General features: G+C 71.2%; 36 protein-coding genes (1 of these 36 running past the window's edge). 16 read left to right on the forward strand and 20 right to left on the reverse strand.

Annotated elements, in window-relative coordinates:
• Positions 1–124: 124 nt before the first annotated feature.
• Both ACTIF1_RS14615 and ACTIF1_RS14620 read left to right on the forward strand, forming a co-directional pair.
• Positions 125–22,051, forward strand: a complete 21,927-nt coding sequence (locus ACTIF1_RS14615) for a VCBS domain-containing protein (protein WP_439597290.1) — start codon at positions 125–127, stop codon at positions 22,049–22,051.
• Positions 22,052–22,074: 23 nt separating this feature from the next.
• Complete coding sequence (locus tag ACTIF1_RS14620; protein ID WP_439597174.1) at positions 22,075–23,139, forward strand: TIGR03032 family protein; 1,065 nt, start codon at positions 22,075–22,077, stop codon at positions 23,137–23,139.
• A gap of 51 nt (positions 23,140–23,190) precedes the next feature.
• Here ACTIF1_RS14620 and dnaN read toward each other — a convergent pair whose 3' ends face one another.
• From dnaN to ACTIF1_RS14635, 3 genes are all read right to left on the reverse strand, one after another.
• A complete protein-coding gene (gene dnaN, locus ACTIF1_RS14625; protein ID WP_439597175.1) occupies positions 23,191–24,318 on the reverse strand; it encodes a DNA polymerase III subunit beta in 1,128 nt (375 codons plus the stop codon).
• 111 nt (positions 24,319–24,429) lie between these two features.
• Positions 24,430–25,458 carry an agmatinase gene (speB, locus tag ACTIF1_RS14630; protein WP_439597176.1) on the reverse strand — a complete coding sequence of 343 codons (1,029 nt, stop codon included), beginning with the start codon at positions 25,456–25,458 and terminating at the stop codon, positions 24,430–24,432.
• Positions 25,459–25,772: 314 nt separating this feature from the next.
• Positions 25,773–26,573, reverse strand: a complete 801-nt coding sequence (locus tag ACTIF1_RS14635; RefSeq protein WP_439597177.1) for a gamma-glutamyl-gamma-aminobutyrate hydrolase family protein — start codon at positions 26,571–26,573, stop codon at positions 25,773–25,775.
• Positions 26,574–26,789: 216 nt separating this feature from the next.
• Here ACTIF1_RS14635 and ACTIF1_RS14640 point away from each other — a divergent pair, with 216 nt between their 5' ends.
• Entirely contained in the window at positions 26,790–27,764 is a 975-nt protein-coding gene (locus tag ACTIF1_RS14640) for a Bug family tripartite tricarboxylate transporter substrate binding protein (protein WP_439597178.1), read from the forward strand.
• A 186-nt stretch (positions 27,765–27,950) separates the two neighbouring features.
• Here ACTIF1_RS14640 and ACTIF1_RS14645 read toward each other — a convergent pair whose 3' ends face one another.
• The 8 genes from ACTIF1_RS14645 to ACTIF1_RS14680 all read right to left on the reverse strand — a co-directional run bounded on the left by ACTIF1_RS14645 (position 27,951) and on the right by ACTIF1_RS14680 (position 36,167).
• A complete protein-coding gene (locus ACTIF1_RS14645) occupies positions 27,951–28,691 on the reverse strand; it encodes an ATP-binding cassette domain-containing protein (protein ID WP_439597179.1) in 741 nt (246 codons plus the stop codon).
• Positions 28,691–29,452: an ABC transporter ATP-binding protein gene (locus ACTIF1_RS14650; RefSeq protein ID WP_439597180.1), complete on the reverse strand. Its 762-nt coding sequence runs from the start codon at positions 29,450–29,452 to the stop codon at positions 28,691–28,693. Before ACTIF1_RS14650 ends, ACTIF1_RS14645 begins: the two co-directional genes overlap by 1 nt.
• Positions 29,449–30,129 carry a class I SAM-dependent methyltransferase gene (locus tag ACTIF1_RS14655; RefSeq protein ID WP_439597181.1) on the reverse strand — a complete coding sequence of 227 codons (681 nt, stop codon included), beginning with the start codon at positions 30,127–30,129 and terminating at the stop codon, positions 29,449–29,451. The genes ACTIF1_RS14650 and ACTIF1_RS14655 overlap by 4 nt, the downstream gene beginning before the upstream one ends.
• Positions 30,126–30,929, reverse strand: coding sequence for an ABC transporter permease (locus ACTIF1_RS14660; protein ID WP_439597182.1), 804 nt, complete (start codon positions 30,927–30,929; stop codon positions 30,126–30,128). The genes ACTIF1_RS14655 and ACTIF1_RS14660 overlap by 4 nt, the downstream gene beginning before the upstream one ends.
• Positions 30,926–31,834, reverse strand: coding sequence for an ABC transporter permease subunit (locus ACTIF1_RS14665; RefSeq protein WP_439597183.1), 909 nt, complete (start codon positions 31,832–31,834; stop codon positions 30,926–30,928). The genes ACTIF1_RS14660 and ACTIF1_RS14665 overlap by 4 nt, the downstream gene beginning before the upstream one ends.
• On the reverse strand, positions 31,831–33,348 hold the full coding sequence (locus ACTIF1_RS14670; protein WP_439597184.1) for an ABC transporter substrate-binding protein: 1,518 nt from the start codon (positions 33,346–33,348) through the stop codon (positions 31,831–31,833). Before ACTIF1_RS14670 ends, ACTIF1_RS14665 begins: the two co-directional genes overlap by 4 nt.
• Before the next feature lie 67 nt (positions 33,349–33,415).
• Entirely contained in the window at positions 33,416–33,856 is a 441-nt protein-coding gene (locus ACTIF1_RS14675) for a DUF488 domain-containing protein (protein WP_439597185.1), read from the reverse strand.
• A gap of 1 nt (position 33,857) precedes the next feature.
• Complete coding sequence (locus ACTIF1_RS14680; protein WP_439597186.1) at positions 33,858–36,167, reverse strand: NADP-dependent malic enzyme; 2,310 nt, start codon at positions 36,165–36,167, stop codon at positions 33,858–33,860.
• Between the two features lie 150 nt (positions 36,168–36,317).
• On the opposite strand from ACTIF1_RS14680, the gene mutS reads away from it, so the two are divergent.
• The 3 genes from mutS (at position 36,318) to ACTIF1_RS14695 (ending at position 42,639) form a co-directional block, all read left to right on the forward strand.
• Positions 36,318–39,071, forward strand: a complete 2,754-nt coding sequence (gene mutS / locus ACTIF1_RS14685) for a DNA mismatch repair protein MutS (RefSeq protein WP_439597187.1) — start codon at positions 36,318–36,320, stop codon at positions 39,069–39,071.
• Positions 39,072–39,076: 5 nt separating this feature from the next.
• Positions 39,077–41,869 (forward strand): [protein-PII] uridylyltransferase, encoded by a 2,793-nt coding sequence (locus tag ACTIF1_RS14690; protein WP_439597188.1) that lies wholly within the window; start codon positions 39,077–39,079, stop codon positions 41,867–41,869.
• Positions 41,870–41,943: 74 nt separating this feature from the next.
• On the forward strand, positions 41,944–42,639 hold the full coding sequence (locus ACTIF1_RS14695) for a DUF4410 domain-containing protein (protein ID WP_439597189.1): 696 nt from the start codon (positions 41,944–41,946) through the stop codon (positions 42,637–42,639).
• A 1-nt stretch (position 42,640) separates the two neighbouring features.
• On the opposite strand, the gene ACTIF1_RS14700 is transcribed toward ACTIF1_RS14695, so the two are convergent.
• The 5 genes from ACTIF1_RS14700 to ACTIF1_RS14720 all read right to left on the reverse strand — a co-directional run bounded on the left by ACTIF1_RS14700 (position 42,641) and on the right by ACTIF1_RS14720 (position 46,119).
• The gene (locus tag ACTIF1_RS14700) at positions 42,641–43,144 is read right to left on the reverse strand and encodes a hypothetical protein (RefSeq protein WP_439597190.1); all 504 of its coding nucleotides are present in this window, start codon (positions 43,142–43,144) and stop codon (positions 42,641–42,643) included.
• 67 nt (positions 43,145–43,211) lie between these two features.
• Positions 43,212–43,982, reverse strand: coding sequence for a (Fe-S)-binding protein (locus ACTIF1_RS14705; protein WP_439597191.1), 771 nt, complete (start codon positions 43,980–43,982; stop codon positions 43,212–43,214).
• Positions 43,983–43,991: 9 nt separating this feature from the next.
• Positions 43,992–44,699 carry a DNA polymerase III subunit epsilon gene (dnaQ, locus tag ACTIF1_RS14710; protein ID WP_439597291.1) on the reverse strand — a complete coding sequence of 236 codons (708 nt, stop codon included), beginning with the start codon at positions 44,697–44,699 and terminating at the stop codon, positions 43,992–43,994.
• Positions 44,696–45,283: a dephospho-CoA kinase gene (coaE, locus tag ACTIF1_RS14715; RefSeq protein WP_439597192.1), complete on the reverse strand. Its 588-nt coding sequence runs from the start codon at positions 45,281–45,283 to the stop codon at positions 44,696–44,698. Before coaE ends, dnaQ begins: the two co-directional genes overlap by 4 nt.
• Complete coding sequence (locus ACTIF1_RS14720) at positions 45,280–46,119, reverse strand: shikimate dehydrogenase (protein ID WP_439597193.1); 840 nt, start codon at positions 46,117–46,119, stop codon at positions 45,280–45,282. Before ACTIF1_RS14720 ends, coaE begins: the two co-directional genes overlap by 4 nt.
• A gap of 106 nt (positions 46,120–46,225) precedes the next feature.
• Here ACTIF1_RS14720 and gshB point away from each other — a divergent pair, with 106 nt between their 5' ends.
• On the forward strand, positions 46,226–47,176 hold the full coding sequence (gene gshB / locus ACTIF1_RS14725; RefSeq protein WP_439597194.1) for a glutathione synthase: 951 nt from the start codon (positions 46,226–46,228) through the stop codon (positions 47,174–47,176).
• Between the two features lie 99 nt (positions 47,177–47,275).
• Here gshB and ACTIF1_RS14730 read toward each other — a convergent pair whose 3' ends face one another.
• The 3 genes from ACTIF1_RS14730 to ACTIF1_RS14740 all read right to left on the reverse strand — a co-directional run bounded on the left by ACTIF1_RS14730 (position 47,276) and on the right by ACTIF1_RS14740 (position 48,504).
• Positions 47,276–47,527 carry a GlsB/YeaQ/YmgE family stress response membrane protein gene (locus ACTIF1_RS14730; RefSeq protein WP_439597195.1) on the reverse strand — a complete coding sequence of 84 codons (252 nt, stop codon included), beginning with the start codon at positions 47,525–47,527 and terminating at the stop codon, positions 47,276–47,278.
• A gap of 64 nt (positions 47,528–47,591) precedes the next feature.
• On the reverse strand, positions 47,592–48,236 hold the full coding sequence (locus ACTIF1_RS14735; protein ID WP_439597196.1) for a hypothetical protein: 645 nt from the start codon (positions 48,234–48,236) through the stop codon (positions 47,592–47,594).
• Between the two features lie 31 nt (positions 48,237–48,267).
• Positions 48,268–48,504 (reverse strand): hypothetical protein, encoded by a 237-nt coding sequence (locus tag ACTIF1_RS14740; RefSeq protein WP_439597197.1) that lies wholly within the window; start codon positions 48,502–48,504, stop codon positions 48,268–48,270.
• 327 nt (positions 48,505–48,831) lie between these two features.
• Here ACTIF1_RS14740 and hrcA point away from each other — a divergent pair, with 327 nt between their 5' ends.
• The 7 genes from hrcA (at position 48,832) to ACTIF1_RS14775 (ending at position 54,697) form a co-directional block, all read left to right on the forward strand.
• Positions 48,832–49,890 carry a heat-inducible transcriptional repressor HrcA gene (hrcA, locus tag ACTIF1_RS14745; protein WP_439597198.1) on the forward strand — a complete coding sequence of 353 codons (1,059 nt, stop codon included), beginning with the start codon at positions 48,832–48,834 and terminating at the stop codon, positions 49,888–49,890.
• 75 nt (positions 49,891–49,965) lie between these two features.
• Positions 49,966–50,916: a hypothetical protein gene (locus ACTIF1_RS14750; RefSeq protein WP_439597199.1), complete on the forward strand. Its 951-nt coding sequence runs from the start codon at positions 49,966–49,968 to the stop codon at positions 50,914–50,916.
• Positions 50,917–51,299: 383 nt separating this feature from the next.
• Positions 51,300–52,733 carry a LutB/LldF family L-lactate oxidation iron-sulfur protein gene (locus ACTIF1_RS14755; protein WP_439597200.1) on the forward strand — a complete coding sequence of 478 codons (1,434 nt, stop codon included), beginning with the start codon at positions 51,300–51,302 and terminating at the stop codon, positions 52,731–52,733.
• Positions 52,730–52,975, forward strand: a complete 246-nt coding sequence (locus tag ACTIF1_RS14760) for a hypothetical protein (protein WP_439597201.1) — start codon at positions 52,730–52,732, stop codon at positions 52,973–52,975. Before ACTIF1_RS14755 ends, ACTIF1_RS14760 begins: the two co-directional genes overlap by 4 nt.
• Positions 52,972–53,739, forward strand: coding sequence for a LutC/YkgG family protein (locus ACTIF1_RS14765; RefSeq protein WP_439597202.1), 768 nt, complete (start codon positions 52,972–52,974; stop codon positions 53,737–53,739). The genes ACTIF1_RS14760 and ACTIF1_RS14765 overlap by 4 nt, the downstream gene beginning before the upstream one ends.
• Positions 53,740–53,747: 8 nt before the next feature.
• On the forward strand, positions 53,748–54,302 hold the full coding sequence (locus ACTIF1_RS14770; protein WP_439597203.1) for a Smr/MutS family protein: 555 nt from the start codon (positions 53,748–53,750) through the stop codon (positions 54,300–54,302).
• Positions 54,299–54,697, forward strand: coding sequence for a helix-turn-helix domain-containing protein (locus tag ACTIF1_RS14775; protein ID WP_439597204.1), 399 nt, complete (start codon positions 54,299–54,301; stop codon positions 54,695–54,697). Before ACTIF1_RS14770 ends, ACTIF1_RS14775 begins: the two co-directional genes overlap by 4 nt.
• A gap of 80 nt (positions 54,698–54,777) precedes the next feature.
• Here the strand turns inward: ACTIF1_RS14775 and ACTIF1_RS14780 are convergent, their stop codons facing one another.
• Positions 54,778–55,827, reverse strand: a complete 1,050-nt coding sequence (locus ACTIF1_RS14780; RefSeq protein WP_439597205.1) for an NAD/NADP octopine/nopaline dehydrogenase family protein — start codon at positions 55,825–55,827, stop codon at positions 54,778–54,780.
• A gap of 243 nt (positions 55,828–56,070) precedes the next feature.
• Between ACTIF1_RS14780 and ACTIF1_RS14785 the strand changes: the two genes are divergently transcribed.
• Positions 56,071–57,024, forward strand: a complete 954-nt coding sequence (locus tag ACTIF1_RS14785; protein WP_439597206.1) for a lysophospholipid acyltransferase family protein — start codon at positions 56,071–56,073, stop codon at positions 57,022–57,024.
• A 192-nt stretch (positions 57,025–57,216) separates the two neighbouring features.
• Positions 57,217–57,671, forward strand: the beginning of a protein-coding gene (miaB, locus tag ACTIF1_RS14790; RefSeq protein ID WP_439597207.1) for a tRNA (N6-isopentenyl adenosine(37)-C2)-methylthiotransferase MiaB. It continues 964 nt past the right edge of the window; the window shows 455 of its 1,419 coding nt (coding positions 1–455); it begins with the start codon at positions 57,217–57,219; the stop codon falls past the right edge of the window.

Raw genomic sequence — 57,671 nt, forward strand, 5'->3', positions numbered from 1 at the left:
CACCGTCACCTCCGCCGATGGCACCGCCAGCCAGGCCATCACCGTCACCGTCACGGGTATCGACGCCGGGGCGACGATCAGCGGCAGCGCATCGGGCGCCCTGACCGAGGGCAGCACCGATACGATCTCCGGCGACCTCGACATCGCCGATGTCGACGCCGGCGAGGCGGTGTTCCGCACGCCCGCGTCGCTTGCCGGCACCTACGGCACCTTCGCGTTCGATGCCACGAGCGGTGCCTGGAGCTACGCCCTCGACAATACGCGCCCGGCGACCCAGGCCCTGAGTGACGGGCAGATCGTCACCGACAGCCTCACCGTCACCTCCGCCGACGGCACCGCCAGCCAGGCCATCACCGTCACGGTGACCGGCGCCAATGACGCCGCCAGCATCAGCGGCGATGCCTCGGGTACTGTCACTGAGGATTCAGGGATCGTGGTGTCCGGCACGCTGCAAGTCAGTGATGTCGATACAGGTGAAAACGTGTTCGCGACACCGGCGTCGCTGGCGGGCCTGTACGGGACGTTCACCTTTGATGCGACGACAGGCGCCTGGACCTACACGCTGGATAACACGCTGGCGGCGGTGCAGGCGCTGCAGATGGACGAGACGCTGACGGATGCGTTGACGGTCACCTCAGCTGACACTTCCGCCAGCCAGACGATCACGGTCACGATCACGGGTGCTGTCGATCGCGCTGTAATCGACCTGACGACGCTGACCGCCGCGCAAGGCTTCATCATCCAGGGCGACGCGCCGGGCGACTTCGCGGGCATCAGCGTCGCCTCGGCCGGCGACGTGAACGGCGACGGTTTCGCCGACATGATCGTCGGCGCCTACAATGGCGACGATGGCGGCAACCTGGCCGGCGAGGCCTATGTGGTCTTCGGCACGGCCAGCGGCTTCGGCGCGGTGGATGGCACCGGACGGCAGGTGATCGACCTGACGACGCTGACCGCTGCCCAGGGTTTCCTCATCCGGGGCGACCAGAACGTCCAAAAGGTGGGCGAGAGCGTATCCTCGGCGGGGGATATCAACGGCGATGGCTTCGCCGACCTGATCGTCGGTGCACCTCTCGGCAACGATGGCGGCGGCCTGGCCGGCGAGGCCTATGTGATCTTCGGCGCGGCTGGCGGCTTCGGCACGGCGGATGGCGCGGGGCGGCAGGTGATCGACCTGGCGAACCTGACCCCCGCGCAGGGCTTCATCATCCAGGGCGACGAGTCAGGGGACCAGGCTGGAATCAGTGTCTCCTCGGCCGGGGATGTGAATGGCGACGGCTTCGCCGACCTGATCGTCGGTGCGCGTACGGGCGACGATGGCGGCAACCTGGCCGGAGAGGCCTATGTGCTGTTCGGCGGCGCGGGCGGCTTCGGCACGGCGGATGGAACCGGGCGGAACGTGATCGACCTGACGGCGCTGAGCGCCGCGCAGGGCTTCATCATCCAGGGCGATGCGGCGAATGACTGGACAGGCACCAGCGTCTCCTCCGCCGGGGATGTGAACGGCGATGGCTTCGCCGACCTGGTGGTCGGCGCCTTCTATGGGGGCGATGGGGGCGCCCGCGCCGGCGAGGCCTATGTGCTCTTCGGTTCCGCCGGCGGCTTCGGCGTGGCCGATGGGGCCGGCCGGCAGGTGATCGACCTGACGACGCTGACCGCGGCGCAGGGCTTCATCATCCAGGGCGACGATGCGGGCGACCATGCGGGCACCAGCGTCTCCTCGGCTGGCGACGTGAATGGCGATGGCTTTGCCGATCTGATCATCGGCGCGCGCCAGGGTGACGATGGCGGCGCAGATGCTGGCGAGGCCTACGTGGTCTTCGGCTCCGCCGGCGGCTTCGGCACGGCCGATGGGGCCGGCCGGCAGGTGATCGACCTGACGACGCTGACCGCGGCGCAAGGCTTCATCATCCAGGGCGATGCGGAGCAGGACTGGGCAGGCTTCAGCGTCTCCTCTGCCGGGGATGTGAACGGCGATGGCTTCGACGATCTGATCGTCGGCGCGCGCTTCGGCGATGATGGCGGCGTCGATGCCGGCGAAGCCTATGTGCTGTTCGGCGGCGCGGGTGGCTTCGGCCAGGCCGATGCTACCGGTCGCCAGGTGATCGACCTGACGACGCTGAGCGCGGCGCAGGGCTTCATCATCCAGGGCGACGCGGCAGGTGACCGGGCAGGCGGCAGCGTCTCGGCAGCCGGCGACATCAACGGCGACGGTTTCGACGATCTCATCATCGGCGCTGCCTATGGCGACGACGGCGGCGATCGCGCCGGCGAAGGCTATGTGGTTTTCGGCGGCGCCTTCGGTGGCGGCTCCGCACCCGTGACGACGACGGGCACGGCGGCCGCGGAAATGCTGATCGGCGGCCGCGGCGACGATACGCTGACCGGCGGCGGCGGGCTGGACGTGCTGCGCGGTGGTGCCGGCGACGACCGGCTTGGCATCGCCGATGCGGCCTTCCGCAGCGTGGATGGCGGCAACGGCACGGATACGCTGGCCATCACCGGTTCGGGCGTCACGCTCGACCTGACGGCGACACCCATGCCGCGGATCGAGAGCATCGAGCGGATCGACCTGACGGGGTCGGGCGACAACACCCTGGTGCTGGATCGCCTCGCGGTGCTGAACCTGACGGAGCAGCGCAGCGCGGGCGTCACCATCCTGACGGTGGATGGCACGACCGGCGATGTGCTCCGCTTCGCCGAGATCGGCTGGACCAGTGCCGGCAGCATCGAGGTCGGCGGCGTGACCTATACGCGCTACCTCGCCGCCGATGGCAGCGCGGAGGTGCGCGTAGCCCAGGCGGTTGCGGTGCAGCAGGTCCTCGACCTCACGCCGCTGCCGGCCGGGCAGGGCTTCATCATCCAGGGCGCCGAGGCCTTCTCCGCCACCGGCATCAGCGTGGCCGCGGCGGGCGACGTGAATGGCGACGGCTTCGCCGATGTGATCGTCGGTGCGAACCAGGATGATTCGGGTGGCGAGGATGCCGGCGCGGCCTTCGTGGTCTTCGGCACGGGCGGCACCTTCGGCACGGCGGATGGCAGCGGGCGGCAGGTGGTGGACCTCGCGACGCTGACCGCGGCGCAGGGCTTCATGATCCAGGGTGACGCCATTCTGGATGGCGCGGGCATCAGCGTCCGAAGCGCCGGGGATGTGAATGGCGACGGCTTCGTGGATGTCATCCTCGGCGCCTCCTATGGCGATGATGGCGGCAGCAATGCGGGCGAGGCCTATGTGGTCTTCGGCACGGCCGGCGGCTTCGGCACGCCCGATGCCAATGGCCGGCCGGTGGTGGATCTCTCCAGCCTGGGCGGCGCGCAGGGCTTCATCATTCAGGGCGACCGGAATACCGACCGGGCCGGCCTCAGCGTCGCCTCCGCCGGGGATATCAACGGCGATGGCTACGCCGACCTGATCGTCAGCGCCCACCAGGGCGATGACGGCGGCACCAATGCCGGCGAGGCCTATGTCCTCTTCGGCGGAGCGGCCGGCTTCGGCACCGAGGTCGATGGCCGGCAGGTGATCGACCTCTCGACGCTGACGGCCCAGCAGGGCTTCATCATCCAGGGCAATGCGGCCACGCCGCAACTCAGCTTCAGCGTCGCCACCGCGGGCGACGTCAATGGCGACGGCTTCGCCGATATGATCGTCAGCTCCCGCGCCGGGGATGACGGATCCGGGGCTTCCGGCACCTCCTTCGTGGTCTTCGGCGGGGCGACGGGCTTCGGTGCCGATGTGGGTGGCCGGCAGGTGCTGGACCTGTCCACGCTGACCGCGGCGCAGGGCTTCCTGATCCAGGGCGACCAGGCGGGCGACCAGGCCGGCTTCAGCGTCGCTTCCGCTGGCGATGTGAATGGCGACGGCTTCGATGACCTGATCGTCGGCGCGCCCTATGGCGCCGATGGCGGCCCCAATGCCGGCGAGGCCTATGTGGTCTTCGGCAGCGGCTCCGGCTTCGGCACCACCGTGGCGGGGCGCCAGGTGATCGACCTGACGGAGCTGGGCGCGGCGCAGGGCTTCGTCATCCAGGGCCATGCCAGCTTCGACCAGGCGGCGGCGAGCGTCTCCGCCGCCGGCGACGTGAATGGCGATGGCTATGCCGACCTGATCGTCGGCACCCGGCAGGGAAGCCGTGGCGGCAGCCTGGCCGGCGAGGCCTATGTGATCTTCGGCGGGGCCACGGGCTTCGGCACCGCGGATGGCGCGGGGCGGCAGGTGGTGGACCTGACGACGCTGAGCGTCACGCAGGGCTTCGTCATCCAGGGCGATGCGCCGAACGACAGGGCCGGCAGCAGCGTCTCCGCCGCCGGCGACGTGAACGGCGATGGTTTTGATGACCTGATCGTCGGCGCCCCCCAGGGCGATGATGGCGGCTACGCCGCGGGCGAGGCCTATGTGATCCTCGGCGGGGCCTTCGGTGGCGCCGACACGCCGGTGACGACCACCGGCACCGCGGCGGCGGAGCGCCTCGTCGGCGGCATCGGCAACGATACGCTGGCCGGCGGCGGCGGGCTGGACGTGCTGCGCGGCGGCGCGGGGGATGACCGGCTGGGCATCGCGGATGCGGCCTTCCGCAGCGTGGATGGCGGCAATGGCACGGATACGTTGGCGATCACCGGTTCGGGCGTCACGCTCGACCTGACGACGACGCCGGCCCCGCGCATCGAGAGCATCGAGCGCATCGACTTGGCGGGCGCGGGCGACAATACGCTGGTGATCGACAGGCTGGCGGTGCTCGGCCTGACGGAACAGCGCAGCGCGGGCGTCACCATCCTGACGGTGGATGGCAATGCCGGCGATACGCTGCGCCTGACCGAATGGCAGTGGAGCGAGACGGGTACGCTGGTCGAGGGCGGCGTGACCTATCGCCGCGTGGTCTCGGCCGACGGTACGGCGGAGATCCGCGTGGCGCAGGACGTCACGCTGGAGATCCCGGGCGTGCCCGCGCCGGTGATCGACCTGACGACGCTGACCCCAGCGCAGGGCTTCATCATCCAGGGGGACGCGGCGGGTGACGAAGCGGGTTGGAGCGTCGCCTCGGCCGGCGATGTGAATGGCGACGGCTTCGCGGATCTGATCGTCGGCGCAAGGCTCGGCGACGATGGCGGACTCGATGCCAGCGAGGCCTATGTGGTGTTCGGCGGCGCGGGCGGCTTCGGCGTGCCGGATGGCAGCGGCCGCCGGGTCATCGACCTGACGACGCTGACCCCGGCGCAGGGCTTCATCATCCAGGGTGATGCAAGCCAGGACAGGGCCGGGATGAGTGTCTCCTCGGCCGGGGATGTGAACGGCGACGGCTTCGCGGACGTGCTTGTCGGCGCCCTGCAAGGCGATGATGGCGGCAACACGGCCGGCGAGGCCTATGTGGTCTTCGGCGGGTCGGGCAGCCTGGGCACGGTGGACGGCACCGGCCGCCAGGTAATCGACCTGACCAACCTGACCGCCGCACAGGGCTTCATCATCCAGGGCGACACGGCCTACGACTTCACGGGCGCCAGCGTGTCCACGGCGGGCGATGTGAATGGCGACGGCTTCGCGGACCTGATCGTCGGCGCCTCGGGGGGCGATGATGCCGGCAACGCCGCCGGCGAGGCCTATGTGCTGTTCGGCAGCTCCGCCGGCTTCGGCACGGTGGACGGCACCGGCCGGCAGGTGATCGACCTGACGACGCTGAGCCCCGCCCAGGGCTTCATCATCCAGGGCGATGCGGCGGGTGACCGTGTGGGTTCGAGCGTCGCCTCTGCCGGGGACCTCAATGGCGACGGCTTTGCCGACCTGATCGTCGGCGCGCCTTACGCCGATGCTGGCGGCATCTCTGCCGGCGCAGCCTATGTGGTGTTCGGCGGGTCGGGCGGCTTTGGCGCGGTCGACGGCACCGGCCGGCAGGTTCTGGATCTGAGCAACCTGACCGCCGCGCAGGGCTTCATCATCCAGGGCGATGTCGAGCAGGACTGGGCGGGCTGGAGCGTCTCGACGGCCGGCGATCTGAACGGCGATGGCTTCGCCGATGTGATCGTCGGGGCGCGCTATGGCGATGACGGCGGTAACGCGGCCGGCGAGGCCTATGTCCTGTTCGGTGCGGCCGGGGGTTTCGGCACGGCGGATGGTGCCGGACGGCAGGTGGTGGACCTGACGACGCTGAGCGCCGCGCAGGGCTTCATCATCCAGGGCGATGCCGCGGATGACCGGGCGGGCTGGAGCGTCTCGACGGCCGGGGATGTGAATGGCGACGGCTTCGACGACCTGATCGTCGGGGCTCCCCTCGGTGCCGACGCCGGCATCAATGCCGGCGAGGCCTATGTGGTGTTCGGCGGCGCGGGCGGCTTCGGCAGGACGGTGGTGACGGATGGGGTCTCCCGTCAGGTGGTGGACCTGACGACGCTGACCGCCGCGCAGGGCTTCATCATCCAGGGCGATGCGGCTTCCGATACGGCCGGGCGCGGCGTCTCCGCTGCGGGCGATCTGAATGGCGATGGCTTCGACGACCTGCTTGTCGGTGCGCCGGGCGGCAACGACGGTGGCAACGACGCGGGTGAGGCCTATGTGGTGTTCGGCGGCGCCTTCGGCGGCGGCTCCACGCCCGTGACCACCACCGGCACGGCGGCGGCGGAGATGCTGATCGGCGGGCGCGGCGATGACAGCCTCTCGGGCGGCGGCGGGCTGGACGTACTGCGCGGCGGCGCGGGGGATGACCGGCTGGGCATCGCGGATGCGGCCTTCCGCAGTGTGGATGGCGGCAATGGCACGGATACGCTGGCGATCACCGGTTCGGGCGTCACGCTCGATCTGACAGCGACGCCGATGCCGCGGATCGAGAGCATCGAGCGCATCGACCTGACCGGTTCGGGCAACAACACGCTGGTGCTCGACAGGCTCGCGGTGCTGGGGCTGACGGAACAGCGCAGCGCCGGCGTCACCATCCTGACGGTGGATGGCAATGCCGGCGATACGCTGCGCTTCACCGAGACGAGCTGGACCAATGCCGGCACCACGGTCGAGGGCGGCGTGACCTTTGCGCGCTATGTCTCCAGCGATGGCAGCGCGGAAGTCCGGGTGGCGGCCGCGGTGGCGGTGGAATTCCCGCGCCTGGCGATCGACCTGGCGACACTGAGCCCGTCGCAGGGCTTCCTCATCCTGGGCGACACGGACGGGGATTGGGCGGGCTACAGCGTGTCAGCCGCCGGGGATGTGAACGGAGACGGCTTCGCGGATCTCATCCTCGGCGCACCATGGGGCAACAGCAGTGGCAGCCTGACTGGTGAAGCCTATGTGGTGTTCGGGACGGCGGCTGGCTTCGGCACCGTGGACGGAAGCGGCCGCAGTGTGATCGACCTGACCGGGCTGACCCCCGCCCAGGGCTTCATCATCCAGGGTGACGGGGAGCGCGACGTCGCGGGCGTGAGCGTGGCCGCGGCCGGGGACGTCAATGGGGACGGCTTCGCCGACCTGATCGTCGGCGCCGCGGGCGGCACTGATGGCGGCCTGAACGCTGGCGAGGCCTATGTCCTGTTCGGCGGGGCGGGCGGCTTCGGCGTGGCCGACGGTGCCGGGCGGCGCGTGATCGACCTGACGACGCTGACCCCCGCGCAGGGCTTCGTCATCCAGGCTGACACGGCGGGTGACCAGTTGGGCTACAGCGTGTCTTCGGCCGGCGACGTCAACGGGGACGGCTTCGCCGATCTGGTCGTCGTCGCCCCTCTTGGCGATGATGGCGGGACCAGTGCCGGCGAGGCCTATGTGGTGTTTGGCACGGCCAGTGGCTTCGGTACCGTGGACGGCACCGGCCGGCATGTGCTCGACCTGACCAGCCTGACCCCCGCGCAGGGCTTCGTGATCCAGGGGGATGCGGCGGGCGACCTGGCGGGCCGCAGCGTGTCCTCGGCAGGCGACGTGAACGCGGACGGCTTCGATGACCTGATCGTCGGTGCTCGCAGTGGTGACGACGGCGGTGCCAATGCCGGCGAGGCCTATGTGGTGTTCGGCACGGCGGGCGGCTTCGGCACGGTGGACGCCACCGGCCGCAGCGTGCTCAACCTGACGACGCTGGGCGCCAGCCAGGGATTCATCGTTCGGAGCGGCACGGCGGAGGACAGAGCGGCGTTCAGTGTCGCCTCGGCCGGGGACATCAACGGCGATGGCCTTGATGACCTGATCATCGGCGCCCCATACGGCGACGACGGCGGTGCCAATGCCGGCGAGGCCTATGTGGTGTTCGGCACGGCCGGCGGCTTCGGTACGGTGGACGGCACGGGCCGCAGCGTGCTCGACCTCACGACGCTCACCCCGACGCAGGGCTTCGTCATCCAGGGCGACAGCGCCGGGGACCAGACGGGTTTCAGCGTGTCTTCGGCGGGCGACGTGAATGGCGATGGTTTCGCCGACCTGATCGTCGGCGCGCCGAACGGCGACGATGGCGGGAGCAATGCCGGCGAGGCCTATTTGGTCTTCGGCACGGCAAGCGGCTTCGGCACGGTGGATGCCACCGGCCGCCGCGTGCTCGACCTTTCACGGCTGTCGGTGGGTGAGGGCTTCATCATCCAGGGCGACGCGGCGGGTGACACGGCGGGGCGGAGTGTCTCGGCTGCCGGGGATGTGAATGGCGACGGCTTCGACGACCTCATCGTCGGGGCGCGCTATGGCGATGACGGCGGCTTCAATGCCGGCGAGGCCTATGTGCTGTTCGGCGGCGCCTTCGGGGGCGGCTCCGCGCCCGTGACCACGACAGGCACGGCGGCGGCGGAGATGCTGATCGGCGGTCGCGGCGAGGATACGCTGACCGGCGGCGGCGGGCTGGATGTGCTGCGCGGCGGCGCGGGCGACGATCGCCTCGGCATCGCGGATGCGGCGTTCCGCAGCGTGGATGGCGGCAATGGCACGGATACGCTGGCGATCACCGGCGCGGGCGTGACGCTCGACCTGACGACGACGCCAGCCCCGCAGATCGAGAGCGTGGAGCGCATCGACCTGACGGGCGCGGGCAACAACACGCTGGTGCTGGACCGCCTGGCGGTGCTCGGCCTGACCGAACAGCGCAGCGCGGGTGTCACCATCATCACGGTGGACGGCGATGCCGGCGATACGCTGCGCTTCACCGAGACGACATGGACCGACACGGGCAGCCTGGTCGAGGGTGGCGTAACCTATCGCCGCGTGGTCTCCGCCGATGGCAGCGCGGAGATCCGCGTGGCGCAGGCCGTGACGCTGGATATCCCGGTCGTCCCGGCGCCGGTCATCGACGTGGCCACGCTCACGCCCGCACAGGGATTCGTCATCCTGGGCGACAACAACAATGATCGCGCGGGCTTTGGCGTCTCCTCGGCCGGTGACGTGAACGGTGACGGCTTCGCAGACCTCATGGTTGGCGCACGGGACGGTGACGATGGCGGCAACTACGCCGGCGAGGCCTATGTGGTGTTCGGGGGCGCGGCCGGCTTCGGCACGCCGGACGGCGCCGGCCGCCAGGTGCTGGACCTGACGACCCTCAGCGCCACGCAGGGCTTCATCATCCAAGGTGACACGGCGTTCGACTTAGCTGGCGCGAGCGTCGCCATGGCCGGCGACGTCAATGGCGATGGCTTCGCCGACCTGATCGTCGGCGCGTGGTCTGGCGATGATGGCGGCCCGAATGCCGGCGAAGCCTATGTGGTATTCGGCTCGGCATCCGGCTTCGGCGCGCCGGACGGCGCCGGCCGCAACGTCATCGACCTGACCAATCTCGCCACCTCGCGGGGTTTCATCATCCAAGGAGACGAGGCCTACAACAGTGCCGGTTTCAGCGTCGCCTCCGCCGGTGACTTGAACGGCGACGGGTTTGGCGACCTGATCGTCGGTGCGGTTGGCATGGATGCAGGCGGCGCAACTGCCGGCGGAGCCTATGTGGTGTTCGGTACCGCCGGTGGGTTCGGTACGGTGGACGGCACCGGCCGCAGCGTGATCGACCTGACGACGCTGACAGCGGCGCAGGGCTTCATCATCCAGGGCGACACGGGCGGCGACAATGCGGGCACCAGCGTCTCGACGGCCGGGGATGTGAACGGCGACGGCTTCGCCGATCTGATCGTCGGGGCAATCGGGGGCTCCGACGGTGGAACCGGTGCCGGCGAGGCCTATGTGCTGTTCGGCGGTACGGGCGGATTCGGCACGGCGGACGGCATGGGCCGCAGCGTGATCGACCTGACGGCGCTGGCCCCGGCGCAAGGCTTCATCATCCAGGGCGACGCGGTGGGCGACCAGGCGGGCATCGGCGTGTCCTCGGCCGGCGATGTGAACGGCGACGGCTTCGGCGACATCATCGTCGGTGCGGTTGGCATGGATGCAGGCGGCGCCAATGCCGGCGGCGCCTATGTGGTGTTCGGCACGGCCGGTGGCTTCGGCACCTTGGACGGGACCGGACGCAGCGTGATCGACCTGACCACGCTGGGCGCTGCGCAGGGCTTCATCATCCAGGGCCGGGCCGTGAGTGACTTCACGGGCTTCAGCGTCTCCTCGGCCGGTGATGTGAACGGCGATGGCTTCGACGACATGATCGTCGGTTCGATTGGCAGCGATGAAGGCGGCAGTGCTGCTGGCGCAGCCTATGTGGTGTTCGGTACGGCGGGCGGCTTCGGCGCCTTGGACGACACGGGCCGGCGCGTGCTGGACCTGGACCGGTTCGCCGAGGGGCAGGGCTTCGTCATCCAGGGCGATGAGTTGAGCGACCAGCTGGGCTGGAGCGTCTCGACCGCCGGGGATGTGAATGGGGACGGCTTCGACGATCTGATTGTTGGGGCACCATTCGGCGACGCAGCCGGCTACAACGCCGGCGAGGCCTATGTGGTGTTCGGCGGCGCCTTCGGGGCTTCCTCCGCGCCTGTGACGACAACGGGCACGGCGGCGGCGGAAATGCTGGTCGGTGGCATCGGCAACGACACCCTCTCGGGCGGTGGCGGGCTGGATGTGCTGCGCGGCGGCGCGGGGGATGACCGGCTCGGCATTGCGGATGCCGGCTTCCGCAGCATCGATGGCGGCAATGGGACGGATACGCTGGCGATCACCGGCTCGGGCGTCACGCTCGACCTGACAGTGAACCCGATGCCGCGGATCGAGAGCATCGAGCGCATCGACCTGACGGGGTCGGGCGCCAATACGCTGGTGATCGACAGGCTCGCGGTGCTCGGCCTGACGGAAGCGCGGACGAACGGCGTCGCCATCGTCACGGTGGATGGCGATTCCGGCGATCTGCTGCGCTTCACCGAATCCAGTTGGACCGACCGTGGCGCGCTTGTCGAAGGCGCCACGACCTACAGGCGGTTCGTCTCCACCGACGGCAGCGCGGAACTCCGCGTCGCGGAGGCGGTCGCGGTCCAGGCTCCGCGCGCTTCCATCGACGTGGCGACGCTGACCCCCGCCCAGGGCTTCATCATCCTGCCCGATTCCTCCTTCGACCTTCTGGGCACGAGCGTTTCGGACGCTGGCGACGTGAACGGCGACGGCTTCGCCGATCTGATCATCGGGGCGATGGAGGACCGGGCCGCAGCGGGTGTGTCCGGCGCGGCCTATATCATCTTCGGCTCCAACACCGGCTTCGGGGTGCTGGGCACGGATGGCCGGCAGCGTGTCGATCTGGCGAATCTCGGTGCAGGCCAGGGCTTCGTCATCGTCGGGGATGACCTGAACGACGATCTCGGCGTCGGCGTATCCTCGGCTGGCGACATCAACGGCGATGGGCTTGCCGACCTGCTGGTCGGCAACTGGCAGGGCACTGGCGGCGGAGCAAGTGCCGGCGAGGCCTTCATCGTCTTCGGCAGCCAGGCCGGCTTCGGCGAGGTGGACGGCGCGGGGCGCCAGGTCATCGATGTCGCGACGCTGACCGAGGCGGAAGGCTTCGTCATCCAGGGCGACGCGATCTTCGACCTGCTGGGGCTCAGCGTCTCCTCTGCCGGCGATATCAACGGCGACGGCTTCGCGGATATGATCGTCGGCGCGCACCAGGGCGATGACGGGGGCACCAATGCGGGCGAGGCCTATGTCATCTTTGGGGGCGCGAGCGGGTTCGGCCAGGCCCTTGCCGGCCGGCGCGTGCTCGACCTCACGGCGCTGACCCCGGCGGAAGGCTTCATCATCCAGGGCGATCAAGCTGGCGATCTGACCGGCATCAGCGTTTCCACCGCCGGCGATGTCAACGGCGATGGCTTTGACGACCTGATCGTCGGGGCCAACGGAAGCAGCCAGGCCGACAGCTATGCGGGCACGTCCTATGTGCTGTTCGGATCCGCGGGCGGTTTCGGCCAGGTGGACGGCACGGGGCGGCAGGTGATCGATCTGGCGACGCTGACGGCGGCGCAGGGCTTCGTCATCCAGGGCGCCGCGGCGGACGACCGCACCGGCCGGAGCGTCTCCGCCGCCGGCGACGTGAATGGCGATGGCTTCGATGATGTCATCATCGGCGCGCCAAGCGCCTCGGCCGGCGGCCGCTATGCCGGCGAGGCCTATGTGGTGTTCGGCGCGGCCGGCGGCTTCGGCGCGGCCGATGCGTCCGGGCGGCAGGCGATCGACCTGGCGACGCTCGAAGCCTCCCAGGGCTTCGTCATCCGTGGCGACGCCCGTTTCAGCCAGGCGGGCCGCAGCCTCTCCTCGGCCGGTGATCTGAACGGGGACGGGTTCGACGATCTCCTCATCGGCATGTTGGATAACGGGGGCGGGTATGCGGGCCAGGCCGTCGTCATCTTCGGCCACGCAAGCGGCTTTGGCGTGGATATCGACGGGCGGCAGGTGATCGACCTGACGATGCTGAGCCCTGCCGAGGGCTTCTTCATCGAAGGTGCGCCCGCGGGCGCGCAGATTGGCAACGCCGTGTCCGTCGCCGGCGACGTGAACGGCGATGGCTTCGACGACCTCGTCGTCGGCGCGATCCGCAGCCCGGAGGTCGGCTATGCCGGCGGGGCCAGCTACGTCATCCTCGGCGGCGCCTTCGGCGGCGACTCCACGCCCGTGACGACGACAGGCACGGCGGCGGCGGAGATGCTGATCGGCGGGCGCGGCGACGATACGCTGACCGGCGGCGGTGGGCTGGACGTGCTGCGCGGCGGCGCGGGGGATGACCGCCTCGGCATCGCAAACGCCACCTTCCGCAGCGTGGATGGCGGGAACGGCACGGATACGCTGGCGATCACCGGCGCGAGCATCACGCTCGACCTGACGACGACGCCCGCTCCGCGCATCGAGAGCATCGAGCGCATCGACCTGACGGGCGCCGGCGACAACACGTTGGTGCTGGACCGCCTGGCGGTGCTCGGCCTGACGGAGCAGCGCAGCGCGGGCGTCACCATTGTCACGGTCGATGGCAATGCCGGCGACAGGCTGCGCCTGACCGAATGGCAGTGGAGCGAGGCGGGCAGCCTGGTGGAAGGCGGCGTGACCTATCGCCGCGTGGTCTCGGCCGATGGCAGCGCGGAGATCCGCGTGGCGCAGGCCGTGACGCTGGAGATCCCGGCCGAGCCCGGGCCGGTCATCGACCTGACGACGCTGACCCCGGCGCAGGGCTTCATCATCCAGGGCGATACACCGAATGACGAGGCGGGCCGGAGCGTCTCCTGGGCCGGGGATGTGAATGGCGACGGCTTCGCCGATGTGATCGTCGGGGCCTGGCATGGGGATGACGGCGGCGGCTTTGCGGGCGAAGCCTTGGTGATTTTCGGCGGCGCGGGGGGCTTCGGCGCGGCGGATGGTACCGGGCGGCAGGTGCTGGACCTGACGACGCTGAGCGCCGCGCAGGGCTTCATCATCCAGGGCATGCTCGGCGAACAGGCGGGCATCAGCGTCTCGGCGGCTGGCGACGTGAATGGCGACGGCTTCGCCGATCTGATCATCGGCGCAGACCGGAACGGGGACGGCGGCACCGGTGCGGGCGCCGCCTATGTGGTGTTTGGCGGCCAGGGCGGCCTCGGCACGGCGGTCGGCGGGCGACAGGTCGTGGATCTGGCCACACTGAGCGCGGCGCAGGGCTTCGTCATCCGGGGCGACACGGCCAACGACAGTGCAGGCTACAGCGTCTCGACGGCAGGCGACGTAAATGGCGATGGCTTCGCCGATCTGATCGTCGGCGCCTGGCGTGGGGATGACGGCGGCGATCGTGCCGGCGAGGCCTATGTGGTCTTCGGCGGCGCGGGGGGCTTCGGCACCTCGTTTGGCGGCCGGCAGGTTCTGGACCTGACCAACCTGACCGCCGCAGAGGGCTTCATCATCCAGGGCGATAGGCCCTACGACCGGGCAGGCGGCAGCGTCTCGGCGGCCGGTGATGTGAATGGCGACGGCTTTGCCGATCTGATCGTCGCGGCGCGATTTGGCGATGACGGCGGCATCGAGGCCGGTGAGGCCTATGTGGTGTTCGGCGGCGCGGGCGGCTTCGGCACCGCGGTCGGTGGGCGCCAGGTGATCGACCTGACGACGCTGACCGCCGCGCAGGGTTTCATCATCCAGGGCGACTCGACCAGCGACAGTGCGGGCTACAGCGTCTCGATGGCTGGCGATGTGAATGGCGATGGCTTTGCCGATCTGATCGTCGGGGCGCCCTTTGGCGATGATGGCGGCGACGCTGCCGGCGAAGCCTATGTGGTGTTTGGCAAGGCAGGGGGCTTCGGCACGGCGGTCGGCGGGCGCCAGGTGGTGGACCTGACCAACCTGGACGCCGCGCAGGGCTTCATCATCCAGGGCGACATCGACGGCGACAGCGCAGGCTGGAGCGTCTCGAGGGCCGGTGATGTGAATGGCGACGGCTTCGCCGACTTGATCGTCGGCGCGCCCTTTGGCGATGACGGCAGCAGCAGTGCCGGCGAGGCCTATGTGGTCTTCGGCGGTGCGGGCGGCTTCGGCACGGCGGTTGGCGGGCGCCAGGTGCTGGATGTGACCAGCCTGACCCCGGCGCAGGGCTTCACCATCCAGGGCGACGCGACCAGCGACTGGGCGGGCTACAGCGTTTCGGCGGCGGGCGACCTGAATGGCGATGGCTTCGACGACCTGATCGTCGGCGCGCCGCAAGGCGACGATGGCGGCAGCGATGCCGGCGAGGCCTATGTGGTGTTCGGCGGTGCCTTCGGCGGCGGCTCCACGCCGGTGACCACGACCGGCACGGCGGCGGCGGAGGTGCTGATCGGCGGCCGGGGCGACGACACGCTCGCGGGCGGTGGCGGGCTGGATGTGCTGCGCGGCGGGGCGGGGAATGATCGTCTCGGCGTGGCCGACAGCAGCTTCCGCAGCATCGATGGCGGGAATGGCACGGATACGCTGGCGATCACCGGCGCGGGCGTGACGCTCGACGTGACGGTCACGCCGATGCCGCGCATCGAGAGCGTCGAGCGCATCGACCTGACCGGCACCGGCGCCAACACGCTGGTGGTGGACAGGCTGGCGGTGCTCGGCCTGACGGAACAGCGCAGCAATGGCGTCGCCATCATCACGGTGGATGGCAATGCCGACGATACGCTGCGCTTCACCGAGACCAACTGGACCAATGCCGGCACCACCGTCGAGGGTGGCGTGAGCTATACGCGCTTGGTCGCCAATAGCGGCGGCGCGGAAATCCGCGTGGCGGCGGCGGTGACGGTGGAGGGGCTGACGGCGCCCGCGCCGGTGATCGACCTGACGACGCTCAATCCCGCGCAGGGCTTCATCATCCAGGGCGACGCTGCGCGCGACACTATGGGTTGGCGAGTCTCCTCGGCAGGCGACGTGAACGGCGACGGCTTCGCCGACCTCATCGTCGGCGCCGATCAGGGTGACGATGGCGGCTCCAGCGCTGGCGAGGCCTATGTGGTGTTTGGCGGGTCGGGCGGCTTCGGCGTGCCTGATGGCGCCGGCCGCCGGATCATCGACCTGACGACGCTGACGTCTGCACAGGGCTTCGTCATCCAGGGTGATGCCAGCGACGACAGGGCAGGCAGGAGCGTCTCGTCGGCCGGGGATGTGAACGGCGACGGCTTCGCCGACCTGATTGTCGGCGCATCGGGCGGCGACGATGCCGGCACCAATGCCGGCGAGGCCTATGTGCTGTTCGGCGGGGCGGGGGGCTTCGGCGCGCCGCTTGACGGACGGCAGGTGATCGACCTGACGACGCTGAGCCCGACGCAGGGTTTCATCATCCAAGGCGATGCGGCGGGAGACAATACGGGCTGGAGCGCGTCCACGGCCGGGGATGTGAATGGCGACGGCTTCGCCGACCTGATCGTTGGGGCGCTGTTTGGCGATGACGGCAGCATCGATGCCGGCGAGGCCTATGTGGTGTTCGGCGGGGCGGGGGGCTTCGGCGCCGCGGTTGGCGGGCGCCAGGTGCTGAACCTGGCCACGCTGATCCCGGCCCAGGGCTTCATCATCCAGGGTGACGCGGCGGAAGACAATGCTGGCTACAGCGTCTCCTCGGCCGGTGATGTGAACGGCGACGGTTTCGACGACCTGCTCGTCGGCGCGCCGAATGGCGACGACGGCGGCGTCGTTGCCGGCGAAGCCTATGTGGTGTTCGGCGGGGCGGGCGGCTTCGGCACGGCGGTAGACGGGCGTCAGGTGGTGGATCTGACCACGCTGTCCGCCACGCAGGGCTTCATCATCCAGGGCGCCGCGCCCAGTGACTATGCGGGCGTCAGCGTCTCCTCCGCCGGGGATGTGAACGGCGACGGCTTCGCCGATCTGATCGTCGGGGCAAGGGGTGCGGATGGTGGCGGCGCCGATGCCGGCGAGGCCTATGTGGTCTTCGGCGGCGCGGGCGGCTTCGGCACGGCGGATGGTGCCGGACGCCAGGTGGTGGATCTGGGCACGCTGAGCGCCGCGCAAGGCTTCGTCATCCAGGGTGAAGAGGCCGGCGACCGGGCGGGCTTGAACGTGTCCACGGCCGGGGATGTGAATGGCGACGGCTTTGCCGATCTGATCGTCGGGGCGCCGTTCAGAGGCGACGACGGAGTTTTCTCCGGCACCGCCTATGTGGTGTTTGGCGGCGCCGGCGGCTTCGGCACCTCGGTCGGCGGGCGCCAGGTTGTGGATTTGAGCAATCTGGGTGCCGCGCAAGGCTTCGTCATCCAGCACGATACGGCTGGTGACTCATTTGGCCGGAGCGTTTCCGCGGCCGGAGACGTGAACGGCGACGGCTTCGACGACCTGATCGTCGGCGCGCCGAACGGCGGCGATGGCGGCGCCGAGGCCGGCGAGGCCTATGTGCTGTTCGGCGGTGCCTTCGGCGGTGGCTCCACGCCGGTGACCACGACCGGCACGGCGGCGGCGGAAATGCTGATCGGCGGTCGCGGCGACGATACGCTGACCGGCAGCGGCGGGCTGGATGTGCTGCGCGGTGGCGCGGGGAATGACCGGCTGGGCATCGGCGATGCCGGCTTCCGCAGCGTCGATGGCGGTACGGGCACCGACACGCTGGCGATCACCGGCTCCGGCATCACGCTGGACCTCACCACCACCCCGGCGCCGCGGATCGAAAGCGTGGAGCGCATCGACCTGACCGGCACCGGCGCCAACACGCTGGTGGTGGACAGGCTGGCGGTGCTCGGCCTGACGGAACAGCGCAGCAACGGGGTCGCCATCATCACGGTGGACGGCAATGCCGGCGATACGCTGCGCTTCACCGAGACAAGCTGGACCAATGCCGGCAGCACCGTGGAGGGCGGCGTGACCTATACGCGCCTGGTCGCCAACGGCGGCGGCGCGGAAATCCGCGTGGCGGCGGCGGTGACGGTGGAGGGGCTGACGACGCCCGCGCCGGTGATCGACCTGACGACGCTGGGCGCCGCGCAGGGCTTCATCATCCAGGGCGATGCGGCGGGAGACGCCGCAGGTTGGAGTGTCTCCTCGGCTGGGGATGTGAATGGCGATGGCTTCGCGGACCTGATCGTGGGCGCTCGCTACGGTGACGATGGTGGCGCCGAGGCTGGCGAGGCCTATCTGGTGTTCGGCGGGGCGGGTGGCTTCGGCGCGCCGGACGGTACCGGCCGGCCTGTGCTGGACCTGACAACGCTCAGCGCCACCCAGGGCTTCATCATTCAGGGCGATGCGGCGGGAGACGCCGCAGGTTGGAGTGTCTCCTCGGCCGGAGATGTGAATGGCGACGGCTTCGCCGACCTCCTGGTCGGCGCCGCTGCCGGCAATGATGGCGGCCTCGACGCAGGTGAGGCCTATGTGGTGTTCGGCGGGGCAGGCGGCTTTGGCCTGGCGGACGGTGCAGGGCGGCAGGTGATCGACCTGACGGCGCTCAGCACCACGCAGGGCTTCATCATACAGGGTGACGCGGCAGGCGATTCGGCGGGCTACAGCGTGTCCTCGGCCGGGGATGTGAACGGCGATGGCTTCGCGGACGTTATGGTTGGCGCGCGCCATGGCGACGATGACGGCAGCAGGGCCGGCGAGGCCTATGTGCTGTTTGGTGGCGCCGGGGGCTTCGGCACGGCGGTTGGCGGGCGCCAGATGATCGACCTGACCGACCTGACCGCCGCGCAAGGCTTCATTATCCAGGGCGACACGGCCAACGACCGTGCCGGCTTCAGCGTCTCGACGGCCGGGGATGTGAATGGCGATGGCTTCGCCGACCTGATCGTGGGCGCGCCGACCGGTAGCGATGGCGGCACCTCAGCTGGCGAGGCCTATGTGGTGTTCGGCGGCGCGGGGGTCTTCGGCACGACGGTCGGCGGGCGTCAGGTGGTTGATTTGACCAACCTCACCGCTGCGCAGGGCTTCATCATCCAGGGCGACGGGGCCGGCGACTATGCGGGCTCGAGCGTCTCCTCGGCCGGGGATGTGAATGGCGATGGCTTCGCCGATTTGGTGGTCGGGGCTTGGGGTGGGGATGACGGCGGCACCGTTGCCGGCGAGGCCTATGTGGTGTTTGGCGGCGCGGGAGGCTTCGGCACCGCGGTTGGCGGGCGCCAGGTGATTGACCTGACCAACCTGACCGCCGCGCAGGGCTTCATCATCCAGGGTGACGGGGCCGGCGACTATGCGGGCTTCAGCGTCTCGACGGCTGGCGATGTGAATGGCGACGGCTTCGCCGATCTGATCGTTGGGGCGCGATTTGGCGATGACGGCGGCACCGTTGCCGGCGAGGCCCATGTGCTGTTCGGCGGTGCGGGGGGCTTCGGCACTGCGGTTGGCGGGCGCCAGGTGATCGACCTGACCAACCTGACCGCCGCGCAGGGCTTCATCATCCAGGGTGATACGGCCGACGACTCGGCGGGCTTCAACGTCTCGACGGCCGGCGACGTGAATGGCGACGGCTTCGATGACCTGATCGTCGGCGCGCCCTATGGCGACGACGGCGGCGACCGCGCCGGCGAGGGCTACGTCATCTTCGGCGGCGCCTTCGGTGCCTCCGCCACGCCGGTGACCACCACGGGCACGGCGGCGGCGGAGATGCTGATCGGCGGGACCGGCAACGATACCCTCTCGGGCGGCGGCGGGCTGGATGTGGTCCGCGGTGGCGCGGGGAACGATCGTCTCGGCGTGGCGGACAGCAGCTTCCGCAGCATCGATGGCGGCAACGGCACGGATACGCTGGCGATCAGCGGCGCGGGCGTGACGCTCGACCTCACGGTGACGCCGGCGCCGCGGATCGAAAGCGTGGAACGGATCGACCTGACCGGTACCGGCAACAACACGCTGGTGGTGGACAGGCTGGCGGTGCTCGGCCTGACGGAACAGCGCAGCAACGGGGTCGCCATCATCACGGTGGACGGCAATGCCGGCGATACGCTGCGCTTCACCGAGACGGCCTGGACCCGTGCGGGCACGGCGCTCGAAGGCGGCGTGACCTATACGCGCTACGTCTCCACGGATGGCAGCGCGGAAGTCCGCGTGGCGCTAGGGCTGACGGTTGACCTGCCATCCGGCCTTGCGCCGCTGTTCGACCTGACGACGCTGAGCCCTGCGCAGGGCTTCGTGATCCGTGGCAACAACGGGGGTGATTACGCGGGGTATAGCGTTTCCTCCGCCGGGGATGTGAACGGCGATGGCTTCGCCGACATGATCATCGGCGCCTATGGCTCCGAAAATGGCGTCGTCGCCGCCGGTGGCACGGGCCTGTCCTATGTGGTGTTCGGGGCGGATGGCTTCGGCGTCGACGACGGTACGGGACGCCGGCTCCTCGACCTCAGCACATTCTCCTCGGCCCAGGGCTTCGCGATCTGGGGTGACGTGACGGGCGAAGGCGCGGGCCGCAGCGTCTCCGCCGCCGGCGATGTGAATGGTGATGGCTTCGCCGACGTGATCGTCGGTGCGCTTGACACCCCCAATGGCGCTGCAGGCCGCGCCTACGTCATCTTCGGCGCGGCGAATGGCGCCGGCAGCATCGGTGCCGGCGGGTGGCTGACCGTCAACACGGCGACGCTTTCCGCCGCACAGGGCTTCGTCATCCAGGGTGAAAACGACCGCGATTCGGCGGGCATCAGCCTCTCCTCGGCCGGTGACATCAATGGCGATGGCTTCGCCGACCTGATCGTCGGTGCGCCCGGCGGCGACGATGGCGGTGACAGGGCCGGCGAGGCCTATGTCATCTTCGGCACGGCGGGCGGCTTCGGCGTGGCGGATGGTGCCGGTCGCCAGGTGATCGACCTTGCGACGCTGAGCCCCACGCAGGGCTTCATCATCCAGGGAGAGGATGACAACGACACGGCGGGACGCAGCGTCGCCTCGGCCGGTGATGTGAATGGGGATGGATTTGTCGATGTGATCGTCGGCGCGCCCACCAGCGCCAATGATGACCCCCTTATCTCAAGCCAGGCCGGCGAGGCCTATGTGATCTTCGGCGGCGCGTCGGGCTTCGGCGTGACGGACGGTACCGGCCGGAATGTCATCGACCTGGCAACGATGACGGCGGCGCAGGGCTTTATCATCCAGGGCGACGCCTATGGCGCCCAGGCGGGCTGGAGCCTTGACTCCGCTGGGGATGTCAACGGCGATGGCCTCGCCGATCTGATCATCGGCTTCCAGACTGACAGCGCGACCCGCTCCGCCTATGTCATCTTCGGTACGGTGGATGGCTTCGGCGTGGCCTATGGTGCCGGGCAGCGGGCGATCGACCTGAAGACATTCTCCGCCGCGCAGGGTTTCATCATCAAGAGCAGCATCGGGGCCGACCGCGCGGGCTCTGCCGTTTCCTCCGCCGGGGATGTGAATGGCGATGGGTTCGCCGACCTGATCGTCGGCGCGCGCTATGGCGACACGGGCGGTGTCAACGCCGGCGGGGCCTATGTGGTCTTCGGCACAGCGGGTGGATTCGGCGTGGAGGATGGGACGGGACGACGGGTGCTCGACCTGGCCTCGCTGACCGCCGGGCAGGGCTTCGTCATCCAGGGCGATGCGGCGGGGGATAGGGCGGGCCAGGCTGTCACCGGCGCAGGGGATCTGAACGGCGATGGCTTCGATGATGTGATCGTAGGTGCGCCCTTCGGCCGGGACGGCGGCCTCAATGCCGGCGAGGCCTACGTCATCTTCGGCGCGGCTTTCGGCGCCTCCGGCACGCCCGTGACCACCACCGGCACGGCGGCGGCGGAGATGCTGGTCGGCGCGACGGGCCATGACACGCTGACCGGCGGCGGCGGCGTGGATGTGTTCCGCGGTGGCGCCGGCGATGACCGGATCGTCGTCGCCGACAGCGCCTTCCGCAGCATCGATGGCGGCACCGGCACGGATATCTTCGTCTTCGGCGCCAGCGGCATGACGCTGGATACCACCGCCATCGCCAATACGCGGATCACGGGCATCGAGGGCTTCGACATGTCCGGCCAGGGCAACAATACCCTGGTGATCGGCGCCATGGACGTGATGCACTTCTCCGACGCGGGCCACGAGGCCTTCACCGGCAGCAGCGCCGTGCATCGCCTCGTGATCGAAGGCGATGCCGGCGATGTGCTGGATCTGCGGGACTTCGACCCCGATGGCGCCGGCGCCGCACCCAACCGCTTCTGGTCCGAAACCGCCAGCAACCGCACGCTGGCGAACGGGGCAGGCGGCACCTACGACACCTGGACGCTGTCCGATGGCACCAACACCCTGGCGGTGCTGGCGGTCAGCAACGACATCTTCGTGCTGTGAGCACGGTTCACGAAAGCAAGGCCATGACTGACGACCAGACCCCACCCGCCGAGGCGCCCGCCTTCGAGTTGACGACCTCCCGCCAGTTCGTCTCCTGGCTGGCGGAGACGGGCGCCAGCCTGGCGCTGTCCACCTACCAGTCCGGCAAGCTGATCCTGCTCGGCACGAACCGGGAGACGGGCAAGCTCTCCATCTTCGAACGCACGCTGGAACGCCCCATGGGCATTGCCGTGCAGGGCAGCCGGATGGCGGTGGCGGGGCTTTTCCAGGTCACCACCTTCGTCGATGCGGTGGAAGCCGGCGGCCCCACGGTGCAGGGCGGCTGGGATGCCGTCTATGTGCCGCAGACCGCGAATTTCACCGGCGACCTCGATGTGCATGACATGGCCTATGACGGCGATGGCCGCCTGGTCTTCGCCAATACGCTCTTCTCCTGCCTCGCCACGACCAGCGAGACGCATTCCTTCAAGCCGCTCTGGAAGCCCGCCTTCGTGGAGCGGCTGGCGGCGGAGGATCGCTGCCACCTGAACGGCTTGGCGATGAAGGATGGCCGCCCGGCGCATGTCACCGCCGTGGCGCGCAGCAATATCGCCGATGGCTGGCGCGAACATCGGCGCGATGGCGGCGTGGTGGTGGATGTGACGAGCGGCGCGGTGGTCTGCGAAGGGCTGTCCATGCCGCATTCGCCGCGCTGGCATGGGGATACGCTCTATGTGCTGAATTCGGGTGCCGGCGAATTCGGCCGCGTCGACCTGCAGACGGGCCGCTTCGTGCCGATGGCCTTCTGCCCGGGCTATCTGCGCGGCCTCGCCTTCCTCGGCAATCACGCGATCGTCGGGCTGTCGGAGCCGCGGGAGAACCGCACCTTCGCCGGTCTGCCGCTGCAGGAAAGGCTGGCGGCGGAAGGTGCCGCGCCGCGCTGCGGCCTCTATGTGATCGACCTCGCCAGCGGCGACATCGTGCATTGGATGCGCATCAGCGGCGTGGTGACCGAACTCTACGACGTGGCGGCGCTGCCCAAGGCACGGCCTTCGCTGATCGGCTTCCGCTCGGCGGAGATCCGCCGCGTCATCTCGGTGGAGGGATAGCGCGCGACCCGTTCTGGCGGCTTCCGCCAGAACGGATCCCGGGCCGGCCTCTCACACGCGCATCGGCATCAGCACGTACAGCGCCTCGGGCTTGGCGCTGTCGGCCACGATCGTCGGCGCGGAGCCGTCGGAGAAGCGGAACTCCACCATGTCGTCGATCTGGTCGGTGATGTCGTTCAGGTAGCGCGCCTGGAAGCCGATCTCGAGCGGACCGTGCTCGTAGGTCACCACATCGCCGTCCAGCTCCTCCTGCGCCTGGCCGAGCTCCGCGCTCGCGGCGGAGAGCAGCAGGTGGTTGCGGTCGATGGAGAGCTTCACGGGGCGCGACCGCTCGCTGCTGATGCCGGCGACGCGGCCCACGGCATTGGCGAAATCGCCCTTCTTCACCCGCAGGATCTTGTCGTTGCCGCGCGGGATCACGCGCTCGTATTCCGGGAAGGTGCCGTCGATCAGCTTCGAGGTCAGCTGCACCGCGCCGAGGGTGAAGCGGATCTTGGTGTCGGACAGGGCGACGGCGATCTCATCCGTCACCTCCTCCGCCAGCTTGCGCAGCTCGTTCACCGTCTTGCGGGGCACGATCACGCCGGGCATGCCCTCCGCGCCATCCGGCAGGGCCTCCTCGACGCGGGCCAGGCGGTGCCCATCGGTGGCGACGGCCCGCAGCACCTTGGTGCCGCCGGACTCCGTGGCGTGGATATAGATGCCGTTCAGGTAGTAGCGCGTCTCCTCCGTGGAGATCGCGAACTTGGTGCGGTCGATCAGCTCCCGCAGCTGGCCCGCCGGCAGGGCGAAGCGGTGCGGCAGCTTGCCCTCGGTCATGGAGGGGAAATCCTCCACCGGCAGCACGGACAGTTTCGCGTCGAAGCGGCCGGCGCGCAGCGTCATCTGCGCATCGCCGCCGGGGTGGTCCAGCTCCAGCTTGGCGCTGTCCGGCAGCTTGCGGACCAGCTCGAACAGGGTGGCGGCCGGGGCCGTGGTGCGGCCGGCGCGGGCCACGGTCACGCCGGGCACATCCTCCACCACCGCGATTTCCATGTCCGTCGCGGTCAGCCGCAGCCCGCCCTCACGCGCTTCCAGCAGGACGTTGGCGAGGATCGGGATGGTGTTGCGCCGCTCCACCACGCTCTGCACATGCGCGAGCGCCTTGAGCAGCACCGCCCGGTCGACCGTGAACTTCATGACCTGGATTCCCGAAATCTGGCGGCGACAGGCCGACCGCTACCCGCACCGCGCGGGGGGCCAGTCTAACAGGCTGGAATCAGGCTTTGAAGGGCCGGACTTCCGTCCAATTCAACGCCGGAAGGAGGGGGCCCGGACCAGCAGGCACAGGATCTGGAACATGGCCTGGGCGCCGATCTGGGCGGTGGCGGTGCCGGCATCGTATTGCGGCGCCACCTCCACCACATCGCCGCCCACCACATCCAGCCCGGCCAGGCCGCGCAGCAGCTGCAGCACCTGCAGCGGGGTCAGGCCCCCCACCTCCGGCGTGCCGGTGCCGGGGGCGAAGCCCGGGTCCACCGCATCCACGTCGAAGGAGACATAGATCGGCCCCGTCGCCACCTTGCGGGCCAGCTCCAGCACCGCCGGGATGCCCATTTCCGCGAATTCGTGCATCTGGATCAGTGTCATGCCGCTGGCGGTCGAGAATTCCCAGAGGTAGCCGGCGCCGCCGCGGATGCCGATCTGGATGCTGCGCTCCGGGTCCAGCACGCCCTCCAGCACCGCCTGGCGGAAGGGGCCGCCATGGTGGAAGCGGGTGCCCTCGTATTCTCCGCCGGTATCCGCATGGGCGTCGATATGCACCATGCCGAGCGGCCGCCCCGCGCCCAGCGCCTTCAGGATCGGCAGGCTGATCGAATGGTCGCCGCCCGCCGCCACGGTGCGGATGCCCGCCGCCCGCAGCGCGCCAAAGTGGCTTTCGATATCGGCGTGGCAGGATTCGAGGGAGAAGCGCGACGCCATCGGCACGTCGCCGAGATCCGCCACCCGCGCCTCCGCCAGCGGCGCCATGTGCAGGGCCGGCTCATAGGGCCCGATCCGCTCCACGCCGCGGATCGCCCGCGGGCCCAGGCGCGCCCCGGCGCGGTTGGTCACGCCGAGGTCCATCGGCACGCCCACCAGCCCGATCTCGGGCGGGTTCGCAAAAGGGTCGGCCTGGAAGGGGGCGCCGCAGAAGGTGGCGATTCCGGAAAAGGGCCAGGCGCGGCGGTCACCCCGGAACTGGGTCTCGATGATGCGGCGGAACAGCGGGTCCTGTGTTTCGGACCCACCCGTCGCGGCGAAGCGCGCCCGCAGCGCCGCCAGCCTGTCCTCATCCATCCGCCGCCTCCCGCAAACGCGAAGCGCCCGGTCAGGGGGGTGACCGGGCGCCAACGCTCAAACTTCCGATCGGAATGGTCGGGCGAGCCGGCAGGGGAACCGGGCCTCGTCCGCCGGCGATAGTCGGCCGGCGCCTGCATGATAGCGCGGGGCGGGCCCCGGTTGCAAAAGACGTTTGCGGGAGCAGCCCCAGATTATGCCGCGCGCCGCAGATCCAGGCTGCAGTCCCTGGCGCAGCCTCAGGCTGCAAACTCTGGCGCAGCCTCAGGCTGCGATCCCTGGCGCAGCCTCAGGCTGCAGTCCCTGGCGCAGCCTCAGGCTGCGACGCGGCTGGCCTCCGGCCGCTGCCCGGCCGCCCAGGCCGCGGTGGCGGCGCCGAAAGCGGCAAAAATGGCGGCGGAGCGGGCATCCTGCTCCCAGTCATATTCCGGGTGCCATTGCACGCCGAGCACGAAGCCCGGCGCATCCGCCACGCGCACCGCCTCGATGGTGCCATCCGGCGCCCAGGCTTCCGCCACCAGCCGCGGCGCCAGGCGGCAGACACCCTGGTTGTGCAGCGAATTCACCGGCACCGCCTCCGCCCGGAAGGGCGCGCCGGCGCGGGTCCAGATGCGCGCCAACTGGCCATCGGGCGCGATCCGCACCGCATGCGCCTTGCCGGTGCGCACCCCCGGCAGCTTCTGGTCGGAGGGGGTGGAATGGTCCATCCGCCCCGGCAGGTCCTGGATCCGCTGGTCCAGCGATCCGCCGAGGGCCACGTTCAGCTCCTGGAAGCCGCGGCAGATCGCCAGCACCGGCAGGCCGGCCGCGATGGCCGCGCGGATCAGCGGCAGGGTGGTGGAATCCCGCTGCGGATCCTCCGGCGTGCCCTCCGCATGGGCGGGGCCATCATAGTAGTTGGGGTGCACATTGGACCGGCTGCCGGTCAGCATCAGCCCATCGAGGCGCGGCAGGATATCCGGCACCAGCGCCTCCCCGGCCGCGGGCAGCAGCACCGGCACGGCGCCGATCGGCCCCAGCGAGACCCGGATATAACTATCCGAGGCGGCATGGTTCGGCGTGCCGAACAGGCCAAAGGCTTTCACACAGCAGGAAATACCGACCATCGCGCGCATCGGCCAAACTTCACGCCGCCACATGGCAGGATCAAGACAATCTTTGGCCGAATGGATGCGCGTCGCACGCATGGCAGCCCGGCCCTGCCGCTTTTCGCGGCGCCCGACGCCCGCTTTGGCGGCGAAGCGCGGCGCCTTGCGGCGCCAGCGCGCATGGTTGCTGTTGCGCGCCGCACGCCAGGCCGCATGATGGGCGCATCAGGACGGAGACGGGGCATGCTGGGGCGTCGCGAGGTTTTGGCCGGTTTGGGGATGGCGGCGCTGGCCGCCGCGCCGGGGGCACGGGCCCAGGGGGCATGGCCGGACCGGCCGCTGCGCTGGATCGTGGGCTATCCGCCCGGCGGCGCATCGGATGCCTTCGCGCGGCTGATCGCAGCCCAGATGGGCCCGCGCCTCGGCCAGAATGTGGTGGTGGAGAACCGCCCCGGCGGCGGCGCCGTGCTGGCCAGCGAGATCGTCGCCCGCAGCCCGGCCGATGGCTATACCTGGATGCATGTCGACAACGGCATCCTGGTCTACAACCCGGCGCTCTATTCGCGCCTGCCCTACAATCCCGACCGCGATTTTTCGGGCGTCGGCTTCATCGGCCGCTTCCCGCTGTTCATCGTGGTGCGACCGGACCACCCGGTGCGGGATTTCGCCGGGCTGGTCGAGGCCTCGAAGTCGCGCGCGCCGACCTACGGCACCCCGGCCGTCGCCTCCCCGCACCACCTGGCGATGGAATTGGTCAAACGGCGCACCGGGCTGGCGGCGGAGCATGTGCCCTATCGCGGCGGCCCGGCGGCGATGCAGGACCTGCTGGCCGGCAATGTCGACGTGGTGGTGATCGACACCGCCACCGGCACCCCCTTCATCAAGGACAACCGCGTCCGCGCCCTGTGCGTGATGAGCGAGACGCGCAGCGCGCTGTTCCCGGATGTGCCGACGCTGCGCGAGCTCGGCCATGCGGAGGCGGTCGCCTATGGCTGGCAGGGCATGTCGGTGCCCGCCGGCACCCCCGCCCCCGTGGTCGATCGCCTGGCGCAGGAGATGGTGCGCGCCATGACCTCCGCCGATATCGCGCGGCGTCTGGCCGATCTCGGCATCGAATACCAGCCCTGGACCCCCGCGCAATTCGCCGAATTCGTGCAGCGCGAGAATGCCGTCTGGCGGCCGCTGATCCGGGAGCTGGGCATCCGCCTGGACGGCTGAGCAGGGCCGGGCCGGCGCGCGCAACGCCGGCTTAATCTTCCCGCGGCATACTGCGGTCTCGGCCCCGTGCCGCGCCGCCAGAAGGGCGAACCCGAAACCCGGGAGCCCTTCCTCATGCCCGCCACCTTCCCCTTCGCCCTTCTCGGCTTCCGCGCCCGCAGCCCGGTGCGCGACTTCCTGCGCGGCCTACGCCGCTGGCTGACCTATCGGCCGGAGCGGCGCTACCTCGGCGGCGGCGAGCGCAAGCCCTTCGCCGGCTGAGCCCAGCACGCCATCGGCCATCGGCAGCACAAGGTCGGCATGGCCGAGGGCGCAGCGCTCATGCGTCGCGGCCAGGATGGCGGGACCGCCCGGCGCCCGGCGGATGCCATCGAGCAGGGTGCAGATCTCCAGCGCGGTCGCCGGATCCAGGGCTGCGGTCGGCTCGTCCAGCAGCAGGATGCGGGGCGAGAGGCAGAGCAGCCGGGCGAGCGCCGCGCGCTGCCGCTGGCCGCCGGAGAGCCCCGCCGGATGCCGGTCCAGTGCCGCCGCCGGCACGCCGCAACGAGCCAGCGCGGCCAGGGCCAGCGCATCCCGCGCCGGTCCATCCGCGCCCAGCCCGTGCAGCGCCAGCGCCGCGCGGAATTGCGGCCGCAGCGCCAGCGCCGGGTTGAAGGCACGCGCCGTATCCTGCGGCAGCAGCAGCACCCGGCGATGCCAGGCCCGCCGCGCCGCGCCCGGCGGCGGCAGCGCCGCGCCATCCAGCGTAATCTCCCCCGCATCCGCCGCGCGCAGCCCGGCCAGCAGCCGCAGCAGCGAGGATTTGCCGCAGCCGGAGGGGCCGGACAGCGCCACCCAGGCACCTTCGGGCACCAACAGGCTCACCCCCGCCACGGCCGGCCGCGCCGCGCCGGGGTAGCGCAGGCTCAGGTTGCGGGCCCGCAGCATCAGGCGGCCGCGCCGAAGCGCAGCGCCGCCACCAGCTCCCGCCCCGCGCTGGAGGCCGGGCGATGCGCCAGCCGCGCGGCGGGCCCCTCCTCGGCGATGGCGCCGTCCTGCAGCACCAGCATGCGGTCGCACAAGGTGGTGGCGGCCGGCAGGTCGTGGGTGACCAGCACCAGCGCCATGCCCTGCGCGCGCCTGCGCTCCGCCAGCAGGCGCAGCAGCGCCGCACCGGTCGCCTCGTCCAGCGCGCTGGTCGGCTCATCCGCCACCAGCACGGCCGGGGATTGCGCCAGGCAGCAGGCGAGCGCCGCACGCTGCCCCTGGCCGCCCGAGAGGCGATGCGGGTGGCGCGCGGCGAATTCCGCCGGCAGGCCGACCTCCGCCAGGCAGGCCGCCACCGCGCCCGCATCCGCTGGCCGGCCGGCGGCGCGCAGCGTCTCCGCCACCTGGGTGCCGATGGTCAACTGCGGATGCAGCGCCGCGATCGCCTCCTGCGGCAGCCAGGCGACATGCCCCGAAAGGCCGCGCCGCCGCGCCCCCGCCACCGGCGCCGCGCCGCCCGGCCAGGCAAGGGTGCCGCCCAGCTCCGCGCCCGGCACCGGCAGCCCGGCCAGCATCCGGCCGAGCGTGGTCTTACCGCAGCCGGACCGCCCGACCACCGCCAGCGCCTCCGCCGGCGCCAGCTCCAGCGAGACGCCGCGCAGCGCCACCAGCCCGGGATAGGCGGCGGCGAGGTCGCGGGCCGAGAGGACGGAGGGCGTCACGCCTCGGCGCGCGTCGCGACGATCAGGTAGCGCTCGTGCTTCGGCGCCTCGGTCCAGAGCGCGGCGTCCATCAGCGGTACCACCTGCGGATTGGCAAAACCGGCCTCGATCAGCGGCGCGGCGAGCTGTTCGGCCGGGCGGCCGCCGAACAGCGGCAGGGCGCCGTGGATCGCGGCATATTCGTCGCGCGCCTGCATGTCCCACCAGGCGCCCTCCACCAGCGCCACCCGACCGCCGGGGCGCAGCAGGTCGCGCCAGGCGCGCAGGGCGCGGGCGGGGTCGGGCAGGGTCCAGAGCACATGCCGCTCCACCACCAGGTCGAATTTTTCTGAACCCAGGCCTGGCGCCTCGGCATCCGCCGCCAGGAAGGGCACGTCGAGGCCGCGCGCGGCGGCCTTGGGGCGGGCGAGGGCCAGCATCTCCTCCGCCAGGTCGATGCCGGTGGCGCGGTGGCCAGCCTCGGCCAGCAGCAGCGCCAGGAAGCCGGTGCCGCAGCCGACATCCAGAACATCCAGCGCCGGCGTGGCGGGGGCGAGCTGCGCCAGCACCGCCCGCCAGGCGGCATCCTGCGCCGGGTTCAGCAGGCCATGCGTCGGGCCGGCGTCGAAATCCGCGGCGCGGCGGTTCCAATGCGCGATGACCGCGGCCTTGGTGGGCTCAAGGGTGGTGTTGCTCATGATCCGCTCCGTCGGGTGGGATAGGGCATCAGGCCGAGATGGCCGCGCAGGCTGGCGGCCAGGGTGGAGGCCAGCAGCAGGCTGGCGGCGATGGCGCCGGCCGGCGCGGCAAGCAGCCAGGGCGCATCCAGGAACCAGTCCCGCGCCTCCGCCGCCATGCCGCCCCAGGAGGGGGCGGGCGGCGGCGCGCCGAGGCCGAGGAAGGCGAGCGTGGCCAGCAGCACCACCGCCGCCCGCAGTTTGACCAGCCCCAGCCAGAGCAGCGGTCCGGCGAGATTGGGCAGCACCTCCCGCGCCAGGATCGCCGTCGGCCCGAAGCCGATGGACCGCGCGCCCTCGACGAAGGGCTCGCCCAGCACGCGCCGCGCCTCGCCGCGCAGGATCCAGTGCAGATCGGCCCAGAGCACCAGCGCCACACACAGCACCTGCGCCCCGGCGCCGCGCCCGGCCAGCGCCAGCACCACCAGCGGCAGCCAGAGCGGCGGGAAGGAGAGCAGCGCCTGCGCCGTGCCGCAGAGCGCGCGGCCGGCCGGCCTGCCATCCAGCCAGGCGGCGGGCAGTGCGGTGGCCAGCGCCAGGGCCAGCCCGGCGCCAAGCCCGGCCAGTGCCAGGCCGAGGCTGGCCGGCGCCGCCGCCAGCAGCCGCGCCGCCACGTCCCGCCCCAGGGGGTCGGTGCCCAGCGGGTGTTCCAGGCTGGGCGGCAGCAGCCGGTGCGGCGAAAGCGCCAGCGGATCCGGCAGCAGCCAGGCGGCCAGCCCCGCCAGCAGCAGAAGGCCCAGCCAGGGCAGGGCCCGGATCACGCGATGCGCGCCGCGGTCGGGCGCGGATCCAGCGCCGCCTGCGCCGCCTCCGCGACGAAGCGGGCCACCAGGAAGCCGGTGCCGGCGGCCAGCATGGCGGCGCGCAGCAGCGGCAGGTCGCCATGCTGCAAGGCGAGCACCGCAAGCCTGCCGAGGCCCGGCAGGGCAAAGACCGTCTCCATCACCAGCGCCCCGCCCAGCAGATAGCCCGCCTGCAAGGCGCCGAAGCGCGCCAGCAGGGCCGAGGCCGGCAGCAGCCGGTAGGCAAGCAGGCGGCGCGTGGCGGAAAGGCCCCGCGCCTCGGCGAAAATCGCAAAAGGTTCGGTGGCGATGGCGCGCAGCCCGTCCTGCAGGATCAGCGCCAGCTTCACCGCGAGCGCACCGGCCAGCAGCGCCGCCGGCAGCAGCAGCGACCGGATTCCCGAAAAGCCTGCGGCCGGCACCCAGCCGAGGCCGACGGCAAACACCTCCACCGCCACCACCGCCACGACGAAGCCCGGCACCGCCAGCAGCAGCAGCGGCAGCCGCGCCAGGCGCGCCGGCAGCGCGGCCAGGGCGAGCCCCAGCGCGGCGCCGGCCGCGACGCCGACCGGCCAGGCAATCAGCGCCAGGCGCAGCGTCACCCCCAGCGCCTCCGCCACCGCTTCACCGGCCGGGCGGCGGAGCCAGGAGGAGGTGCCGAGATCGCCCCGGAACAGGTCCAGCAGTGGCCGCAGCAGCCGCTCCAGCCAGGGCGCATCCAGGCCAAGGGCGGCGCGCAGCGCGGCGCTGGCAGCGCTGTCGCCCTCCGGCCCGATCTGCCGGCTGACCGGATCGCCCAGCAGATCCGCCGCGACGCCGAGCACCAGCAGCGCGATCAGCAAGGCGATCGCGCCGCCGAGCAGGCTGCGCAGCGCGGCTGTCACGCGGCGCGCGGGCGCAGCGCCGCGAAGTCCAGCCTTCCATGCGCGGTGCGCGGCATCTCGACGCCGGCGGCCACGCCATAGGCGGCCTTGGGGAAGGCGAGGAAGCTGGCCGGCGCATCCGCCTTGGCCACCACCATCAGCGCTTCCGCCGCGCGCAGCCGGGCCGCCGCATCGCCCTCCGCCATATAGGCGGAGAGCAGCGCCGCCAGCCGCGCATCCGGCCGGTAGCCCATGCTGCCCTTGAGAAACCCGTTCTCGGCATAGAAGGCGGTGAAGGGGCGCACCGCGTCATGCGCGTGGTTGTCGAGCGCGGTCACCACGAACATCCGCCCGCGCTCCTGCGCCGCCAGGCGGCGCGCATCGAAGGCGGCGGCGATGCTCTCCAGCGGGTTGATGCGCACGGCAAAGCCGCCGCGCGCCATCTGCGCCTGCAGCACCTGGGCCGCCTGGATCTCGGCCGGGGGCGTGTCCAGCTCGACGGCCAGCGGCGTGGTGATCCCGGCCTCCCGCAGCAGGGCGCGGGCGCGGTCCGGGTCGTGGTCGGAGAGCGGGAAGGCTTGCGTGTAGCCGCCGAAGCCGGTGGGGACGACGCCGGTCGCGACATCGGCAAAATCGCCCCAGGTGGCCTCGGCCAGGGCCTTGCGGTCGATCGCGTGATGCACGGCCAGCCGCACCCGCGCATCGTCGAAGGGCGGGCGGAACCAGAAGGAAAGGTATTGCGTGCGCGCGCCGGGCTGCATCACCAGCCGCGCGCCACGCGCCACCCGGGCGGCCAGGCCCGGCGGGATATCGCCCGCGATCTGCGCCCCGCCGGAAAGCAGATCCGCCACGCGGGTCGAGGCTTCCGGCACCGCGCGCACGGTGATGCGGCCGAAGCCGGGGGCGGGCAGCGCCCAATGCGCGCCGGTCGCCTCCAGCTCCACCCGCTCCCCCGGCCGCCAGGCGGCCAGCTTCCAGGGGCCGGAGCCGATCGGGCGGGTGCGGAAGGGCGCATCGGGGGCCGCGAGCTGGGCGGCGGAAAGCACCGGCACGGCGCCCACGATCTGCGGCAGAAGGCCGGTCGGGACGGAGGTGTGCAGCAGCAGGGTGGTGTCGTCCGGTGCCTCCGCCCGCTGCATCGGCTGCACCTGCAGGCGCAGGCCGGACCGGTTGGCGGGGTCCAGCAGGAAGGCGAAGGTGGCCGCCGCATCGCGCGCCGTCAGACTGGTGCCGTCATGGAAGCGCGCATCGCCGCGGATGGTGAAGCGCCAGGTGGTGGGTGCCACGCGTTCCCAGGCGGTCGCCAGCGCCGGCACCAGGTGCCCCTCGGCATCGCGCTCGATCAGCGGGTCGAAGATCAGGCTGGTCGGGATGGTGAAGTCCAGGCTGCGCATCGGATCGATCGCCGAGAGGTCGCGGGTCTCGGAGAACTGGCTGACGGCGAGCGTGGCGGGGGCGCCCTGCGCCAGCGGATGCCGGGGCAGGGCCCCGGATGCGGCCAGGGCGAGCAGCAGGGACCGGCGGGACAGATGCATCGGGGGCCTCCAGGGCGCGGCTGGAGGACCTACTGCCCCTGCAACTCATTCGCAAATGAAAGCGCGGTTAGCTGGCGGCCGGCGCCAGATGGGTGATCGGCAGGCCCACCGCCTCCGCCACCAGGGTGCGGTGGCATTGGGCGGGGTCGGCTTCCAGGCAGAGCAGGCAGACGGGCTCGGCCCGCGCCTGGGCGGAGAGCGCGGCGAGTGCCGCCTGGCCCTCCGTCCCCGCCAGCTTCGCGCCGAAGATGCGGCGCATCTCGGCCGGGCGGCCGGCGCGCACGGCGGCGCGGCCTTCCGCCGGCGTGCCCAGCGCCGGCACATGCTGGTAGGCGATGCCGGCCTCGGCCAGCGCCGCCGAAAGCGCCCGCTTGGCGAAGCCCGGCTTTCGGCTATTCGCCAGCGCACGGACATCGACCAGCGTCGCGATGCCCTGGGCCTTGAGGGCGGCGATCAGCCGCGCCGGCGTCGCCTCCTCATAGCCGATGGTGAAGACGCGGCCCGTCATCCTACTTCGGCAGCGCCGCATGGGCGGCGAGGCAGGCGATATCGAGGATCTGGTTCACCCCCGCCTCCATGCCGACGATCTGCACCGGCGCCGACAGCCCCATCAGCAGCGGGCCGATGGTCTGGGCGGAGGTCAGCTTCGGCGCCGCCTTGGTCAGGATATGCGCGGCGTGCAGGCCGGGCATCACCAGCACATTGGCGGGGCCGGTCAGGCGGCAGAAGGGATAGAGCGCGGCGCGCAGGCCGGGGTCGAGTGCGACATCGGCGGCCATCTCGCCGTCGTATTCGAAATCCACCTCGCGCTGGTCCAGCAGCTTCACCGCATCCCGCACATTGCCCGGGATGCTGCCCTTGGGATCGCCGAAGGTGGAGAAGGCGAGGAAGGCGACGCGCGGCTCATGCCCCAGGCGGCGGGCGGCGGCCGCGGCCTTGGTGGCGATTTCTGCGAGTGTCGCGGCATCCGGCCGCTCATGGATGGCGGTATCCGCCACCAGCACGGTGCCCGATCGCCGCGCCAGCATCAGCGTCAGCCCGAACAGCACCGTGCCCGGCGCCGGGTCGATCGCCGTCAGCACGCCTTCCAGCGTCGCCGCATAACTGCGCGTGGCGCCGGTGACCATCGCATCCGCATCGCCCGCGGCCACCATGCAGGCAGCAAACACGTTGCGGTCCAGGTTCACCAGCCGCTGGCAGTCGCGCTGCAAGAAGCCCTCGCGCTGCTTCTTGGCATAGAGCCATTCGGCATAGGCGGTGTTGCGATCCGAGAGCCGCGCATTGTGGATCTCGATGCCCTCCGGCATGGCGATGCCGAGGCCGGCGACCACCGCATTCACCCGGTCCTCCCGCCCCACCAGCACCGGCGTGCCGTAGCCGGCATTGCGGAAGGCGATGGCGGCGCGGATCACGCGCTCCTCCTCGCCCTCGGCGAAGACCACGCGGCGCGGATTGGCCTGCACGCGCTCGGCGATCGCCTCCATCGCATGCGCGGTGGAATCCAGGCGCCCCGCCAGATCGCGGGCATAGCGGTGCAGGTCCATGATCGGCTTGCGCGCGACGCCGCTGTCCATCGCCGCCTTCGCCACGGCGGGCGGGATGCGGCTGATCAGGCGCGGGTCGAAGGCATTGGGGATGATATAGTCCGGGCCGAAGCGCAGCGCGCGGCCGGCACCGGCGCCCGCCACTTCCTCCGGCACATGCTCCCGCGCCAGCAGCGCCAGCGCATTGGCGGCGGCGACCTTCATCTGGTCGTTGATGGTGCTGGCGCGCACATCCAGCGCGCCGCGAAAGATGAAGGGGAAGCCGAGGACGTTGTTCACCTGGTTCGGATAGTCGCTGCGCCCGGTGGCGATGATGCAATCCGGCCGCACCGCGCGCGCCTCATCCGGCGTGATCTCAGGATCCGGGTTCGCCATGGCGAAGATGATCGGATGCGCCGCCATGGACCGCACCATTTCGGGCGTCACCGCGCCCTTGACGGAGAGGCCCATGAAGCAATCGGCACCCTCCATCGCCTGGGCGAGCGTGCGGCAATTCGTGTCGGCGGCATGCGCCGACTTCCACTGGTTCATGCCCTCCGTCCGGCCGCGATAGATGACGCCCTTGGTATCGGCCAGGATCACATGCTGCGGGTGGATGCCCATGGCCTTCACCAGCTCGGCGCAGGCCACCGCCGCGGCACCCGCGCCATTGATCACCAGCTTCACGCTTTTCAGATCACGGCCGGTCAGGTGGCAGGCGTTGATCAGGCCGGCGGCCGCGACGATGGCGGTGCCGTGCTGGTCGTCATGGAAGACCGGGATATCCATCAGCTCGCGCAGGCGCTGCTCGATGACGAAGCATTCGGGCGCCTTGATGTCTTCCAGGTTGATGCCGCCGAAGGACGGGCCGAGGTAGCGGACGGAATTGACGAAGGCGTCCACATCCTCCGTATCCAGGCAGAGGTCGATGGAATCCACATCGGCGAAGCGCTTGAACAGCGCGGCCTTGCCCTCCATCACCGGCTTGCTGGCCAGCGCGCCGAGATTGCCCAAGCCCAGCACCGCCGTGCCATTGCTGATGACGGCGACGAAATTGCCCTTGCTGGTATAGTCGTAGGCCAGCGCCGGGTTCTTGTGGATATGCAGGCAGGGCGCCGCCACGCCCGGGCTATAGGCCAGGGACAGGTCGCGCGCCGTGGTCAGCGGCTTGGTCAGCCGGATCTCCAGCTTGCCCGGCCGACCCTCGGCATGCATGGCCAGGGCTTCCTGGTCCGTGATGCGGGCGGTGCGGGTATCGGCCAGCGCCTCGCCCGGTGCCTTGCGCGCGTCATCCATGGATCGTGTCTTCCCCAAGCTCACCTTCCCCCTTCATCGCAGCCCCAGGCGGGCCTGGGAAGACGGCCGCTTCGCAGCTGCGTTGCCGGGCTTTCGGGGGTTAAGCAGTGGGCCCTTCGCAGCCGCGGCGCGGCGGTCTATCGAGGATGGGTGAGCGATCCGACCCCTCTCCCGCCCGACGAAGGCCTTGGCTATCCGCGCGCCGAAGGCGCGACGCCGGCCCTGGCGCAATGGTTCGTGGCCAAGGCCGCGCATCCGGATGCGCTGGTCTTCTTCCGCATGGGCGATTTCTTCGAGATGTTCTTCGGCGATGCCGAGGTGGCCTCCGCCGCGCTCGATATCGCGCTGTCCTTCCGCGGCGAGCATCGCGGCCAGCCGGTGCCGATGTGCGGCGTGCCGGTGCATGCCTGGGAGGCCTATCTCGCCCGCCTGATCCGCCAGGGCCATCGGGTTGCGATCTGCGACCAGATGGAAACGCCGGAGGAGGCGAAGAAGCGCAAGGCCCCCACCATCCGGCGCGAGGTGGTGCGCGTGGTGACCCCCGCCACCGTCACCGAGGACGGGTTGCTGGACGCCGCCCGCCCCGCCTGGCTGCTCGCCTTGGCCGAGGTGGAGGAGAATTTCGGCGCCGCCTGGGTCGATGTCTCGACCGGCGCCTTCGAGACCATGGCCCTGGCCCGCGCCGAACTCGGCGCCCTGCTGGCGCGGATCGAGCCGGTGGAGGCCTGCGCGCCGCGCGAGCTGGCGGAACTGCCCGACCTCGCCCAGCGCCTGCCCGGCCGCATCGCCGAACGCGCCCCGCCGCGCGACCCGGCCCGGTTGTTGCGCGAGGCCTTTGGCGTCGCGACGCTCGACGGTTTTGGTCGTTTCGCGCCCGCCGAGCTGGCGGCCGCGGCGCTCGCCTTGTCCTATGTCCGCGAAACCCAGGCCGGCGCCCTGCCGCGGCTGGACCCGCCGCGGCCGCAGGCGGGGGCTGCCGGCACGCTGGCGCTGGATGCCGCGACGCGGCGCAGCCTCGAGATCCTGCGCGACCAGCGCGGCGGGACCGAGGCCACGCTCTTCGCCGCCGTCGACCGCACCCTGACCGCGGCCGGCGCCCGCGAACTCGCCGCGCGCCTCTCCGCGCCCTTGGCCGAGGAAGCGGCGGTCTCCGCCCGCCACGACGCGGTGGCCTTCCTCCTGGGCGCGGAGGCGACCCGCATGGCGCTGCGCACCACGCTGAAGGGCGCGCCCGACATGGCCCGGGCGCTGGGTCGCCTGGCGCTGGACCGCTTCTTCCCGCGCGATCTTTCCGCACTCGCCAACGGTTTTTCGCGCGCTGAGCTGGCGGCGGATGCGCTGGCCGCCGCGCCGATCCCGCCGCCGCCGCTGATCGCGGCCGCCCAGGCCGCACTCCGCCTCGACCCCGCACTCGCCGCCGAATACGGCCGCGCGCTGAACACGGACAAGATGCCGGCGCGGCTGGAGGATGGCGGGGTGATCGCCGCCGGCTATGATGGGGAGCTGGATGCGCTGCGCCGCCTGCGCGACGGGGCGCGGGAGGCGGTGGCGGCGCTGCAGATGGACCTGGCCCAGGCCTGGGGTGTCGCCAGCCTGAAGATCCGCCACCACCAGCAATTCGGCTTTCTGGCCGAGCTGCCCGCCGCCGCGGGCCAGAAGCTGGTGCAGTCGCCACCCGTGGCCACGGGCCAGCCGCTGTCCCCGATCCTGCGCCAGACCATGGCGAATGCCATGCGCTTCACCTGCACCGCGCTGGCCGAGCTGGACCGCAAGGTGGCGGAGGCCGGAGAGCGGGCGGCGGCGCGCGAACGCGCCTGCATCGCCCATCTGAAGCGCCTGGCGCTGGAGCATGGCAGCGCGATTTCCGCCGCCGCCCGCGCGCTCGCGGAGCTCGACCTGCACGCCGCCAGCGCGCAGCTGGCCACCGAGGGCGGCTGGTGCCGGCCGGAGCTGACGGAGCGCGCGGAATTCTGCATCACCGCCGGCCGCCATCCGGTGGTGGAGGCGGTCCAGAAGCGTGCCCGCGGCCCGGCCTTCGTGCCGAATGATTGCGACCTGTCGCCGGGCCGCCGCCTGTGCCTGCTCACCGGCCCCAACATGGCCGGCAAGTCCACCTGGCTGCGCCAGAACGCCTTGATGGTCGTCCTTTGCCAGTCCGGCCTCTTCGTCCCGGCAAGCCGGGCCAGGATGGGGCTGGTGGACCGGCTGTTTTCCCGGGTCGGCGGCGGCGACGATATCGCCGGCGGGCGATCGACCTTCATGGTGGAGATGGCGGAGACGGCGGCCATCCTGAACCAGGCCACCGCCCGCAGCCTGGTCGTGCTGGACGAGGTCGGCCGCGGCACCGCGACCTGGGATGGCCTGGCCATCGCCTGGGCGGTGCTGGAGGCGCTGCACGACCGCATCCGCTGCCGCGCCATCTTTGCCAGCCATTTTCACGAACTGACGGCCCTCGCGGGACGCCTGCCGGAGGTGCAGCTGGCCCGCATGCAGGTGCGGGAATGGCGCGGGGAGGTGGTGTTCCAGCACCTGGTCGGTCCCGGCGCCAGCGAGCGGTCCTGGGGCGTGCATGTGGCCCGCCTGGCGGGCGTGCCGCGGCCGGTACTGAAGCGCGCGGCGGAAGTGCTGGGCGCGCTGGAAGCCCGCGCCCGCGCCGGCGGCCCCGATGCCTTGGCGGAGGAACTGCCGCTTTTCGCGGCCAGCCCCCCCGGCCCCGCGGCGCAGACGAGCCCCCTGCACGCGGAGCTTGCATCGCTCGACCCCGACGCCCTTTCCCCGCGCGAGGCGCAGGACGCGCTCTACCGCCTCAAGGCACTGGCCGAGCAAAAAAACGATTCGCCTGCGGAAGCTACCGCAGCGCAACACGAGAAGACTATTGTTGGGACGGGTGACACGGTAGTGTGACAGGAATGACCGCCAGCCTCGGCCAACCGCCCACCCCAGCGGCTGCTCTCGCCCTCCCGGCCGAATCGCCAGAGGTCCTGCCGGATCTCATCGCGGGGCTGGTCGAAGCCGGTCGCCCCGTCGACCGCGACATCGCCCTCGGCCTGCTGCGCCGCCAGCTCGGCCGCATCCAGGGCCGCGTGCAAAGGGCCTTCGAGGCGCATGACCTCTCGGGCCTCGGTGCCGCGCGCTGGCTGGCCGCGCTGACGGATGGCATCGTCGCCGCCATCCACAGCTATACGCTCGCGGCCTGCACCGATGCCGCGGGCGATACGGCGGCGGAGCCGCCCTTCGCGTTGATCGCCACCGGTGGCTATGGCCGCGGCGTGCTGGCGCCCTATTCCGACATCGACCTGCTCTTCCTGTCGGAAAAGCCGCTCGGCCCGCAGGGGCGGCGCTCGGTCGAATTCCTGCTCTACCTGCTCTGGGATCTCGGGCTGAAGGTGGGGCATGCCACCCGCACGCTCGCCGAATGCATCGAGGATGCGCGCGGCGACGTCACCATCCAGACCGCGCTGATCGATGCCCGCTACCTGGCCGGCGAGCGGCCGATCTTCGAGCGTTTCGACACCGCCTTCGTGGCCGCCCGCAAGGCCAGCGGCCTGGCCCCCTTCCTGGCAGCGAAGCGCGCCGAACGCACGGCGCGCCACGCCCGCTACGGCGAAAGCCCCTTCCTGGTGGAGCCCCATGTGAAGGAAGGTCGCGGCGGGCTGCGCGACCTGCAGACGCTGTATTGGCTGGCGCGCCATGCCTTCGGCGTGCAGCGCATGCCGGAACTGGTGGGCGCGGACAGCCCCGGGGGCGGCCTGCTGACGCCGCAGGAGGCGCGCGCCATCCGCCGCGCCTGGAATTTTTTGTGGACCGTCCGCTTCCATCTTCACTACGTCACCGGCCGCGCCGAGGAACGCCTGACCTTCGACCTGCAGCCCGTCGTGGGCGCCCGCATGGGATACACACGACATGGTGTGCAGGACGGCGTCGAGCGCTTCATGAAGCACCTGTTCCTGACGGCCCGCGACGTGGTGCGGCTGACCCGCCTGCTGGAACCGGCGCTGGAACGCGCGGCGCTGGGCCCGCCCGCCGTGCTGCCCGCCGGCGATGCCGCGCTCTCGCAAGCCGGGATGGCGCTGGCCGACGGGAAAGTGCTGTTCGCGCCGGACCGCAATATCGCCGCGGACCCCGCCATCATGCTGCGCCTGGTGCGCGCCGCGCGGGACCGGAACCTGGAGATCCACCCCCTCGCCCATCGCGCGCTGATCCGCAATGCGCGCTACGCCGTGCAGCTGCGCGACGACCCGCCCGCCAATGCCCTGTTCCTCGACCTGCTGACCGGCCGCGACCCGGCGCGCTTCATGCGCGTGCTGAACGAGGTGGGCTTCCTGTCCCGCTTCATGCCGGACTGGGCCCGCATCGTCGGCCTCATGCAGTTCGACACCTACCATGTCTTCACGGTGGAAGAGCACACGATCGAGGCGATCGGCGTGCTGGCCGCCCTGGAACGTGGCGAGCTGGGGGAGGTCGCGCCGGTCGCCTCCGAGCTGATCGGCCAGGTGCAGTCCCGCCGCGCGCTCTATGTCTCCGTCCTGCTGCATGACATCGCCAAGGGCCGCGGCGGCGATCATTCGGAACTCGGCGCGCAGATCGCGCTGGAGATCTGTCCCAAGCTCGGCCTTTCGCCAGAGGAGACGGAGACCGTCTCCTGGCTCGTGCTGAACCACCTGCTGATCAGCCAGACCGCCTTCAAGCGCGACATCGACGACCCCAAGACCATTCTGGATATTGCCGAGACCGTGCAGTCGCCGGAGCGGCTGCGGCTGCTGCTGGTGATGACGGTGGCGGATATGCGCGCGGTCGGGCCCAAGGTCTGGAACGGCTGGAAGGCGACGCTGCTGCGCGAACTGTACTGGCGCGTGGCGGAGGTGCTGGCCGGCGGGCTTTCGGTGCCGGAGCGTGACACCCGCGTGGCCCGCGCCCGCGCCGCCGCCGCGGCGCTGCTGACGCACCAGACCAAGGCCGAGACCGACCTGTTCCTCAGCCTCGGCTATCCCGGCTACTGGCTCTCCTTCGACCCCGAGACGCATGCCCGCCACGCGGAGATGATCCGCGAGGCCGAGGCCGACAATGCGCCGCTGACCGTCCGCACCCGGGTGATCGAGGCGCGCTCCGTCACCGAGGTCACCGTCTACTGCTCCGATCACCCCGGCCTGTTCAGCCGCATCGCCGGCGCGCTGGCGGTGGCGGGCGCCAGCATCGTGGATGCGCGCATCCACACCATGACCAATGGCATGGCGCTCGACACCTTCTGGGTGCAGGACGCCGCCGGCGGTGCCTTCGACGCGCCGCATCGCCTGGCACGGCTCGCCGTGCTGATCGAGCAGTCGCTCTCCGGCCGGCTGCGGCTGGAGGCGGAGATCGCCAAGGTGCGGCGCGAACCGGCGCGTCTGCGCGCTGTCACCATCCCGCCCCGCGTGGTGCTGGACAACCATGCCTCCAACACCCACACGGTGATCGAGGTGAATGGCCGCGACCGCCCCGGCCTGCTGCATGCGGTGACGGCGGCGATCAGCGGCCAGGGGCTGCAGATCGCCAGCGCCCATATCACCACCTATGGCGTGCGGGCGGTGGACGTCTTCTATGTGAAGGACGTCTTCGGGCTGAAGGTGGAGAATGAGCGCAAGCTGGCGGCGCTGCGCAGCGCGCTGCTGGTGGCGCTCGGCGCGCCCGACATTCCCGGCGATGGGTCCGTGCGGATCGTCTGATCCGGCCGGGCTCCACTTAACAGTTTCTTTCTCGGAACGGGCGCAGCAAGCTTCTTCCCGCAAGGAGGTTTCGCATGTTCCGACCCATCCCCGCCCTGCTCGCCCTGCTGCTGCTGGGCGCCTGCGCCCAGGCCACGGTCGCCCCCCTGGCCCCGCCCGCGCCCGGCCAGCCCGCGGCCGAACGGCTGCCGGCGCCGGCGCAGATCGTGGTGGAGCGCTTTGCCCTCCACCCCAGCCAGGTCACGCTGGACAGCGCGCCGCTGCTGCGCGCGCAGCGGGCGGTCAGCGGCGACGACCGCGCCGCCCGCCGCACGGCCGCGGAGGAAGCCGTGGCCGGTTTCCAGACCGCCCTGGTCGCCGCCCTGCGCGAGCGCGGTCTCGCCGCGGTGCCGGCCGCCGAGGCCAGCCCGGCCACGCCGCGGCTTCTGGTGCGCGGCCGGTTCAGCGCGCTGGAAGAAGGCAACCGCGCCCGCCGCACCGTGGTCGGCTTCGGCCTTGGCGCCAGCCGGGTGGCGGGGACCGCGATGCTGGCCTTCCAGGACAGCGCGACGACCGAGCCGCGCCAGGTGGACAGCTTCGCGCTGGATGCCGATAGCGGCCGCATGCCTGGCGGCGTGCTCGGCGCCGGGCGCGGCGCCGGCATGGTGGTGGCCGGCACCGCGATCCGGGGCGCGGCGGGGGAGGTGCGCGGCCCGCAGGAGATCGGCGCCCTGGCCCGCGGCACCGCGGACCGGATTGTTGCCTACGCGACAGCGCAGGGGTGGCGCTGATTCAGAACAGCTTCAGCTGACCGGTCGCGCCGCGCGGGGCCGACGCCGCGGGCAGGGCCGCGACGCAGTCCAGAAAGGCTTCGCCGGCCTGCCCGGCCGGCGGCACCGCGAAGGCGACATCGAGCTGCGGCGTCCGGAAGCTGCCCCCGGCCAGCGTGGCGCGCACCATCTCCAGCCCGGGCGCCTGTTCGAGCGACCGGCCGAAGGCCTGCGGTGCGACCGGCAGCCCCGGGAGCGACCATGCGCCCTGCGGGCCGGCGAACAGGATCTCCGCCGTCGAGGCCGGATCGAGCCTGGGGCCGTCCCGATCGAAGCGGCCCATGGCGAAGGCGACCCGCGCCGGCCGCACCACGAACTGCACCTTCCGCGCCGGCTGGCCGGCCTCCAGCACGCAGGTTCCATCGCCGCGGCGGGCCATCCAGCCATCCTCGGTAGCTTGCGCCGCGGCCTGCGGCGGCTCGGCCACCGCGGCGGGGCCCGGCGCGCCGCAGGCCGCAAGACCCAAGGCCGACACGGCCGCAAGGACCCGCCAGGGATGGCGGCAGGACAGGACCCTTGCCGGCGGCATGGGTCTACCCCTTCACCATCCCGATCGGCGCCACCTCCTCCGTCACCCCCGCCAGCACCTCCGCCACATGGCGCACCTGCACGGCGGAGCCTTCGCGGCCCAGCTTGCCCGCCATGTTCAGCAGGCAGCCCAGGTCGCCGGCCAGCAGCGTATCGGCGCCGGTCGCCGTCACGTCCTTGGTCTTGTCGCCCACCATGCGGGTCGAGATGTCCGGGTACTTCACGCAGAAGGTGCCGCCGAAACCGCAGCACAGCTCGCTGTCGCCCATTTCCCGCAATGCGAGGCCGGCGACCGTCCCCAGCAGCTGGCGCGGCTGCGCCTTCACGCCCAGTTCCCGCAGGCCGGAGCAGCTGTCGTGATAGGTGGCGATGCCGTCGAACTTCGCCGCCACCTGGGTCAGGCCGCGCACATCCACCAGGAAGGAGACCAGCTCATGCGTCTTCGCGGCCAGTGCCTCCGCCTTCCCGCGGTAATGCGGGTCGTCGGCGAACAGCCCCGGGAAATGGTGGCTGATCATGGCGGCGCAGGAGCCTGACGGCGCCACCACGTAATCGAACCGCAGGAATTCATCGACCACGGCACGGGCCAGATCCGTGGCCGTGGCGCGGTCGCCGGAATTATAGGCGGGCTGGCCGCAGCAGGTCTGCGCCTCCGGCACCACCACCTCGCACCCCGCCTGCTCCAGCAGCCTGATCGCCGCGAAGCCGACCGAGGGCCGGTACAGGTCCACCAGGCAGGTGACGAAGAGCGCGACGCGGGGGCGGGTCGGGGTCATCGGGGCAGCTTAGGACAGGGCCGGCGGCTGGGCGAGGCTGATCCAGAGCGGGTCCTTCAGCTTCTTGGCGATGAAGGCCGCATGGGCTTCCAGCTCCGCCTCGCTCGGGGTGATCGGCCGCGGCGTGCGGGCCACGGGGGCGACCACGATGCTGCCGGCCTGCACGGGGCGGGCGGCGCGGGCGGCCAGTTCGAGGCCCGGCTGCTTGCCGCCCATCAGCTCGAGATAGACCTCGGCCAGCAGCTTCACGTCGAGCAGCGCGTTGTGCGCCGTGCGCATGGAGTTATCGACGCCGAGGCGCCGGCACAGGCTGTCCAGGCTGTTCGGCAGGCCGGGATAGCGCCGCTTGGCCACCGCCAGGCTGTCCACCATCCGCGCGCGGTCCAGCCTCGGGTGGCCGGCGCGCACCAGCTCCGCGTCCAGGAAGCCGAAGTCGAAGGGCGCGTTATGCGCGATGATCTCGGAATCGCCGAGGAAATCCAGCAGCTTGCCGGCGATGTCGCGGAACAGCGGCTTGCCGCGCAGCATCTCGGCGGTCATGCCATGCACGCGCGTGGCTTCCTCCGGCACGTCGCGCTCCGGGTCCACCAGCTCGTGGAAGGTCGCGCCGGTCGGCATGAAGTTGAAGATCTCGATGGCCGCCACCTCGATCACCCGGTCGCCGGAGGCGGGGTCGAGGCCGGTGGTCTCCGTGTCCAGGACGATCTGGCGCATCAGCGGCGCATCCTTTCGACCAGCGCGCGGACCTGGCGCTGGGCATGGTGGCGGGACTGGCCGGTCTGGATGACCTCGTCGGCCATACGGCGCTTTCTCGAATCCGGCATCTGCCGGGCCAGGATGGCGGCAAGCCGCTCCGGCGTCATGCCACGCCGGCGCAGCACCCGGGCCCGCTGCACGGCGGCGGGGGCGGAGACCACCAGGACGACATCCACCCGGGCCTGGCCCCCGGTCTCCAGCAGCAGGGGAATGTCGAGCACGGCGAGCCGGGCGCCGCGCCGGCGGCAGGCCGCCAGGAAGGCGCGCTCCGCCCCGCGCACCAGCGGATGCATGATGCCCTCCAGCCGCTTCAGCGCCGCCGGGTCGCCGAGGACGCGGCTGCGCAGCGCCTCCCGGTTCACGCGGCCCTCGGCGGTGGTGCCGGGGAAGGCGGTCTCCACCGGGGCCACCGCGGCGCCGCCCGGCCCCTGCAGTGCATGCACGGCGGCATCCGCATCGAAGACCGGCACGCGCAGCCGCCGGAAGGTATTGGCGGCGGTGGACTTGCCCATTCCGATACTGCCGGTCAGGCCGATGATTTTCATGGCAGCAGGTCGGCAGCCACGAAGGCGCGCAGCGCGCCATCCACCGCCGGCGCCACGCCGAACCATTCGTGAAAACCGGGCCGCGCCTGGTGCAGCAGCATGCCGAGCCCATCCACCGCCCGCAGCCCGCGCGCCCGCGCGGCCGCCAGCAGCGGGGTTTCGAGCGGCACATAGACCAGGTCCGCCACGACAGCCGTCGGTGGCAGCGGGGCCAGGTCGAGGACCAGCGGCGGCTGGCCTTCCATGCCGAGGGAGGTGCCGTTCACCAGCAGGGCGGCGTCTTGCAGCCGCGGCCGGTCCGTCACCTCGATCGGGCCGCCCAGATCGCGCGCCAGCGCCTCCGCCCGCGCCGCGGTCCGGTTGGCCAGAACCAGTTTCGGGCAGCCGGCATCGAGCAGCGCCGCGGCGACCGAGCGCACCGCGCCACCGGCCCCCAGGATCACCGCCGGCCCATCGGCCGCCTGCCAGCCCGGCGCCTGCTCCCGCACCGATTCCACGAAGCCGTAGCCATCCGTGCTGCTTCCCTCGATCCGGCCGTCCTCGCGGAAGAACAGCGTATTGACCGACCCGGCGCGCCGGGCGGCGTCATCGACCGCATCGCAGAGGGCGAAGGCGGCCTCCTTGTGCGGGATGGTGACATTGGCCCCGGCGAAGCCGAGCTGGGCCAGGGCGCGGACGGCATCTGCAAAATGCTCGGGCCGGACCGGCAGGGGCAGGTAGGCGCCGTCGATGCCGTAGCGTTCCAGCCAGAAGCCATGCAGCCGCGGCGAGCGGGAATGCGCCACGGGCCAGCCCAGCACCCCGGCCTTGCGGGCCTTTCCGGAGAGGATGTTCATTCCGCTGAAGTGCCCCGCCGCCACCGCGCCGGTCAATGGCCGCCGCCCCCCTCTTTCAACCGGCGCCCGGCAGTGCCACAGGAGGGGCCACAACGGAGATCCCCGCATGGCGCGCAGCCTCAAGGTCGCGGTCCAGATGGACCCCATCGCCTCCATCAACATCGACGGCGACAGCACCTTCGCCATGATGCTGGAAGCCCAGTCCCGCGGCCATGCGCTGTGGCACTACCACGTGCGGGACCTGGCGCTGCTCGGCGGAAAGGTGCTCGCCCAGGCCCAGCCCGTGCAGGTGCGCCGGGTGAAGGGCGACCACTTCACCCTGGGCGCGACGGAGGAGCTGGATCTCGGCCAGGTGGATGTGGTGCTGATGCGCCAGGACCCGCCCTTCGACATGGCCTATATCACGGCCACCCATATCCTGGAGCATATCCACCCCAAGACCCTGGTGGTGAACGACCCGGCCAGCGTCCGCAACGCGCCGGAGAAGCTCTATGTGACGCATTTCCCGGAGCTGATGCCGGAAACCCTGGTCACCGCCGATGTCGGCCAGATCCGGAAGTTCCGCCAGAAGCACGGCGACATCATCATCAAGCCCCTGTTCGGCAATGGCGGCGCCGGCGTCTTCCACCTGCGCCCGGAGGACCCGAACATGAATTCCCTGGTGGAAATGTTCACCGAGCGGTCGCGGGAGCCGCTGGTGATCCAGAAATACGTCCCCGCGGTGCGCGAGGGGGACAAGCGCATCATCCTGGTGGACGGCGTCGCCATGGGCGCCATCAACCGCGTGCCGGCGGCCGGCGAGGCGCGGTCGAACATGCATGTCGGCGGCACGCCCCTGCCGACCAAGCTGACGGACCGGGAGAAGGAAATCTGCGCCGCCATCGGGCCGGAGCTGAAGGCGCGCGGCATGATCTTCGTGGGCATCGACGTGATCGGCGGCTATCTCACCGAGATCAACGTCACCAGCCCCACCGGCCTGCAGGAGATCGCCCGTTTCGACGGCATCCACCTGGAGCGCGCCCTGTGGGACGCGATCGAGGCCAAGGTCGCGGGCTGAACCAGCCCCTCTGGCACCAGTCCATCTGGCACCAGTCCATCTGGCACGAAAAAGGGCCCATCCTGGCGGATGAGCCCTTGCCGTCGGCGGCGCCTGGGGTCAGGCCCGCCGGCCGGCCACCGCCCGGTAGATCGCCAGCACGATGACCGCGCCGACCACCGCGCCGATGAAGCCCGCGCCCTCTCCGGCCCGGTACCAGCCGATCGCCTGGCCCAGCCAGGTCGCCACCACGGCGCCCAGGATGCCGAGCAGGATGGTGATGATGAAGCCACCCGGGTCGCGGCCGGGCATGAGGAATTTGGCCAGCGCACCGGCCAGGAAACCGATGATGATCGTCCAGATGAAACCCATGTCCCGTCGCTCCGCGTGATGCCGATGTAAGCGCGAAGGGCGCCTCGGGTTCCCTGGGATTGTCCTACCTTCGGCAGGTCAGACGCGGCCGCGCGCCGGCGCCCGGCGGGATCACCAGCCGGGCCCGCAGCCCCGGCGCGCAAAGCCCGGCCACCGCCTGTGGCGGCAGCGCTGCGTTGCCCTGCGCCACCCGCACCCGCTGGTGATAGGCGAGCCCGCGCCCAGGCTCCATCGAATGGTATTGCGCCACCGCCTCCGCCCAGCTCGCCGTGCGGCCGCGCAGCTCCCGCAGGAAGCGCACGGCATAGGCGACATTCGTGGGCGGGTGGAAGGCCTGCGCCAGCTCCGGAAAGGCCATGGGGTGGTAGTACAGGTTCACCTGCATGCAGCCGACATCGACGGAGCGCTGGCCGGCGGCGCGCAGCGCCTCCACCGTCGCCACCGCCTCCTCAGCCGTTTCGGGGAACAGGCTCTCGCCGCCGGCATTCAGCGCGAAGGGCCAGGGGGCGCTGCCACCGCCGGGGCGGGCGCGGCTGCTTTCGACGCGGGCGATGGCCAGCAGCAGGCCCTCGGGGATGCCGCTGCGCGCCTCCGCCGCCGCGATGGCGCGGGTGCAGGCGGTCCAGGCATTTTCGTCAGGGCTGGGCGCCTGGGCGGCGACCTGGCAGGACCAGGTGAGCAGCGCGGCAAGAAGGACGGGGCGCAGCATGCCACCACCTGCCTGCGCCCCGCCTCCGGCGTCAACCTTGCGAGGATGGCAATGCCGCGAGCAGCAGGGGCGGCGCGTGCTGGGTGAGGAAGAATTCCGGCTCCGGCGGCCCGACCAGCAGCAGCAGGCCCAGCCCGACCGCGGCGGTGGAGGCCAGCAGCAGCGCCACCAGGCGCCGCGCGCCCCGCACCGGCGCGACCAGCAGGGAGGAAAGCAGCCCCGCCCCGCCCGCCAGCAGCAGCGTGGCCGCGGTGAACACCGCCGTCATGCCCGCCCGCCCGTGCTGGTCGTCAGCCAGGTCCCCAGCAGCAGCGCCCAAAGCCCCGAAACCGGCTGTCCCGTCATCGCCCTTCTCCTCCGCCTCGGGGGCATCCAAGCGCCCTGTCGTAACCGCGGGATGGCGGGATCGTGTCGAAACCTTGCCGGTGGCGTCTCCGGCCCTTGTCTCCGGGCACCTGCGACATGAGCTTGTAAGGCCGGCAAGGTTGACCCGGCGCCCCGCCGGCAACTAGCCTGTTCCCTGAATATTCACGGTTTGGGACATGCCCCGATGGGTCCAATCACCAGGCCGCTGCGCCCCACCGGGGCGCCCGCGATGAGCCATTCCATCTCCTCCGTCCCGCTGCCGCCCGGGCTGGACGACCGCAGCGCCGCGATCTTCCGCGAGCTGGTGGAGACCTATGTGGCGACCGGGGAGCCTGTGGGCTCCCGCACCCTGTCGCGCCGACTGCCGCAGGCCCTGTCGCCTGCCACCATCCGCAATGTCATGGCGGATCTGGAGGATGCCGGGCTGCTGTTTGCCCCGCATACCTCCGCCGGCCGCCTGCCGACGGAGCGCGGGCTGCGGCTTTTCGTCGATGGCCTGCTGCAATTCGGCGCCCTGCCGGAGGAGGAGCGGGACGCCATCGCCGCCCGCTGCGCCGCCGGGGGCCGCAGCCTGCAGGAAACCCTGGGCGAGGCCAGCCAGATGCTCTCGGGCCTGGCCGGCGCCGCCGGGCTGGTGGTGGCGCCGAAGCGCGAGGCCCCGGTTCGGCACATCGAATTCGTCGCACTCGGCACCGGCCGCGCCCTGGTGGTGCTGGTGACGGCCGATGGCCAGGTGGAGAACCGCGTCATCGAGGTGCCGCTCGGCCTGCCGCCCTCCGCCCTGCAGCAGGCCAGCAACTACCTGAACGCCCGCCTGTCCGGCCGCACGCTGGAGGAGACGCGCGGCACGGTGGCGGAGGAGATCGCCGCCAACCGCACCGCGCTCGATGCCCTCACCCACCAGGTGATCGAGGCGGGCCTGGGCACTTGGTCCGGCGGCGCCGGCGGGTCGCTGATCCTGCGCGGACAGGCGAAATTGCTGCAGAACCTGGACCATGTGCAGCGGGTGCAGGAGATCCAGGCGCTGTTCGAGCGGCTGGAAGCGCAGGAGACCATGCTGCGCCTGCTGGACCTGGCCCAGCGCGGGGAGGGTGTGCAAATCTTCATCGGGGCCGAGAGCGGACTGTTCGACAATGCCGGCCTGTCGATGGTGGTCTCGCCCTTCCGCAACGGGGCGGAGCAGATCGTGGGCGCCATCGGCGTGATCGGGCCGACGCGGATCAACTACGGGCGGATCATCCCGGTGGTGGATTACACGGCACGGGTGATCGGGCGGCTGCTGGGGTGATTATTCTTTTCACGTAACCACCAGGTTCATGTCACCATCCCGGCGCGACGCTGCTTCCCTTGAGGAAGGTCTGCCGTGGATACGTCCCAGAGCCCGTCAATCCTTCGGCGCCTTGGCCTGACCGCCGCGGTGCTGACCGCGGTGATGTTGCTGCTCGAGGCCAGCGCGCCGGCGCGTGAGCCGGAACTGGACGCGGCGGAGGCCTGGAACCTCCAGATCAGCAAGCTGGGCATCACGCCGGTCTATCCACCGACGGAAGACCTGCATGTCGGCGATGTCTGGGCGCTGCTGATCCCGCCTGCCCTTTCGCGCGCAGCGGTCAGCCAGGAACCCCTCCTCACCCGCGCCATCCGCCTCGGGCACAGCGACCAGAGGGAAGCCATCCTGGCCAGCGCCCACCGCCGACCCGTCTTCGCGGAGGTCGCGACCGAGAATCCCGCGCTCCGGACCCCCCGGCTCGAACATTCCGACTTGCCGGAAAGCCAGCGGATTCCTCTTGCCCTGGTCGGCTTTCCCAGCGTCTCGCGCACCCTCCATGCCGAGAGGAGCGGACGCCTCTCAACGCTCATCGGCACCCTCTCAGGCAGCGCTTCACGATCGGTGGTCGAAGAGATCAGTGTCCCGGAGGCACATGGCTATGGGATCGAACCCCTGGCGGCTGCCACGGCGCTGCAGGCCTGGTGCAGGACCCGGCCCGGGCTGTGCCAGGAAGGTACCATCCGAACCCTGCTGTCCTTCGCGCTCGGGCGCGAGATGGTGACGCCCGAGGCGCGGGTGGAGCTGCTGATGGTCAGCTACGTCTTCGCGACCCGGCACATCCGGCTCACGCGCCATCGCAGCGACGACGGCCAGGCCGATCTGGAGACGAACCCAGACCAGGTCGCCGGGAACCAGGCCAAGATGAAGGTCATCCGGGCCAGTAGTTCAGGGGTGGAGGCGCAGAATGTCTTCCCGCGGCCCGTGGTCATCGGCTTCCGCAGCGTGACCTTCGCATTCGAAAGCCTTCCGCAGGGACGAAGCCGTTGAAGGCGCCAATCCTCACCTTGATGCTGCTTTGCAGCCTTGCGGCTCCCTGCCGGGCCCAGACGGCGCCCGCAGGCGCGCCGGCAGGCGGGTCCCCGCAACCTGGAACCACCCCCGGCGCAGCGGCTGCGCTTTCCTCGCGACCGCAGCCGGAAGAGTGCCAGCCGCCGCTCTGCTGGGACTTCCCCCCTGGCCTCGGCCCCGGTGGAGGCGTCAGATCCATGCGGCCATCGGGGAGCAGCGGCGGCGGCTTCGGCGTTCAGCAGCTGAGGCCAGGGGATCTGGGCATCCGGTCCTCCCCCGCGCCCACGATCCGGCCCTGACACCCGCCAAGGCTGCACGCGCCGGCTTTCCGCGCTATATCAGCGGGAAGCAGGAGAGCGCCCGTGGTCCACATCACCTCCCCCGCCTTCAAGGCGAATGCCGCCCGCGCTTTGGCCGATGCCGGGCTGCAGAAGGCGCTCGACCGCAGCAAGGGCACCTCGCACGGCAAGCGCGCCGCCGCCGTCGCCGCCCTGCCGGAATTCGAGCGGCTGCGGGAGATCGGCCGCGACATCAAGAACCACACCCTCGCCAATCTGGATTTTTATCTCGAGGCCTATGCGGCCCAGGTCGAGCGGGCCGGCGGCACCGTCCACTGGTGCTCCACGGCGGATGAAGCCCGCGCGGCGGTGCTGAAGATCTGCCGCGACAAGGGCGCTCGCACGGTCACCAAGGGCAAGTCGATGATCTCGGAGGAGCTCGGCATCAACGAGCACCTGGAGGCCCATGGCATCGAGCCGGTGGAAACCGACCTCGGCGAATACATTCTTCAAATACGCAAGGAGCCGCCGAGCCACATCATCGGTCCGGCCTTTCACCTGAATCGCGAAGACTGGGAGCAGACGTTCCGCGAGATCCACACGGAGCTGCCGAAGGACCGCGTCTTCCATGAGCGCAGCGACATCATGGCGGAGGCACGTACAAAACTGCGGTCGCGCTTCCTGGCCGCCGATGTCGGCATCACCGGCGCCAATTTCCTCATCGCCGAGACCGGCTCCTCCGTCATCGTCACCAACGAAGGCAATGGCGACCTGACGCAGACCCTGCCGCGCACGCACATCGTGCTGGCCAGCATCGAAAAAGTCGTGCCGACGCTGGAGGATGCGACCAGCCTGCTGCGCCTGCTCGCGCGCTCCGCCACCGGCCAGGATTTTTCCGTCTATACAACCTTCTCCACCGGCATCCGGCGCGAAGGCGACCTGGATGGGCCGGAGGACTATCATGTGGTCCTGATCGACAACGGCCGGTCCAATATGATCGGCACCGATTTCCAGGAGATGCTGCGCTGCATCCGCTGCGCCGCCTGCATGAACCACTGCCCGGTCTATGGCGTCACCGGCGGGCATGCCTATGGCTGGGTCTATCCCGGCCCCATGGGCAGCGTGCTGACGCCGACGCTGATCGGCATCGACAAGGCCGGCAACCTGCCCAACGCCAGCACCTTCTGCGGCAAATGCGAGAGCGTCTGCCCGGTGAAGATCCCGCTGCCGAAGCTGATGCGGCATTGGCGGGAACGGGAGTTCGAGCGGCATCTGACGCCGCAATCCGTCCGCTCCGGCCTCGGCCTCTGGGCCTGGTTCGCCAGGCGGCCCGCGGCCTACCGCCTGGCGACGAAGCTTGGCATCGGCGCGCTGGGCCTGCTCGGCCGCGGCAAGGGCGCCTTCAAGTCGCTGCCGCTGGCCGGCGGCTGGACCGCGGGGCGGGACCTGCCGGCGCCCGAACCGGGCGGCACCTTCATGGCCCGCTACAAGGCCCAGCAGCGGAGCGCCCGCCGATGACCCGCGACCAGATGCCCCCGGCGGGCGAGGAGGCGGAGCGCATCCACGGCTACCGCTTCCCGGACCAGCGCGCCCCCGCCCGCACCGCCCCGCGCCCCACCGGCACGCTGGAGGAAATCTACGCCCGCATCGATGCGGACACCCCCGCCGCCCGGCTGAACGAGGATCTGGACCGGATCGAGGACGCCCTGGCGAAACTGGAACAGGCGGTGCGTGAGGCCATGGAGGCCGAGCAGCCATGAGCAGGGACGCCATCCTGGGCGCCATCCGGCGCGGCCTGAAGCGCGGCCCGCTGCCGGCCGACCAGCAGGCCATGCTGGCCGGGCGCATCGCGACGCATCCGCGCCACCTGATCCCCGCCCGGTCCCGCCTGCCGCGCGCCGAGCAGATCGCGCTGTTCATCCGCAATGTCGAGAAGGAATTCGGCACGGTCGAGCGCGTGCCGGACCATGCCGCCATCCCCGCCGCCGTGGCGGACTACCTGGCCGCCCAGAACCTGCCGTCCCGCATCGTCATGGCGCCGCATCCCGACCTCACCGGCATCGACTGGTCCACCCGCCCGATGCTGGAGCGGGAGGCGCGCCGCGCCGAGGCCTCGGACGCCGTCTCGCTCCAGCATGCCTGGGCCGGCATCGCCGAGACCGGCACGCTGGTGCTGCCCTCCGCCGCCACCCGCCCCACCACGCTGAACCTGCTGCCCGACACGGAAATCGCCGTGCTGCGCGCCTCCGACGTGGTCGGCGCCTATGAGGAGGCCTGGGACCGGCTGCGGGCCGGGGCGCCGGATGCGCTGACCGGCGGCTTCATGCCGCGCAATATCATGCTGGTCACCGGCCCCTCCCGCTCCGCCGATATCGAGCAGACGCTGGAGCTCGGCGCGCATGGCCCGCGCCGCCTGCATATCCTGCTGGTGGAGGACGAGCCGGCGCCGCGGATGGAAAGCCCCGCCGAGGCGCGGGCGGAGGCCACCACCCAGCCGGGCGCCCCCGCCGCGCCAGGCGATTGAGACCGGCCATGCGCGAAAAGCGGCTGAACCAGGCCGATCTCGCGCTCTGGCGCGCCTTCACCGCGGAGATCCGGCCGCTCTTCGGCCATCAGCGCCCGCCGGCGCCGCCCGCGCCTGCGGCCGCACCGGCGCCGGAGCCGCCGGCCCAGCGCGCCATCGCGCCGGCTGCCCTAAAACCGGCCAAGCCGCTGCCACCTCCCGAGATCCGGGTGGGGGAGGTGCCGGGCGGCCTGGACCGCAAGCGCTGGCAGGCGCTGCGCCGCGGCGATATGCGGGCGGAGCGCACGCTGGACCTGCATGGGCGGCGGGTGGCGGAGGCGCATCTGGTTTTTCGCGCCTTCCTGCACCGCGCCGCGGCGGAGGGCGTGAGGACCGTGACGGTGGTGACCGGCAAAGGCCCGCAGCCGGAAGGCGGCATTTTGCAGCGCGAGCTGCCGCATTGGCTGAACGACCCCGACATGCGTCCCCTGGTGCTGGGCGCCGCGCATCCGCACCCGACCAATTCCGGCGCCGTGAACCTGCTGCTGCGCCGCCGCCGCACCAACGGGACCGCGAAACGGTGACCCCCTTCGGCGCCCGGCTGCGCATGCTGCGACGCCAGCGCCGGGTGACGCTGAAGGAGATGGCGACGCATCTCCAGGTCTCCTCCGCCTATCTCTCGGCGCTCGAGCACGGCCATCGCGGAAGGCCCTCGGCCGGGCTGGTGCACCAGGTGAACGAGTTCTTCGGCCTGATCTGGGACCAGGCGGAGGAATTGTCCGAGCTGGCGAAACTGTCCCATCCGCGCGTCACGCTGGACACGGCGGGGCTGACGCCGGAGGCGACGGCGCTGGCCAACCGGCTGGCGGAGGGCATCCACCGGCTGAGCCCCCAGACGGTGGCCGCCATGCACGGGCTTTTGGATCGGGAAGTGCCGGCGGGGGAGAAGCCGCGGCTGCGAAGGGCGGCGGGGCGGTAGCCTGCCCCCACCCCGACCCTCCCCTGCGAAGCGGGGGAGGGAGGGGCCCGCGAAGCGGGAGGGTGGGGGCAAGCGCCACCCTACCGCGCATGCCCCTCCCGCAGCAGCACCGTCAGCTGCCGGAAATCCAGCCCCTCCAGCAAATCATCGGCGCTCAGGCTGCTGCCCCACATCGCCTCCAGCACCGCCACCGCCGCCTGGGTCAGCGGCATGGCCACGCCCCGCGCCGCGGCCAGGCGCAGCCACAGCGCCAGGCCGTAGGTCACGCTGACCGCCAGATGCGCCGCATCCAGCCCGCGCAGCCCGGGCGTGGGCCGGGCAGCCGCCAGGGCGCGGGCCATCACCGGCAGCGGGCCCTGCGGCACGCCGCCGATGCGATGCAGCCCCGCGGCCAGGCTCGGCACCGCATGGCCATAGGCACCGGCCAGTTCCAGCCGCTCCGCATCCAGCCGCTCCGCCAGGCGGCAGATGGCGGGTGTCATGCGGCCGTGCTGGTCCCAATCCTCCCCGGCCTCGATGCGGGTGACATTGCCCAGGGCGAGGGCCGCCTGCAGCACCGGCTCATGCGCCGCCAGCGCCGCGCCCAGCGCATCGCCCAGCGGCACGAAGTCCATGCCGAACAGGTCCTGGCACAGGCGCGACAGCGGCGCGGCGGCGGCCGCGGGAATGCTGGCCAGCTCCACCCGCTCCGGCAGCGCCAGGATGCGCAGCTCATCCCCCGCCAGGCGTTCCGCCACCACCGGTGGCGTCGCCATGGCGCCGATGGGGGCGCGGCGGCCGGCGCGCGCCAGCAGCCGGTCCAGCAGCAGGGGGGCGAGGGAATGGCTGGGCGCCAGCAGCACCGGCACGCCCTCCGCCAGCATCGGCACGATCCGCCGCAGCACCGGCCCCAGCACATGCGGCGGGACGCTGACCAGCACGGCATCCGCCCCGGCCAGGGCGCGGGAGACATCGACGGCCACATCCACCCGCGCGGTGCCGGACAGCACGCCCTGCACCGCCAGGCTGCTGCCGATGCCATGCGTGCCGCCGCCACGCGGCGACCAGAGCGCCGCCTGATGCCCCCGGCTGACCGCGAGCGCCGCCGCCCCCGGCCCCACGGCACCCGCCCCCAGGACTGCCAGGCGCATGCGGGGTCAGGCCGGGTGGCGCGGCGCGGCGCGGCGCCGGCGGCGGGGCGGGAGGAGGATCATGAAGGGGACCTTAACAGAGGCTTGCGCGGTTCCGCACCCTGCCGTGACCCGCCGCGCCACACAACGCAGCCGTCACCCGCACCACCCCCGCAACAAAAGTTGCGGAGCGGGCGCGGTGTTCACGGGATGGTCGCGAAGCCTTCATTGCCCTGCCTTGGATCGCGGTCTTAATGCTTGTCCATGCAGGCCACCGCACGACTGACCGCCCCCGAGGTGCTGCGCCCGCGCAAGCCGCTGCGGCGCAAGCCCATCCAGTTCTCCGCCTCGGACCCGGAAGGGCTCTGGGGCGATGTGCTGGGCGTCCGGCCGCTCGGCGGTCGCTTCCGGGCGGTGCGGCGGCTTGTCTCGCTGCTGCTCTGGACGCTGGTCGCCATCCCCATCCAGGCCCTGCTGGTGGCGCTGCCGGGCCGCGGCCATATCGCCTTCGCCCGGGTCTATCACCGCACGCTCTGCGCCCTGATGGGCCTGCGCATACAGGTGGTGGGAGAGCCGGCGCGGCAGGGGCCCGTGCTCTTCGTCGCGAACCATTCCTCCTGGCTCGATGTGCTGGTGCTCGGCGCGACGCTGGAGGCGAGCTTCGTCGGCAAGTCGGAGATCGAGGGCTGGCCGCTGATCCGCACGGTCGCAAAACTCGGCCGCACCGTCTTCGTCAGTCGCAAGCGCACCGGCACGAAGGGGGAGGCGGATGCCATCCGCACGCGCCTCGCGGGCGGCGACAGCCTGATCCTGTTCCCGGAAGGCACCACCAGCGATGGCGGCCGCGTGCTGCCCTTCCGCAGCGCCTTCCTCTCGGTGGCCGACAGCGCCCGGCTGGTGCAGCCGGTCTCCGTGGTCTTCGACCGCCTCGGCGGCCTGCCGGCCTGCCGCCGCGACCGGCCACTCTTCGCCTGGTATGGCGATACCGACATCCTGACGCATTTCTGGCGCCTGGCGCGGCGCCCTGGCGGGCGGGCGACCATCATCCTGCATGCGCCGCTGGACGCCAGCGAATGGCCGGACCGCAAGGCGCTGACGGCGGCCTGCGCCGGGGTGGTGGCGGAATCCTGCGCCACGCTGCGGCAGAACCGCCCCGCCCAGCCGCTGCGCGCCCCCGCCCCGCCCCGGCCGCGCCCGGCCGAACGGCTGCCCGTTTGACGCATCGGGCGGCCCCCGCCTGCGCTTCCCGCTTGACCCGGCGCGGCGCCATCCCGCAGCCTGCCTTCGTGGTGCAAAAGACCTTCCCGGCCGCGGGCCGGAAGCGCCTCGCTTGACCCGGGCGCGCTGCCTGCGCAAATCCCCCGCTTCCCTCCGCCCGGCCCAGGGCGGGGCGGCGGAGTATGGCCCGGAATGAAGCCTGACAATCTGGACCGGCCTGGCCCCCCCAGGCGGTTGTTCATCCGCAGCTGGGGCTGCCAGATGAACGTCTATGACAGCGGCCGCATGGCCGATGTGCTGGCCCCGCTCGGCTATGCGCCGACCGAGACGCCCGAGGATGCGGATATGGTGGTGCTGAATACCTGCCATATCCGGGAGAAGGCGAGCGAGAAGCTGTTTTCCGAGCTCGGCCGGCTGCGCGTGCTGAAGCAGGCGAAGGAACAGTCGGGCCAGCGCATGATCCTGGCCGTCGCCGGCTGCGTCGCCCAGGCGGAAGGCGCCGAGATCACCGCCCGCGCCCCCTATGTCGACCTGGTGCTGGGCCCGCAGAGCTACCACCGGCTGCCCGAAATGGTGGCCCGCATCAGCCGCGCCACCGGCTCCGTCATCGAGACCGATTTTCCGGCCGAGCAGAAATTCGACTTCCT

It is taken from the genome of Falsiroseomonas sp., from assembly GCF_051860665.1.
In the GTDB taxonomy this organism is placed as follows: Bacteria; Pseudomonadota; Alphaproteobacteria; order Acetobacterales; family Acetobacteraceae; genus Falsiroseomonas.

Bases quoted from the DNA above. Each gene is read 5' to 3' on its own strand.
- ACTIF1_RS14675 (WP_439597185.1), bottom strand. From the start codon at position 33,856: ATGACGGGCCGCGTCTTCACCATCGGCTATGAGGAGGCGACGCCGGCG.
- ACTIF1_RS14705 (WP_439597191.1), bottom strand. From the start codon at position 43,982: ATGACCCCGACCCGCCCCCGCGTCGCGCTCTTCGTCACCTGCCTGGTG.
- coaE (WP_439597192.1), bottom strand. From the start codon at position 45,283: ATGAAAATCATCGGCCTGACCGGCAGTATCGGAATGGGCAAGTCCACC.
- ACTIF1_RS14735 (WP_439597196.1), bottom strand. From the start codon at position 48,236: ATGCTGCGCCCCGTCCTTCTTGCCGCGCTGCTCACCTGGTCCTGCCAG.
- ACTIF1_RS14680 (WP_439597186.1), bottom strand. From the start codon at position 36,167: ATGGATGACGCGCGCAAGGCACCGGGCGAGGCGCTGGCCGATACCCGC.
- speB (WP_439597176.1), bottom strand. From the start codon at position 25,458: ATGGATGAGGACAGGCTGGCGGCGCTGCGGGCGCGCTTCGCCGCGACG.
- ACTIF1_RS14635 (WP_439597177.1), bottom strand. From the start codon at position 26,573: ATGCGCGCGATGGTCGGTATTTCCTGCTGTGTGAAAGCCTTTGGCCTG.
- ACTIF1_RS14720 (WP_439597193.1), bottom strand. From the start codon at position 46,119: ATGAACATCCTCTCCGGAAAGGCCCGCAAGGCCGGGGTGCTGGGCTGG.
- ACTIF1_RS14785 (WP_439597206.1), top strand. From the start codon at position 56,071: ATGCAGGCCACCGCACGACTGACCGCCCCCGAGGTGCTGCGCCCGCGC.
- ACTIF1_RS14780 (WP_439597205.1), bottom strand. From the start codon at position 55,827: ATGCGCCTGGCAGTCCTGGGGGCGGGTGCCGTGGGGCCGGGGGCGGCG.
- dnaN (WP_439597175.1), bottom strand. From the start codon at position 24,318: ATGAAGTTCACGGTCGACCGGGCGGTGCTGCTCAAGGCGCTCGCGCAT.
- ACTIF1_RS14645 (WP_439597179.1), bottom strand. From the start codon at position 28,691: ATGCTGCGGGCCCGCAACCTGAGCCTGCGCTACCCCGGCGCGGCGCGG.
- ACTIF1_RS14730 (WP_439597195.1), bottom strand. From the start codon at position 47,527: ATGGGTTTCATCTGGACGATCATCATCGGTTTCCTGGCCGGTGCGCTG.
- ACTIF1_RS14740 (WP_439597197.1), bottom strand. From the start codon at position 48,504: ATGACGGCGGTGTTCACCGCGGCCACGCTGCTGCTGGCGGGCGGGGCG.
- ACTIF1_RS14640 (WP_439597178.1), top strand. From the start codon at position 26,790: ATGCTGGGGCGTCGCGAGGTTTTGGCCGGTTTGGGGATGGCGGCGCTG.
- ACTIF1_RS14620 (WP_439597174.1), top strand. From the start codon at position 22,075: ATGACTGACGACCAGACCCCACCCGCCGAGGCGCCCGCCTTCGAGTTG.
- ACTIF1_RS14695 (WP_439597189.1), top strand. From the start codon at position 41,944: ATGTTCCGACCCATCCCCGCCCTGCTCGCCCTGCTGCTGCTGGGCGCC.
- ACTIF1_RS14770 (WP_439597203.1), top strand. From the start codon at position 53,748: ATGCGCGAAAAGCGGCTGAACCAGGCCGATCTCGCGCTCTGGCGCGCC.
- ACTIF1_RS14765 (WP_439597202.1), top strand. From the start codon at position 52,972: ATGAGCAGGGACGCCATCCTGGGCGCCATCCGGCGCGGCCTGAAGCGC.
- ACTIF1_RS14655 (WP_439597181.1), bottom strand. From the start codon at position 30,129: ATGAGCAACACCACCCTTGAGCCCACCAAGGCCGCGGTCATCGCGCAT.
- ACTIF1_RS14690 (WP_439597188.1), top strand. From the start codon at position 39,077: ATGACCGCCAGCCTCGGCCAACCGCCCACCCCAGCGGCTGCTCTCGCC.
- hrcA (WP_439597198.1), top strand. From the start codon at position 48,832: ATGAGCCATTCCATCTCCTCCGTCCCGCTGCCGCCCGGGCTGGACGAC.
- ACTIF1_RS14670 (WP_439597184.1), bottom strand. From the start codon at position 33,348: ATGCATCTGTCCCGCCGGTCCCTGCTGCTCGCCCTGGCCGCATCCGGG.
- gshB (WP_439597194.1), top strand. From the start codon at position 46,226: ATGGCGCGCAGCCTCAAGGTCGCGGTCCAGATGGACCCCATCGCCTCC.
- ACTIF1_RS14760 (WP_439597201.1), top strand. From the start codon at position 52,730: ATGACCCGCGACCAGATGCCCCCGGCGGGCGAGGAGGCGGAGCGCATC.